The organism is Bradyrhizobium sp. USDA 376, from assembly GCF_054063675.1.
In genome coordinates this window covers 6162033-6219048 of record NZ_JBSSGN010000001.1, presented here as the reverse complement: position 1 = coordinate 6219048, position 57016 = coordinate 6162033, and the positions used below count along the sequence as shown (strand labels likewise).

The window sequence follows — 57016 nt, the reverse complement described above, 5'->3', positions numbered from 1 at the left end:
GCGGTCGATGAAGTCGTTGACATAGGCACCACCCCACGCCGCCGACAGCGTGGTGTTGAGATCGCTCAGATTCACGCCGAGCGCGGTGGCCTTGGCCTGGTCGACATCCAGATTGAATTGCGGCGTATCGTCCTGGCCGTTGGGGCGCGCCTGCGCGACGCGCGGATCCGCCGCGAGCTGGCCGAGCAGCTGGTTGCGCGCCTGGATCAGCGCCTCGTGACCGTTGCCGCCGGTATCCTGGAGATACAGATCGAAGCCGCCGGCATTGCCGAAGCCGGGGATCGAAGGCGGCAGCACCGCGAACACCATGGCGTCGCGGATCTTCATGAACGCGCCCATGGCGCGGCCGACCACGGCCTGCGCCGAGGTCGCGGGATGCTTGCGCTCGTCGAACGGTTTCAGGCTGACGAAGGCCAATCCCACATTCTGTCCCTGGCCGGCAAAGCTGTAGCCGCTGACCGCGAATACGCCCTCCACCGCATCCTTCTCGTTGTCGAGATATTGGTGCTCGACCTGCTTGATGACATCGAGCGTGCGCGCCGAGGTGGCGCCGACCGGAAGCTGGATCAGGGTCATGATCGTGCCCTGGTCCTCTTCGGGGAGGAACGAGCTCGGCAGCCGCTGGAACAGCACGACCATGGCGGCGACGATCGCGACGAAGGCGATGATCACGCCGGTGACGCGCTTGATGGCGCCGCCCGCGGTGCGCTGATAGCCATCGGCCATGCGGTCGAAGCCACGGTTGAACAGGCCGAAGAAGCCGGCTTGCGCGCCGTGATGCTTCGGCGGCTTCAGGATGGTGGCGCACAACGCCGGCGTCAGCACCAGCGCCACCAGCACCGAGAGCAGCATCGCCGTGACGATGGTGAGCGCGAACTGCCGGTAGATGATGCCGACCGAGCCGTTGAAGAACGCCATCGGGATGAACACGGCGGAGAGCACCACGCCGATGCCGACCAGCGCGCCGGTGATTTCGCGCATCGATTTCTCGGTCGCCTCGCGCGGGCCGAGATGCTCCTCGACCATCACGCGCTCGACGTTCTCGACCACGACGATGGCGTCGTCGACCAGCAGGCCGATCGCCAGCACCATCGCGAACATCGTCAGCGTGTTGATGGAATAGCCCGCGAGCGAGAGCACGCCGAAGGTCCCGAGCAGCACCACCGGCACCGCGATGGTCGGAATGATGGTGGCGCGCCAGCTCTGCAGGAACACGAACATCACGACGAAGACGAGCGCGATCGCCTCGAACAGCGTGTGGATCACCTTCTCGATCGACAGCTTGACGAAGGGCGTGGTGTCGTAGGGATAGATGACGCGGAGGCCCTCCGGCATGGTGGCGCTGAGCTGGGCGATGCGCGCCTTCACCGCTTCCGAGGTCGCAACCGCGTTGGCGCCGGTCGCAAGGCTGATGCCCATGCCGGCGGCCGGCTTGCCGTTGTAGCGCGCGGAGGAATCGTAGGACTTGGAGCCGAGCTCGACCCGCGCGACGTCGCCGATGCGCACCGTCTGGCCGGATGTCGCGGTGCGCAGGATGATGTCCTTGAACTGCTCGACCGTCCGCAGGCGGCTCTGCGAGGTGATGGTGGCATTGAGCTGCTGGCCGCCGACGGACGGCAGGCCGCCGAGCTGGCCGGCCGTGACCTGCGTGTTCTGGGTCTGGATCGCCGCGATCACGTCGCCGGGCATCAGATTGTACTTCGTCAGCTTGTCCGGATCGAGCCAGATGCGCATGGCGTATTCGGCACCGAACAACGTCACCTGGCCGACGCCGGCAACGCGGCTGACGGGATCATTGATCGACGACGCCACGTAATCGGCGATGTCGCTGGCGGCGAGCCTTCCGTCCTCGGAGACAAAGCCGAGCACCATCAAAAAGCTCGCCGACGACTTCACGACCTTGATGCCCTGCTGCTGCACGACCTGCGGCAGCAAGGGGGTTGCGAGCTGCAGCTTGTTCTGCACCTGCACCTGGGCGAAGTCGGCATCGGCCTCGTTGGTGAAGGTCAGCGATATCTGCACGACGCCGGTCGAGGTGCTCGACGACGACATGTACTGGAGATAGTCGAGGCCCGTCATGTTCTGCTCGATGACCTTCGTCACCGAGTTCTCGGCGGTCTCCGCGTTGGCGCCGGGATAGGTCGCGGTGATCGTGACCACGGTCGGCGCGATCTGCGGATACTGCGCGATCGGCAGCCGCATGATCGCGAGCACGCCGCCCAGCATGATCAGGATGGCGATGACCCAGGCGAAGATCGGCCGCTTGATGAAGAAATGCGACATGACGATTACTGCTCGGTTGTGGCGGGTGCGGGCCGCGCATCGGCCTGCCGCGTCGAATTCACCGTGAGGCCGGTTGCCGGATCGACCGCGACCTCGACGGTCTTGACGGGGGCGCCGGGACGGGCCTTCTGCGTTCCGTCGACGACGAGGCGATCGCCCGGCTTGGCGCCTGATCGCACCAGCCAATTGCCGTCGACGTCCTCGCCGAGATCCAGCGTGCGTTGCTCGATCTTGCCGTCCTTGTCGACGAACATTGCCACCGCCTGCCCCAGCGGATTGCGCGAGACCGCCCGCTGCGGCACCAGGATCGCGTTCGGATCGACGCCGGCGACGACGCGCGCGCGGACATACATGCCCGGCAGCAGCGCCCGCTCCGGGTTGGCGAAGATCGCGCGCGAGGAGACCGAGCCGTGCTCTCGTTGACGCTCGCATCGGTGAAGCCGTATTTGCCCTTGTGGCCGTAGGTCTTGCCGCTCTCCATCAGCAATTCGACCTGCACGCCCTCGACCGGGCGCTTGAGCTTGCCGCTGGCAATCTGATTGCGCAGGCGCTCCATCTCCGAGGTCGACTGGTCGAGGTCGACGTAAACAGGGTCGAGCTGCTGGATCGTCGTCATCGCGGTCGCCTGGCTCGCGGTGACCAGCGCGCCGGGCGTGATCGATGACTTGCCGATCCGGCCCGAGATCGACGCGGTGACCTTGGTGCGGTCGAGTGAGATCGTGGCGGTGTCGCGGTTGGCTTCGGCCGCCTTCACATCGGCCTCACCCTGCTTGTAGGCGGCAACGGCATCGTCGACGTCCTGCTGGCTCGCCGCGTTGGTCTGCAGAAGCTGGGTCTTGCGTGCGGCCTTCAGCTTGACGCTGACCAGCGTCGCTTCCGACCTCTGCACCGCGGCCTCGGCGCTGGCCAGCGCGGCCTTGTACTGCACCGGATCGATCTCATAGAGCAGATCGCCTTCCTTCACCTCAGCGCCCTCCACGAAATCGCGCTTGAGCAGAATGCCGGTGACCTGCGGCCGGACCTCGGAGACCTGGTAGGCGACGACCCGCCCCGGCAGGACCGTCGAAATCTTCGCCTCCTGCGGCTTCAAGGTCAGGACGCCGACCTCCGGCACCATCTGCCGCGGTCCCGCTTGCTGGCTCTGCTCGCCGCAGGCTGCGAGCGACAGCAGAGCGAGTAACGGAACAGCGCGAACGATCGGGGGACGCATGATGACGATCCATGAGCTGAGGCTTGGGATGAGGTTGCCGGCCTCCCGAAGAGGCCATTTACATTGACACATCTGGAAACTATGTAGTTTCCACGTGGAAACTTGGGAGTTTCCTTACCTGAAGTCAAGTGCTAGGCTGCCCGGATGCGTCCGCTCAAGCAGTCGTGAACCAACCTCAACTGAACGACAGGTTTTGCATGGCGAGGAAATCCGTCAGCCGCCGACAAGCCAGCGGCAGTCCATCCCCCGAACGGGAGGTCGCCCTTCCCGCGCCCGACGCACGCCTGATGCATTTGCTGGCCGCAGCGAAGGACACGTTCACCAGCAAGGGATTTGCCGCGACGACGATGGACGACATCGCCGGCGCCGCCGGCATGTCGAAGAAGACGCTCTACAAATTGTTCGCGAGCAAGACCGAGCTGTTTCGCGCCATGCTGCTGCGCAGCCTCCCCGAAGCCGATTACGCAGACGCTCCTTCGGAAGGATCGCCAGTGATCCGGCTTCGCAACATGCTCCGGGAAGCGGCGGACGTAGCGCTATCGCCGGGCGAGATCGCGCTGCAGCGCCTGATCATCGGCGAACGTCAGGCCTCGCCGGAGCTGGGGCGCATGTTCGCCGAGGTCATCATGGAGAGCGGCACGGAGCATATCGTCGAGTTGCTGAGGACGATTCGCCTGGAGGCCCGTTTCGAGGGCGTGCCGCTGCGCCTCATCGCCGAGATGCTGTTCGGCATGGTGTTCGGCCACGATCATTTCAGGCTGCTGACCGACACCGAATTCAAGCTCAACCGCCGCGTGCTGGACCGGCGGATCGATCTTGCGATTGCGACCTTCTGTGCGCCGGATGGCGCCGATCGGCCGCAAGCTCAGCCAAGGTAACCGGAAGCGCCGTCCCATAAGAGCTTCAGCGCCGTGACCACCAGCAAGCCGTAGCAGGCCCGATAGATCTGCTGCTGGTCCAGCCTTCCATGCAGCCGCCAACCGAGCCAGACGCCGGTGGGAATGGCGAGCAGGCACGCGGCCATGACGATCCAGACGTTTCCAGTCGGCCGCACCAGCAGCAGCCACGGCACCGCCTTGGTCGCGTTGCCGACCGTAAAGAACAGGCTGGTCGTGCCCGCATAGACTTCCTTGCTGAGACCGAGCGGCAGCAAATACATCGCCAGCGGCGGTCCACCGGAATGCGCGACCATGGTCGTGACACCGGAGGCAAGACCGGCGGCGACCGCCTTCGGCGACGAGCGCGGACGAATGACGACCTTCGAGTCGCTCACAAGCCACAGACCGACGAAGACGAGGGTGACAAGCGCCATCACGATCGCGACCACGCGATGGTCCAGCAGGCGAAACAGGAGATAGCCAAGCGCAATGCCGACCACGAGCCCGGGCAACAGCAGAACGAGGTCCGGCTTCGACCAGGTCGAGGGCTTCCAGTAGCGCAGCGCGAACAAGTCCATCGCGATGAACAATGGCGCCAGCAGCCCGCCGGCGGTCACCGGATCCATCACGAACGACAGCAGCGGAATGCCGATGATGGAGAAGCCGCCGCCGAACGCGCCCTTCATGAAGCAGATCAGGAACACCCCGGCAAAGGCGATCAGAATTGTAGTGACCGTCAGTGCCATCTGCGCGTCTCCAAGTCGCTCGCGTCCAAGTCTGTCGCGTGCAAGTCGTCAGACGCGTCCGGATCGCGCCATCACTCCGCCTACGATTTTGGGGGCCGACCGTCCTTGTTTCGGAAAAACAGGCCGGGCAGCACTGAGGGCAGTCCAAAGGTCAATCCAAGGAATGCCAGAAACAGATCGAGATAACTCAGTGGCAATGTCGTCACTCCGCTGGCACCGAGCCGCCCGATGCAATTTGCTCATTGCTCGGAATATGATCCGATACCTACATCGGTACAATAAGAACATTGCTCTCGGTTCAATTTCAGCCGGCAGCGCGAAGCGCCCTCGCCTCCGGCCGGTGGTGAGTGCTCGTCGCTCGTCGTTCTGACAGGATTGGTCGCGCGGTTCAGTTCCGGCTGCCCAGGAAGCGCGCGATCGGCTGCAGCGCATCGATATCCGGAACAGCCGCACTGGCTTGGACGCCCGCGCACCATGGATATGGCAACGCCGCCAGCCAGCGCATGACCGGCTCGGAGGTCTCGGCGGGAAGCAGGTACATGACCTCGATCTCGATCACCAGCTTCGTCACGCGACCATCGCCGGATCCGAAATGCCAGTCATAATGTCCGCAACCAACGCGAACGGCACCGCCCTGCCTCGCCGACATTCCGACCAGCCAATCGCAACGGACGTGCGGCAGATGGTCCGCGCCGGGACGTGACAGGCAAAATGTGCGCACGTTTTCGTACTGCTCGCCGAAGCCAGTAACCAGCACCTGGGTCACCTGCTCGAGTCCCTTCGCCGCGCTTGGAAACGAAATGGCGTCGGTCTTGACGATCATTTCGAGCTCGCAATCGTCAGCGAAAGCGCGCGTCATCAACTGCGGACGGTTACCATCCTTCGCCAGAATATAGGTGCTGATCGCATCGGCGGCAGTGATAGCGACGGGTCGGCTCATTCGGTCACTTTCAGGACGCAGAGGCCGCGTCTAGCAGCCGAGCTTGTCGGCGATGCCGCCAAAATCCTTCGCGACGATGTCCCAATTGCCGGTCGCTTCGAAATCGACCTTCTGCAGCGGCCCATACTCCGTCGGGCGCGCCACGAACGCCGTCTTGAGCCCGTTCTTCTGGGCGGCGGCGAGATCGCCGTTGTGGGCGGCGACCATCATTACCTGCTCCGGCTTCAGGCCGAGCAGCTTTGCTGCGCCGAGATAGGTCTCGGGATCGGGCTTGTAGTGCTCGAACAGCTCGGCCGACATGACGAGATCCCACGGCAGGCCGGCAAACTTGGCCATGTTGGTGAGCAGTGCGACGTTGCCGTTCGAGAGCGGCGAGATCACGAATTTCGTCTTCAACCGGGTCAGGCCGGCGACGCTGTCGGGCCAGGGATTGAGGCGATGCCAGCCCTTGGTGAGGTAATCGAGATCGGCGTCGGTGAGGCCCTTGATCTCGAATTTCTCGACGAGCTTCTCCAGCGAGCGCCGATGCAGATCATCGAGCACGACATAGCCGCGCTCGGGATGCTTGCGCACGTCGTCCATGGACGCGATATACATGCCGCGCCAGCCGTCGACCAAAGCGGTCCAGTCGGCACTGATGCCGCGGCCCTTTGCCCACCACATGAAGTCGGTGATCAGGCTGGTGCGCCAATCCACCACCGTGCCGAAGACGTCGAAGACGAGGGCTTTGACGGCGGAAAGGTCGGACATGTGCGCTTCCTCTGATTGTTCTTGTTGTCATTCCGGGACGCGCGGAGCGCGAACCCGGAATCCAGAAGTTGTGGCACGAGATTCCGGGTTCTCCGGGCCGCGCTTTGCGCGGTCCCGTCGCCCCGGAATGACCGAGCTGCTCAGTCCAGGTGGAACTTCGCGAGCTCGCGGTGCTCGGCCTTGATGTAACGCACGGTGCCGGTGACGGAGCGCATCACCACCGTCTCGGTCTCGATCACGCCGTCCTTGCGGAACTTGACGCCCGAGAGCAGCGAGCCCGTGGTGACGCCGGTGGCGGCGAACAGGCAGTCGCCGCGCGCCATGTCCTCGATGCCGTAGATCATCTTGGGATCGTTGACGCCCATCTTGGCGGCGCGCTCGCGCTTCTCGTCGGAATCGAGGATCAGGCGGCACTGCATCTGGCCGCCGATGCAGCGCAGCGCCACGGCGGCGAGCACGCCTTCCGGCGCACCGCCGGTGCCGAGATACATGTCGACGCCGGTGTTATCGGGATCGGCGCAGTGGATCACGCCGGCGACGTCGCCGTCGGTGATGAGGCGCACGGCCGCGCCGGTCGAGCGCACGCTCTCGATGATGCCGGCATGGCGCGGACGGTCGAGCACGAGAACGGTGATGCCATCAGGCTTGACGCCCTTGGCCTTGGCGAGCCGGCGGACATTGTCGGCGGGCGAGGCATCGATTTCGACAACACCCTTGTCGTAACCGGGACCAATCGCGAGCTTCTCCATGTAGACGTCAGGCGCGTGCAGCAGCGTGCCGCCATCGGCCATCGCCATGGTGGCGATCGAGCCCGGCATGTTCTTGGCGCACAGCGTGGTGCCCTCGAGCGGATCGACGGCGATGTCGACCTGGGGGCCGGCCTTGAGGCCGACCTGCTCGCCGATATAGAGCATCGGCGCCTCGTCGCGCTCGCCCTCGCCGATCACGATGGTGCCCTGGATCGGCAGCTTGTTCAGCTCGCGCCGCATGGCGTCGACGGCGGCCTGGTCAGCCGCCTTCTCGTTACCGTGCCCGCGCAGCCGCGCCGAGGACACCGCCGCCCGCTCCGTCACCCGCACGATCTCCAGCGTGAGAATGCGCTCGAGCAATGCATGCGGAGGGACTTCAATATGGGTCGACATCGGCTAACTCCTTCGAAACAGTTTGGGACAGGACTCCCTGCCCGCATCAACTCGTAACGCCCACGGTTCGTTCGAACCGCCTCAGTTCTTCTCGATCCGGATCACCTGCGGCCGTCCGCTGATCACCTTGTCCTTCTGCACGGCGGCGAGCGCACGGCGCACGGCGTCTTCGTGTGTGGCGTAAGTGATCAGGATGACGGGCACGGGGACCGCCTTGCCGTCGGCGGGCGCAGCGCCGCCATTGGGATGACGCTGCACGATCGACTCGATCGAAATCTTCTGTTCTGCAAGCCGGGTCGCGATCGCAGCCGCGGTGCCCGGGAAATCGCGCGCCAAGAGGCGGATGTAATAGCCGCCTTCATGCCGCTCCATCGGCGCCTTGTTGGTGTCGCGCAGTTGCGAGATCGGCCGGCCGAACGGATTGGCGCGGATGCCGCGCGCGACATCGGCGATGTCGGCGACGACGGCCGATGCCGTCGCAGCACCACCGGCGCCGGGGCCGACCAGCGTGATCGGCGGAATGCCCTCGCCATCGATCGTGACCGCATTGGTGACACCCATCACCTGCGCGATCGAGGAGGATTTTGGAACCATGGTCGGATGCACGCGCTGCTCGATGCCCTTGGCGGTGCGAACGGCAACGCCGAGCAGCTTGACGCGGTAACCGAGCTCGGCGGCCGCGCGAAGATCTTCCGGCGCGATGGAGGAGATGCCTTCGACATACACCGCGCTTTGAGCAACTTTCGTGCCGAAGGCGAGACTGGCGAGAATGGCGAGTTTTTGCGCGGTGTCGTGGCCGTCGACGTCGAACGACGGATCGGCCTCGGCATAGCCGAGCCGCTGTGCATCCTTCAGGCACTCGGCAAAGGAGAGGCCCTCCTGCTCCATCCGGGTCAGGATGTAATTGCAGGTGCCGTTGAGGATGCCGTAGACGCGGTTGATGCCGGTTCCGGCAAGACCCTCGCGTAACGTTTTGATGACGGGGATCGCGGCGCCGACGGCTGCCTCGAAATTCAGCGCGCAGCCGTGCTTTTCGGCGGCCTTCGCCAGCTTGATGCCGTGCTTGGCGAGCAGCGCCTTGTTGGCGGTGACGACGGACTTGCCGGCATTGAGCGCGGCTTCGACCGCGGAGAGCGCGGGATCGCCGGCGCCGCCCATCAGCTCGACGAAGCAGTCGACCTCGGGATGGGTGGCGAGCGCAAGCGGATCCTTGGCCCAGTCGACGCCGCGCAGGTCGATGCCGCGCTTCTTGGCCTTCGACCGCGCGGTGACGGCGACGACGCGAATGCCGCGGCCACTGCGCCCCGTGAGCACGCGCGCTTGCGTTTCAATCAAACGGACGACTTCGGCACCCACGGTGCCGAGCCCCGCTATGCCCACTTTCAGGGGTGCGACCATGATGCTTTCAGAAAACCTGTCGAAGAGAATTAGCGCCGGTTGGCGAGCGGAACGACGTTGTGCAACGTTTCGATGCCGCTTTCAAGGAAGCGACGCACGCCGCGCGCGGCCTGCCTGATCCGTTGCTCGTTTTCCACCATGGCGATGCGGACATATCCTTCACCATGCTCGCCGAAGCCGACGCCGGGCGACACCGCGACGCCGGATTTCTCCACCATCAGGGTCGCGAACTGCATGCTGCCGACACTGCGGAAGGCTTCCGGCAGCGGCACCCAGGCAAACATCGAGGCCTCCGGCGGCGGAATCTCCCAGCCGGCGCGGCCGAACGATTCCACCAGCGCATCGCGGCGCTTGCGATAGGTGTCGCGCATCTCCTTGATGCAATCGTCCGGCCCGTTCAATGCCGCGGTCGCGGCGACCTGCACCGGCGTGAAGGCGCCGTAGTCGAGATAGGATTTGACGCGGGCGAGCGCTGCGATCACGCGCTCATTGCCGACCGCAAAGCCCATGCGCCAGCCGGCCATCGAGTAGGTCTTCGACATCGAGGTGAATTCGACGGTGACGTCCATCGCGCCCGGCACCTGAAGCACCGAGGGCGGCGGGTTGTTCTCGTCGAAATAGACCTCGGCATAGGCGAGATCGGACAGGATCAGGATCTCGTGCTTCTTCGCGAAGGCGACGAGGTCCTTGTAGAAGTCGAGGCTCGCGACATAGGCGGTCGGGTTCGAGGGATAGCAGACCACCAGCGCCAGCGGCTTCGGGATCGAATGCACGATCGCCCGCTCCACCGCCTCGAAGAATTGCGGCGTCGGCTCCGAGGGCACCGAACGGATCACGCCGCCCGCCATCAAAAAGCCGAAGGCGTGAATCGGGTAGCTCGGGTTCGGACAGAGGATGACGTCGCCGGGCGCGGTGATCGCCTGCGCCACGTTGGCAAAGCCCTCCTTGGAGCCGAGCGTCGCCACCACCTGGGTGTCGGGATTGAGCTTCACGCCGAAGCGGCGGGCATAATAGGCGGCCTGGGCCCTGCGCAGGCCGGGGATGCCGCGGGAGGCCGAATAGCGGTCGGTGCGCGGCTTGCCGAGCGTCTCCTTGAGCTTCTCCAGCACATGCGGCGGCGCCGGCAGGTCCGGATTGCCCATGCCGAGGTCGATGATGTCGGCGCCGGCGTTCCGCGCGGCCGCCTTGGCCCGGTTGACCTGCTCGAACACGTAAGGCGGAAGGCGGCGGATGCGGTAAAATTCTTCCATGGCTCTCTGGGCTCCGGGCAACCGGTCAGGACAGAATCGACTGGCCACGAGCGCCGATCGCAAAGGCGCCCGGCCCGGCCGCTAAATGGCTCAAAATCAAATACTTAGAGCAATTTTCGACGGCGGAGGCTGAAGTCGTTCGCCCTGACTCTCGGCTGAACTCAGGTCTTTTAGCACGGCAAGGCGGGGGCGCCAGCGATTACGTTGCACTGCCTCATTTGGCGTCTTTGGCGGCAACGGCCTGGCGATCGCGCGCAGCGGCAAGCTCGGCCTCGATCTTGGCGCGCTGGTCCGGCGGGATGGTTGCCTGATCGCGATCCGGCGGCAGGTCGTGCACCGGCAAATAGCTGCCGGGCTCCTTGGGATGTGCCTGCGCATCCGCAGGCATGAGATCCGCGAGCTGACTCGAGCAGCCGCCCAGCACGAGCGCCACCATCAGCAGCGCGCCGCGGATCGGCAGCGTCTTTTGCAGGTCCCTTAACGCCAACACTTGGGAATCCCCTACTCGTCCCAAAGCACGGCCCCGGGTAAGCCTACCCGACCCCGCGCCCAAGCTCAAACCATTGCTGCCCGAAATGGTGCGAGCGAGAATACAACCCCGGTCGCCACCAAGCCGGCCGGTGCGGCCTGATTATGACCGAACCAAGGAAACTTGTCGCAGTGCAGCACATCTTCGCGCGTGATTAACGCCAAACCTGCGAGCTTCGCGGTGACGAATACGGAATGAATCGTTACTGTTCTGCCCATGAGTACCGCCACGACCGACAAGCCCGGCTCCGGGACAAGCAAGTCCGAGACGAAGTTCGATGCGGAAGCCTTCGCGATGAATGTCGCGCGGGCGATGGAAAGCGGCGGCAAGGCGCTGGCCGCCTACCTCAAGCCGCGCGAGAGCGGCGAGGTGCAGGACCGCCCGCCGGCCGAGCTCACCGAGATGGTCAAGACCTTCACCGCGGTCGCCGAATACTGGCTGTCGGACTCGTCCCGCTCGTCGGATCTCCAGACCAAGCTCGCCAAGGACTATCTCGACCTCTGGGGCTCGGCGGCGCGCCGCATGGCCGGCCAGGACGCCGAGCCTGCGATAGCGCCCTCGCCGCGCGACAAGCGCTTTGCCGATCCGGAATGGAAGTCGAACCAGTTCTTCGATTTCGTGATGCAGCTCTATCTGCTCACGACCAAATGGGCCCAGGAGCTGGTGCGGGACGCCGACGGCCTCGACGTGCACACCCGCCGCAAGGCGGAGTTCTACGTCCAGCAGGTCGCCAACGCGCTGTCGCCGTCGAACTTCGTGCTGACCAATCCGGAAGTGCTGCGCGAGACGATGGCGAGCAGCGGCGGCAACCTGGCGCGCGGCCTGACGATGCTGGCCGAGGACATCGCGGCCGGCAAGGGCATGCTGAAGATCCGCCAGTCCAACCCGGACAATCTCGTCGTCGGCGTCAACATGGCGACGACGCCGGGCAAGGTGATCTTCCAGAACGAGATGATGCAGCTGATCCAGTATTCGCCGACCACGGAGACGGTGCTGCGCACCCCGCTCCTGATCGTGCCGCCCTGGATCAACAAGTTCTACATCCTCGATCTCAAGCCGGACAAATCCTACATCAAGTGGTGCGTCGACCAGGGCATCACCGTGTTCGTGATCTCATGGGTCAATCCCGACAAGCGGCTCGGCAACAAGAGCTGGGACGACTACATGAAGGAGGGCCCGCTCACGGCGATGGACGTGATCGAGAAGGTCACCGGCGAGATGAAGGTCCACACCGCCGGCTATTGCGTCGGCGGCACCATGCTCGCGACCACGCTGGCCTGGCTTGCCGAGAAGCGCCGCCAGCGCGTGAGTTCGGCGACGTTCTTCGCGGCGCAGGTCGACTTCACCCATGCGGGTGATCTGCTGGTCTTCGTCGACGAGGAGCAGATCGCCGCGCTGGAGCACGACATGAAGGCGGCCGGCGTGCTCGAAGGCTCGAAGATGGCGATGGCCTTCAACATGCTGCGCTCCAACGACCTGATCTGGTCCTATGTCGTCAGCAACTATCTCAAGGGCCAGCAGCCGAGCGCGTTCGACCTGTTGCACTGGAATTCCGATGCGACGCGGATGACGCAGGCGAACCATTCCTATTATCTGCGTAATTGCTATCTGGAGAACCGGCTCTCCACCGGCACGATGGTGCTCGACAACACGCTGCTCGATCTCTCCAAGGTCATGGTGCCCGTCTACAACCTCGCCACCCGCGAGGACCACATCGCCCCGGCCGAGTCGGTGCTGTACGGCTCGCAGTTCTTCGGCGGGCCGGTGAAGTACGTGCTGTCGGGCTCCGGCCACATCGCGGGCGTCGTCAATCCGCCCGCCTCGAACAAGTACCAGTACTGGACCAACGACAACATCAAGGACGTCGGCGTTGCCGAATGGATGAAGGGCGCGGTCGAGCACAAGGGCTCGTGGTGGCCGGACTGGCGCGTATGGCTGGGCAGCCTCGATCCCGAGGAAGTCCCGGCGCGCAGCGTCGGCAGCGAGGCGCTGCCCCCGATCGAGGACGCGCCCGGCAGCTATGTCAGGGTTCGCGCGTAGCGCATGATCCGGACCCGGAGGGCCGCGCTAGCGCAAAGTGCGAAGCGGTTTTCCGAAGAGATCATGCGCCAACAAGGACCCAAAGCTTTCGTGCGCATGGCGCAATCTTGCGCTCTTGTATAGACTCGCTCTCGATACAGCGACGACAGAGGGGACCGGACTATGACGCGCGAATTGTTCTGGCTGACACTGACGGTGATCCTGACCGGGATCCTCTGGATGCCCTACATCATCAACCGCTGCCAGGTTCGCGGCCTCAGCGGCGCCATGGCAAATCCCTCGCGCAACGACAAGCCGCAGGCGGAGTGGGCGAACCGGCTGATGTTCGCGCATGACAACGCGGTCGAGAACCTCGTGATCTTCGCGCCGCTGGTGCTGATCCTGAACGCGATCGACTATTCCTCGAAATGGACCGTGCTCGCCTGCGCCGTCTATTTCTGGTCGCGCGTGGCGCATCTGATCGTCTATGCGCTCGGCATCCCCGTGTTCCGCACCCTCGCCTTCACCGTCGGATTCCTCGCACAGGCCGTGCTGGCGCTGGCGATCTTCAGGGTGGTCTAGGCGCGCGCCTTCGGCGGCCGGCAATGCAAAGCAAGTCCAGCCGGGATTTCGTCCAGTTTCACGACCTCGGCGCGGACACGATCCTGTCCATCGTCGAGCGCGCGCAGCTGCTCGCGACCGCATGGGCCGAGCGCGCCATGCCGCTGAGCCTCGTCGGAAAGCGCGTGGCTGTCATCGCCGACGACAGTGGGTGGCGGAATACGACGGCGTTCGACCTCGGCGTGAGAACCATGGGAGGCATCTCGGTGCAGCCTCCCATCAGGTTCAATGTCCATGAGACGACGGCTGATCTCGCCAAATACCTCGACAACTGGTTCGACATCCTGATCGTGCGCACCCGGGAATTGTCGACCCTGCGCGAGCTGGCATCGAACGCGGCCGCGCCGGTCGTCAATGCGAGAACGCGATCAAATCATCCTTGCGAGACGCTGGGCGATCTCGCCTATGTCAGAGGCAGGCGCGGATCGCTCGAAGGCCTGAAGGTGGCAGGCGTGGCACCCGATGCCAACATCCTGCGCTCCTGGGTCGAAGCGTCCATCGCTCTGCCGATCAAGGTCACCCAGGTCTATCCAGACGACTGGCATATCCGGGACATCGCAAGTCCGAGGTTCACCGTCAGCACTGATCTCGACGCGTTGTACGATGCCGACGTGATCATCACGGATTGCTGGCCGGACGGGGCGCGCGACGATCAACTCGCACCCTATCGGATATCTGCCGCGCTCCTCGACAAATGCCGCCCGGATGCGATCTTCCTCCCCTGCCCGCCGGTGACCAGGGGCCAGGAGGTCACGGCCGACGCGATGGAGCACGCCGCTTGCCAGAGCACGGTGGCGAAGGCCTACCTTCTGCACGCGCAGAACGCCCTGCTGGAATGGATCGCCGCATAGCCGGCGCCGGGACGTTCAAGGCGTCCGAGAGATCAGACGGCAGCCTTGCGCATGACGAGATTGAGCATGGTGGCGGGCGTCTCGTCGAAACTCCGGATCACATTGGTGTCCGACGACACGGTGATCCACGGCCCCGCGCCGGCATAGGTCGCCTCGAGCCACTCTCGCGGCGGATAGTTGTAGTAGCGGCCGAGGCTGTCGCGGCCATCGCCTTCGCCCATCTTGTAGCTGGCGTAGAACACGCCTGACGGCTTGAGCGCGCGATGGATCCGCGCCAGGATTCCGGCGAGCTCGTCGCGCGGCACGTGCAGCAGACAGGCGCTCGCCCAGACGCCGTCATAGGCCTGTTGCGCGTCGAGTTCGTCGAACCGCATCGTCTCGACGGGATGGCCCAGCCGCTGCGACGCAATCTTCGCCATTTCGGGCGAGCCGTCGGTGGCGCGCAGCGAAAAACCTTCCGCCAGCATCACCGCCGCATGATTGCCGGCGCCGCAGCCGAGTTCGAGGACTGCACCACCGGACGGCAACAAAGCGAGGAAATTCGTCAGCCGCGTCGACGGTGCTTTCGCCCAGTCCGCATAGGACTGGGCGTTCTGCCGATAGAACTGCAGGGTGGTCTCGTCCACGGCGTCACCCGCTCTCGGGAGGACAGCCTACTCCTCCGGCAGCCCCAGCATCAGGCGCATGTTCTGCACGGCCGCGCCCGAGGCCCCCTTGCCGAGATTGTCCAGCCGCGCGACCAGCACCGCCTGGTGATATTTGTCGCTGGCGAAGACGTAGAGCTCGAGCATGTTGGTCTCGTTGAGCGCCTCCGGCTCGAGCCGGCCGCCCTTGGTCGCCTCGTTCTGAAGCGGCATCACCTTGACGTATTTCGAACCGGCATAGCGCTTGGCCAGCGCGGCCTGGAGGTCGGCACCGCCAGGCTTGCCCGGCAGCGTGTCGAGCTGGAGCGGTACCGAGACCAGCATGCCCTGCCGATAGTTGCCGACCGAGGGAATGAAGATCGGCCGCCGCGTCAGGTTCGAATAGAGCTGCATCTCCGGCAGATGCTTGTGCTCGAAGCCGAGGCCGTAGAGCTCGAAGGACGGCGCGCTGCCGTCTTCGAAGCTCGCGATCATCGACTTGCCGCCGCCGGAATAGCCGCTCACCGCGTTGACGGTGACGGGATAGTCGGACGGCAACAGGCCGGCATCGACGATCGGCCGCAGCAGCGCGATCGCGCCGGTCGGATAACAGCCGGGATTGGAGACCTTCTTCGCCGCCTTGATCTTGCCGGCCTGGTCCGCCGTCAGCTCCGGAAAGCCGTAGGCCCAGTCAGGCGCGACCCGGTAGGCGGTCGAGGCGTCCAGCACCTTCGGCCCCGAAGCGCCCATGCTGTCGACCAGCGCCACCGTTTCCCTGGCAGCATCGTCGGGCAGGCAGAGGATCACGAGATCCACTTCCTCCATCAGCGCCTTCTTGGCGACGGGATCCTTGCGCTTGTCGTCGGCGATGGTCTTCACCGCGACGTCGCTCTGGAGCTTCAGCCGCTCGTTGATACCGAGCCCGGTGGTGCCGGAGCCGCCGTCGACGAAGACGGTGGCGGGCTTCTTGGCCGCGCCGGTGGTCGGGGTTTTCGTGGTCTCACCGAGGCTCATGGCGCAGTCCTTTCGAGCGTGTTCGTATCGTCTGCAAAGAGTTGCGGCCGGGTCTGCCGCATCAGTTGGGAAATCTGCTTCGCGTCGGCATCGCCGTCGCCAAGCGCGTTCGCGATCGCTGCGAAATCGGCGTCGGATTTGTGCTGGTTGAGCTTGAAGCTGCCCTCGACCTCTTCAACCGTCATGACCAGACCAACGATCCCCTTCTTCATCGCTTCCAGCCGGCCCGCCGTCATCTTGCCCGAGGTCCAGGGCTTCTTCGGCAGCAGCCAGTTCTCGAACTTGTCGCTGAGCGTGTCGACCTGCACCGAGAGCTCCTCGTCCGACAATGGCCGCACCGGCCCGCTCAGATGCACCGACTGGTAGAGCCAGGTCGGGACCTGATCCGGCGAGACGTACCAGTCCGGCGATACATAGGCATCGGGACCTGTGACCGCGAGCAACCAGGAGGCCGCGCCGTCGGCCAGCTTTACCAGCGGATTGTGACGGGCGACATGAAAGGCGACCTGCGGCGTGCCGTCAGCGGCATAGGTCAGGTAGAATGGCAGCGGGGACGCGACCGGCTTGTGCCCGTCGAAGGCGCACATGGTGCCGAAGCCGCGCTCTTCCGCATATTTGAGGCTTGCGGCGCGGTCCTGCTTGAAAAAGGGTGGCGTGTACATCGTGGTCTCCTGCTGGGCCTCCTTGTGGGAGCCGCCGGATCAGATCGCGCTGACAGGAGAGAGAATGCCGCGGATCGGGTCCAGCGGCAAAGACGATGATCTCAAACGCGATCGACCGCCCAAACCGCTAAGCTGCGGCGGCGGCGACGGGCGAACAGGATGGTCGCGGCGTTGATCATGGCGCGCCGCTATAAGGCCAGCGGGTTCCAGGGTCAAGTCCAAATCGGCTCGCGGGATGCCGGGGCCGACGCCACGATGCCGCACTGGTGACGGCACGATGCCGCACTGATGTCATCGGGTTGCAGCGGAATTTCCCTTAAGCATGGGTGTTCCCGAGAATGACCGGCGGGCCACAACTTCGCCGGGTCCGTGCCTTTCGCAACCCAGCCTCAGGACATCGCCATGACCGAGATCACTCGTCGCGCAACGTTGGCCGGCGCCGCCGCCTCGGCGCTCCTGCCCTTCGTGAAGACGTCACCCGCAAGCGCCGCCGCGCCCCCGGCCGAGAAGCAGAATGCGAGCTTTTATCGCTACAATGTCGGCACCCACCAGATCACGGTGGTCTGCGACGGCGTTGCCACCGTCAATTTGACCGACAATTACGCGGCCGGCGCCAGCAAGGACGACATCAACAAGGTCTTCGCCGAACATCACCTGCCGACCGACAAGGTCACCCACACGTTCACCCCCGTGGTCGTCAACACCGGACCGAAGCTCGTCGTCATCGACACCGGTCTCGGGCCTGACCAGTTCGCGCAGACCAAGGGTAAGGTCGGCCAGTTCCACAACAACCTTGCAGCCGCCAGCATCGACCGCGCGGCGGTCGACACCGTCATCATCTCCCACTTCCATGGCGACCACATCAACGGCCTGCTGGCAGCCGAGAACAAGCCCGCCTTCCCCAATGCCGAGATCATGGTGCCGGCGGTGGAATGGAAGTTCTGGATGGACGACGGTGAGATGAGCAAGGGGATGGGCAACCCGATCCTCGAGAACAATTTCAAGAACATCCGCCGCGTGTTCGACGCGCTCGGCCGCAAGGTCACGCAATACGAGGCCGGCAAGGAGGTCGCACCCGGCATCACCTCGGTCGCGAGCCCCGGCCACACGCCGGGCCACAATTCCTTCATCGTCGCCTCCGGCGCGGAGAAGGTGCTGGTGCAGGTCGATATCACCGCAGGCGCGGCGTTCCTGTTCGTCAAGCATCCCGAATGGAACATCGCCTCCGATGTCGACAAGCCGCTTGCCCAGGAGACCCGGCGCAAGCTCTACGACATGGCGATTGCCGAGAAGATGCCGATTCAGGCCTTCCACGCCGCCTTCCCCGGCCTTGTCCGCGTCGAAAAGGACGGCTCCGGCTATCGCTGGATCCCCTCGATCTGGAACGCCTCGCTTTAGGCCTTGCATGACGCCCTGGCCGGGCGGCCCAGCTGCCCGGTCAGATCAGGCGCCAGATCCATTCCATGATCTTCGCGATCACATCGCCGAACAGCAGCAGCGCGGCCGACCAGATCAGGGCCGAAACGAAATTGGCGATCTGGAAGCTCCAATAGGGCATCTCGAAGATACCGGCTGCGAGCGGCACCGAGGCCCGCAAGGGGCCGAAGAAGCGGCCGATGAAGATGCTGGGTATGCCCCAGCTGCGCACGAAGGCCTCCCCCCGGGGCAGGAGTTCCGGATAGCGCGAGAGCGGCCACATCTCGGCGACGTGCTCCTTGTAGCGATAGCCGAACCAGTAGGAGACCCAGTCGCCCAGTGCCGCTCCGAGGCCGCCGGCGATCCAGACCGGATAGAAGTTGATGCCGCTCACCCCGATCAGCGCACCGATCGCCACCAGCGCTCCCCAGGCCGGAACCAACAGCGAGATGAAGGCGAGTGACTCCCCGAAAGCCAGCAGGAACACGATCGGAGCCGCCCAGGCCTGGTGAGCGCGCACGAAGTCGGCCAGGGCGTGCGCAAACTGCTCCATTCCAAAAATAGCCTTCCCGCCGCCTCAAGGTGCTGCTCGATGAAAACGACTGGTAAGCCAAGGACTTGTGTGACATCAAGTCACAAAAGGCGATCCAAACCGGTCCGAGACGTCAAATTGCCGGGAACTAATGGCAATGCGGCGTAAAATCGCCGGGATTGGCCCCCAACCACGCCGCTTGGCCGGCCCGGCGGTAACCTTTCGAAGCCAGAAGTGGCATAGTCCGCTTAACCGATTCGCCGCCCACACGGCCCCCTAAACACATCAAGATATATGTCCAAGCAGTTGAAGCCAAAAGCAAAAGACGACTTTTTCGGCGGTGATGAGCCCAAGCCCCGCGCCGCCGCCAAGGCGGCGCCGCGCGGAAGCGGCGGGGAAGCCGACTACACCGCAGCCGACATCGAGGTACTCGAAGGCCTCGAACCGGTGCGGCGCCGGCCCGGCATGTATATCGGCGGGACCGACGAGAAGGCGCTGCATCACCTGTTTGCCGAGGTCATCGACAACTCGATGGACGAGGCACTGGCGGGACACGCGACCTTCATCGGAGTTGAGCTGAGCGCAGACGGGTTCCTGACCGTCACCGACAACGGCCGCGGCATTCCGATCGATCCGCATCCGAAGTTCCCGAAGAAGTCGGCGCTCGAAGTCATCATGTGCACGCTGCATTCGGGCGGCAAGTTCGACAGCAAGGTCTACGAGACCTCGGGCGGTCTGCACGGCGTCGGCATCTCCGTCGTCAACGCCCTCTCCTCGCGTCTCGAGGTCGAGGTCGCGCGTAGCCAGAAGCTCTATCGCATGACGTTCGAGCGCGGGCACCCGAAGGGCAAGCTCGAGGATCTCGGCAAGATCAACAACCGCCGCGGCACGCGCGTGCGCTTCAAGCCCGACACCGACATCTTCGGCGCCAAGGCCGCGTTCAAGCCGCAGCGCTTGTTCAAGATGACGCGCTCGAAAGCGTACCTCTTCGGCGGCGTCGAGATCCGCTGGAACTGCGCCCCCGAGTTGCTCAAGGGCGTCGAGGACGTGCCGGCGGAGGCGACGTTCCACTTCCCCGGTGGCCTCAAGGACTATCTCGCCGCGGCGATCCACGCCGACACGCTGGTGCACCCGGACATCTTCTCCGGCAAGTCGGGCCGCAACGGCGCGCATGGCGCCTGCGAATGGGCCGTGGCCTGGACCGCGGATGCCGACGGCTTCCTGTCCTCCTACACCAACACCGTCCCGACGCCGGATGGCGGCACGCACGAGTCCGGCCTGCGCAGCGCCCTGCTGCGCGGCCTGAAGGATCACGCCGAGCGCGTTGGCCAGGGCAAGCGCGCCGCCTCCGTCACCTCCGAAGACGTGATGGTGGGCGCTGCCGTGATGCTCTCGGTGTTCGTGCGCGAGCCCGAATTCCAGGGCCAGACCAAGGATCGCCTCGCCACCGCCGAAGCGCAGCGCATCGTCGAACAGGCGATGAAGGATCCGTTCGACCATTGGCTGTCGGGCAATCCGAACATGGCCAACAGGCTGCTCGACTTCGTCGTCGACCGCGCCGAGGAGCGCCTGCGCCGCCGTCAGGAGAAAGAGACGGCGCGCAAGACCGCCGGCAAGAAGCTGCGCCTGCCCGGCAAGCTCGCCGACTGCACCGACGCCGGCACCGAAGGCTCCGAGCTCTTCATCGTCGAGGGCGACTCGGCAGGCGGCAGCGCCAAGCAGGCGCGCGACCGCAAGACCCAGGCGGTGCTGCCGCTGCGCGGCAAGATCCTCAACGTCGCCTCCGCCGGCAAGGACAAGCTGACCGCCAATGCGCAGCTCTCGGACCTCGTGCAGGCGATCGGCTGCGGCCAGCTCCTGCATTATCGCGAAGAGGATTTGCGCTATCAGCGCATCATCATCATGACCGACGCCGACGTCGACGGCGCCCACATTGCCTCGCTGCTGATCACCTTCTTCTACCGGCAGATGCCGCGGCTGATCGACGAGGGCCACCTCTTCCTCGCGGTGCCGCCGCTCTACAAGCTGACCCACGGCTCAAAGTCGGTCTACGCCCGCGACGACGCGCACAAGGAGGCGCTGCTCAAGAGCGCGTTCAACGCCAACGCCAAGGTCGAGGTGAACCGCTTCAAAGGTCTCGGCGAGATGATGCCGGCGCAGCTCAAGGAGACCACCATGGATCCGAGCAAGCGGACGCTGCTCAAGGTGGTCCTGCTCGCCGACGACCGCGACACGACGGCGGATTCGGTGGAACGGCTGATGGGCACCAAGGCCGAAGCGCGCTTCGCCTTCATCTCGGACAAGGCTGAATTTGCCAGCGAGGAGCTGCTCGACGTCTGACCCGCTGGCGCGTCCGGTCCACATTTCCATCAAGAGCCCCGGCGTGAAGCCGGGGCTCTTTCGTTTGTGGGAACCAAACCGCCGGTTCCCCCACGATCCTGCCACGCTCCGCCTCGACTTCGTTGATTCCCCTCCCATCGCATGGGCGACTCGGCCAACGACTCACTGGACCAAGGGTGAGGCAGGAACGCCTCCATTTCGGACAAAGCCCGATTTGCTAACGAGACGTTACCCCCAAATCTGGGCTCCTAAAATCGATTCAACACACTGAAAACATGCAGGTATTTCTGACCCATGCGGCGCAGGTGCAAATCCGCACCGGCTCGCGTTTCCCGGCGACTGTGCCTGTCCGGCAACAGCATTTCGGCGGGAAACGTCTATAGTCCGGGCATCAGATCACACGACTTCAGTGCGCTCGCGCCTGCTACAGACCAACGTTGGGGATTTTATCATGAAGAAGATTTTGCTGGCTCTGACCGCAGTCGCGGCGATGACCGGTTCGGCCTCGGCGGCCGACCTTGCTGCCCGTCCTTACGTGAAGGCCCCGGTGCCGGCGCCGGTCGCCAACTGGACCGGCTTCTACATCTTCGGCGGTGGCGGCGGTGGCCTCTCCAACGCCGACCAGCACGTCCAGACCACGACCGGTGCGATCCCGCTGACGATCGACCAGCGTCAGGGCGGCTCGGGCTGGTTCGGTACCGTCGGTCTTGGCTATGACTGGCAGTTCAGCGGCACCTGGGTCGCCGGTGTGTTCGCCGACGGTCAGTTCGGCAGCATCCGCGCCACCATCCAGGATCCGATCGCCGGCATCACTGGCAACCAGAAGCTGGAAGAGTCGTGGGCCGCTGGTATTCGCCTCGGCTGGCTGGTCGCTCCGAACGTTCTCACCTACGTCAACGGCGGCTACTCTGGCGCTCACTTTGGCCAGACCAACTTCCTGACGCTGGCCGGCGTGCCCGCCGGCATCCACCTCAACAGCTACAACCGCAACGGCTGGTTCGTTGGTGGCGGCGTGGAGAACAGCCTGAACTTCTTCGGAATCTCTTCGCCCGGCTGGTTCATGAAGACCGAATATCGTTCGGCCTTCTACAACGCCAAGACCTCGAACGAACTGTTCGACGTCACCAACACCCTCGTTGGCCGCGACATCCGCGCCAACAGCTGGAACCAGACGATCTCGACCTCGCTGGTCTACCGCTTCAACTGGACCGGTCCGGTCGTCGCGAAGTACTGATCTGATCTCACATTCAGACGTCAAAGCCCCGGCATCGTCCGGGGCTTTTTCGTTTGTGGGGATCACCTTGCGCGCGCATGCGCGTCCTCGCGGCGGTCTGCACCCGCAGCCATTGTATCCGGACCGAAGCTCCGGCTAGTCTGAGCCGAAGTTTTCGTGGCCGCGGCGATCGTTGACGCCGTTGACCGCGACAGAAGCAGACCGACGGGAGGAATGCATGCGCAGATTTCTGCTTCTAGCAGGCCTGTTTGCGACCGCCGTCGGGCTGCTCTGGATCGGACAGGGCACGGGCACCGTTCCCTGGCCGCGATCGAGCTTCATGGTCAACCAGCTGCAATGGGCCGGCTATGGCGCAGCCATGGCCGGCTTCGGGCTGGTGCTGATCTGGCAGAGCAACCAATAGAAGAAACCAGGGAATACAGCATGACATCCAACCGGTTCGATCTTCGCGGCAAGGTCGCGGTCGTCACAGGAGGCAATGGCGGCATCGGGCTTGGCCTGGCGCACGGACTTGCCGACGCCGGCGCCAATATCGCCGTGGTCGGACGCAACGAAACCAAGTCGGCCGCGGCCGTTGCCGATCTCAAGCAGCGCGGCGTGAAGGCGATTGCCGTCGCCACCGACGTGACCGACAAGGCGGCGGTCGCTGCCATGATCGACCGCGTCGTCAAGGAATTCGGCCGCATCGACATCCTCATCAACAATGCCGGGATGAGCATCCGCAAGCCGCCGCACGAGCTCGAGCTCGACGAATGGAACAAGGTGATCGACACCAACCTCACCAGCGCCTTCGTGTGCTCGAAGCTGGCCTATCCGGCGCTGAAGGCGTCCGGCAACGGCAAGGTGATCAATATCGGCTCGATGATGTCGATCTTCGGCGCGAGCTTTGCGACCGCCTATGCGGCGAGCAAGGGCGGCATCGTGCAGTACACGCGCGCCTGCGCCAATGCCTGGGCACCGGACAACATCCAGGTCAACGCCATCCTGCCGGGCTGGATCGACACCGACCTCACCCGCGGCGCGCGGCAGCAGGTGGCGGGCCTGCACGAGCGGGTTTTGGCACGCACGCCCGCGGGCCGCTGGGGCGACATCGATGACTTCGCCGGCATCGCGGTGTTCCTCGCTTCGCCGGCGTCCAACTTCGTCACGGGCACCGCGATACCCGTCGATGGCGGGTTCTCGGTGATGGCCTGAGGCCTCCCGCACGAAAGCTGCACGCAAAAAAGAAGCCCCGGCGTTGCCGGGGCTTTGAATTTGGCAGAGATCGTCTTCTTTTGCTGATTGGTCGTTCGTTGCTCAGTAGCGCCCGATGACCGGCGCGTCGAACTTGTAGCTCGCGCGGACGACGGCCCACTGGATGTCACGCGGCTTGGCATCGAAGGTGTAGTTACCCGCGAGGCCGCCGAGCTGATAGGTCTGGCTGCCGAAGGCCGCGTAGTTGTATTCGAGGCCGACGATCCAGTTGCGGGTCACGCCGTATTCCCAGCCGGCGCCGACGGTCCAGCCATTGGCCCAGTGAGTCTGACCGCCCGTCGCCGTCACGACGGGGTCGGTGACCGAGAGCCGGTTGTTGACGCCCGCGTAGCCGCCCTTGATGTAGAAGAGGTTGTTCTGCACGGCAAAGCCGGCGCGACCGACGACCGTCACCAGCACATTGGCACGCCAGGAGAACACGTCGTTCGCCGGGGCGAACGCGGTGTTCACGACCGTGCCCTTGTTGTCGAGGCCGGAGATGGTGCCTTCCATGCCGAACACGTAGTTGTTGGCCTGCCAGTTGTAGCCGATCTGGGCGCCGCCCATGATGCCGGAGCCGCGCTGACGATAGCCCTCACCCGGGAGCAGGTCGCCGAACGGCGCACCGATTCCGTTGTTGATGAATTGCTCGTTGGTCCATGCGCCACCGATGTGGCCGCCGACATAGAAGCCGGTCCAGTTGAACAGCGGCTCGACATAGGCGGGCGCCTTCGTGTAACGCGCACCGAGGTCGGCGGCGGACGCAGCGCCGGTCGAAACCAGAGCGGTCGTGCAGGCGAAGGCGGCAATCAATTTGTTACGCATGGTACACCCCGTGTCCTTTGATGCGCGCACGCTCACACGCAACTCTTACTCAAATTTGAATCAAGAAAGTTAAGACGCCGGATTGGCAGGTTGCGGTCCCAGAATCCGCGATCGTTGTTGCACGCACGCAACGCGCCACGCGGGATTTAACGCGACATTATCCCTACCGAATTGCAGCGCTTACGATGCCGGCGCGGCCTTCGACTGCACGTGCTCGGGCCGCACACCAAGCGCAATCAGCCGCGCCGGAATGCCCTGGAGCCACGGCAGCGCGGTGATGAGGCGAACGATCAGCGGCACCTTCAGCGGCCGGTCGCCGCCCTGCAGGGCGCCGCTGATGATGTTGTTCTGCACGACCACCTGCATGCGTTGCGTCATCCTCACCGGAAACTCGCGCCGGCGGCGTACGGCGTCGAGCTCGTCCTCGGACGGGCAGCCGCTCTGAAGCTTGTCCGCGAGCAGATTGGCGGTCGCGACCGCGTCCTGCACGGCGAGATTGACGCCGACGCCGCCGACCGGCGACATCGCATGCGCGGCATCGCCGATGAGTAGCAGGCCCGGCCGTGTCCAGCGCTTGAGGCGATTGATCGCGACGGTAAGCAGCTTGACGTCGTCAAAGCTCTTCACGTCGGCAATGCCGGATCGAAGCACCGGCGCCATGCGCACGACGTCGTCGAGCAGCGCCTGCAGTCCCCTCGCCTTCACGGCATCGTGCTGCCCCTTGGCGATGACATAGGCGCATTGCCAGTAGTCGCCGCGATCGAAGGTGATCATCATCTTGCCGGGCTCGATACGCGCAAACAGGTTCTCGGTCTCGTCAGCCTTGCGGCCGGCGCGGAACCACAGCACGTCCATCGGCGCACCGATCTCCTCGACCTCGAGGCCGGCGCGCTCGCGTACCGTCGAATGCCGGCCGTCGCAGGCGATGGTGAGATCGGCCTCGATGTCGATGGCGCCCTCCGGCGTCTTCGCCCGCACACCGGCGATGGTGTCGCCGCGGCGGATCAGATCGACGGCTTCGGTGTTCATCATCACCTTGAGCGAGGCGAAGCGCTGGCCCTCTTCGCGCAGGAAATTCAGGAAGTCCCATTGCGGCATGAAGGCGATGAACGGGTACTTGGTGTGCAGCCGGCCGAGATCGGCGATCCGCACCGGTGTACCGCCGAACAGTCCATCCATCTTCTGCAAGCGTTGATGCGGCAGCTTCAGGAAGCCGTCGATCAGGCCGAGCTCATCCATCACCTTCAGCGTCGAGGGATGCACGGTGTCGCCGCGAAAGTCGCGGAAGAAATCCGCGTGCTTCTCGAGCACCACGACGTCGATGCCGGCACGCCCGAGGAGATAGCCGAGCATCATGCCGGCGGGCCCGCCGCCGACGACACAACACCGGGCTTTTACGGAGGAACTCGGGTTCAAGGCCGCCCTCATTTACGACTTAAGTTTTCTGTGCGGCGCAGCAAGCAAGTTTAATTTGCCGCGATTGCGAATGCCCGTTAGCGTTGCAGCAACATTCGATTTGCCTTCAGGAAATTGCAGTGCAGACGATCCTTATACTGCTCGGCGTCTGGATCCTGATCAACGTACTATTCGTCGTGATCATGATCCCGCCGCGCAAGCCGCGGAAGCCCGATCCGGGCCCGACCGGCACGCTTGCGACGGTGCCCATCAACCAGAACGGCTATCCGTTCGAGGAGCAGGAAAAATTCCTGCTGCGCCACGTCGTCGTCTCGATCGCGATGGGCGCGTTCTTCTCGCTGGCGCCCCCCTTGATGGAAGCCATCGAGTCCATCAAGCGCTTGTTCAGAAAGCGGCGCGCGTAGCGGACGCGCGCTCGGCGCTTCCCGCCTGCGTCATCAGTTGTTGCTGCGGTTTGCGGCGCGAAAACTCTTGATCTCCGAGACGCTGCCGTCGCGATAGGTCAGCTCCACCGAGACGAACTGCGTGGCCGGGGCAAGCTTCATGTAGAGCGGCATGCCGGCGCTGATCGCGCTGGGGTCACGCATGTCGCAATTCGGCATCTTCAGCACCTGGTTGGGCACGGCGGTGTCGATGCCGATGCGCACCTCGCGGATCGCGCAGCGATACGAGACGAGATGCGTGTAGTAGACCAAGAGCCCGTTGAACTCGCGGAATGACAACCAGCTTGTCGAGGTCATGTCGAGGATCTTGCGCTGGTCGCGGATCAGCGCGGCCTCGGGATCGAACCTGATCGGGAACGGCCCCTGCATGTCGCCGACCTGATCGACATAACGGACCTCGATGGTGCCGGCCTGCGCATCCGGCGGCAGCTCGATCGACGGGTTCGGCATCCGCTTGCGCGTGCGCGGATCGAGCGTGTCGATGAATCCGGTCTCGCGGAAATCGCCCTGGCCTGCCATGCGCCAGGAAATGCCGAGCGTCGGATCGGCGAAGGAGAACACCACGCTCCAGCCGCCATTGTGGCGCGAGAAGCTCGCGATCGGCGCGTTGGTGGTTTCCTCCTTCGGCATGCGCGGCACCGACACCGGCGGCAAGGCCGCCACCTTCTGCGGCGGATCGGCCGGGCGCGCGGCTGCGGCCGCGTCCTTGGCGATGCCGCTCAGGAAGACGTCGTCGACCATCTGGTCGAAATAAACAGGCACCTGCCTGTGCTTGACGGTATCGGCCATCTCGCTGACCATACGGCGAGTGCGCTGCGCCACCTGCACGAGGTTCTCGCCGGGCTGGAGCAATTCTTTGGCGAAGGTGCGCGTGAACACCGAATTGGGATTGGCGTCGTCATTGGACAGGCGATCGAGCGCGGTCTGCCGGGGCCCGGCCGAGAACACCGAGAACACGCCCTCCGGCAGTTGCGTCATCGGCGCGAGCCCGCCGCCACCGGCGACTGCACGCGTGCCCCTGCGCTCGAACGGATTGTTGCGGCAGGCATCGAACACCAGGATCGAGGTCCGCGCCTTCTTGTTCTGAAGACGCTCGACGATGCGGTCGGCCAGGATCGAGGCATCGCGCACCAGCTCTTCCTGCCCTTCGGTCGCCGCCGGCACGTCGGTCGGCAGCAGATAGTTCTGGCCCGCGATCTCGAAACCGTGGCCGGCGTAGAAGAAGAACGCGGTGTCACCGGGCTCGATCGCCTTGTCGAAGGCCAGGAGCGTCTCGGAAAATGCCAGCCGGGTCTGGTTCTCGGCCAACATCACGGTGAAGCCGAGTTGCCGCAGCGTGTCGCCCATGGTGCGGGCGTCGTTGACGGCCTTGAGCAGCTTCGGAACGTTCTTGTAATCGTTGTTGCCGACGACCAGCGCGACGCGCTTCTCGGCGTGAGCGGGCGCCACGCTCACCAGAAACGCCGCCAAGCCGAGAGCCAACCCTGCCCTAAACGACATCCATGTCATGTGAGGTTCCTGCCCGTGCATCCCAGTCAAGATGCCCAATACGTAGTCGAATAATTCCGCAAATCGGTTCAACCGCTGCGCCTGTCATCCATACCCGAAGTTTCCCCGGTCCAGCCAGATCACCTCAGGGCTGTGAGCTTCGCAATCTCTTCTGGCGTGGCCGAATCGCCCCGAAGGGAACCCTCAAGCACGGCCGCGTACCCCACTCGGGCTGTCGCCGAACCGATGCCGGAACAAGCGATTGAAATGCGAGACGTTGGAGAATCCGACCTGAGCCGCAATCTCGGAGACGGGACGGTCCGGGAATTTGGTCAGGAGCGCGAATGCCCGCTTCAACCTCAATTCGTTCACGCGCGCAGTGAATGATGCCCCCGACTTCTCCAAGAGCTCCTGGAGATAGCGCGGGGAGATGTGTTGACGGTCGGCGACAGTCGCGAGCGACAAGCCGGGATCGGTAAAGGATTTTCCGATGAAATCGATTGCGCCGGTCAATCGTGCCGCTGCAATCGCACCCCTCGCCTGTTGCTGTGTATCGCGGTTTGCGCCGATCACCAGCGCGGCGAAATCGTGGATGTGGTTGACGATTGCCTGCCGCAGCGGAGCCTCGTCGAGAGCGGACGCCCCCTGAATGAGACTGAGGTAACCGAGAAGCAGCTGCAGCGACGGATCGTCGTGCGAAATCGGCCGCATCACCGAGCTGTCGATATCGTGCGTCCGCACGGCCAGGGCGGCGCGCGGAAACAACAGATGGAGATGTCTCGTGCCGGACAGCAAGGCAGCCTCGCCCGGGCGGACAAACGTCGCATGCCCCTGTCCCAGCACCAACTCTGCGTCGCGCTGGGATACGGATGCAACCTCTCCCAGATTGACGAACAAGCCCATCCAGTCCCCGCCATCGGCAGCCAGCGCGCGCGTTCGATTGAGGCGTGCTGCAGAGCCACTGCAGGATGCGAGGCGCACGCCCGGGAGGTTTTGAAGCACGGCCTCGGCCCTGAACGGAACGTCATCCGACAAAGGCTCGATATCGACACGTACCAGCGTCCTCCCAAACTCCTCGCGCCAACGCGCAAGCCTCTCGCCCTCGGGCAGTTCATCGGTGCTGAAGCGTCTGGGCGTAAAATCGTCGGCGGAGGCCATGGGACGATGCATTCCAAATGAGTTTTCGAAACTAATGGCTCCCGCAAAGATTGCAAGAATCGGACCGGCTCCCAATTTCGCAAAAACCAAAATATTGCTCGCAGCAACTAAAGAATGAGTGCGAGTCAAGTCAAACGACCTGCGGCAGGCTGACGCGCTTTGTCGGGCCAATACGCAAAGTGCAAAGCCTCACTCGTCTTACGTCAACCCATCCGACACCGCTGTTGCATGCCGACGACAGAAGATGCGCGACCGTTGTGCGAGATTGCGCGCGACGAATTGGCTTCGGAGAGAGGGCGGCCTTCAGCCGTCAGCCAGGGAATGCAGGCATGGTGAAGTTGCTGGTTGGCTTAAGTCGCCGCATGTCGATCGCGACTTTTGCGGGATCTTTGGCTCCCGCCTGTGCCGTCTTACTGTCGTCGCATCGCAGCCTGTGGCTTGCCCGCGCAGTACTGACGGCGCTCACCGCATCCGCCACCGTGCCCGCACGCGCGCAAACTGTTTGGGACGGCTCAACGTCGGTCAGTTGGTTCGATGGCACCAACTGGTCGACGAACGCAGTTCCCACGGCAGCGAGCAACGTCGTCGTTAATACCCGTAGCCCGAACTCTACGAACATCAGCGGTGGAACGGCGACGTCTGCGACCGCCTCCATTGGGTCTGTCGCGGCAACGTCGGCCCTGGTGTCGGTCACCGGCTTGGGCTCGGAATGGAACAACGCTGGCACCTTGTTCGTCGGCAACGGCGGCAATGGCGCGCTGAACATCGTGAGCACTTTGAACAACGGAGGAGGCGCCATCCTCGGCAACCAAACTGGCAGTTTTGGTACCGTGACAGTGAGTGGCGGGACCTGGGCCAACAACGCACAGCCGATTGTCATCGGCGTCGCGGGCACCGGCACACTGAATATCCTGTTCGGCGGCACGGTGAGTAGCCTGGCTGGCACGATCTCGGCCGGAATAGGCGGGGCCGATCAGGTGCTGATGAGGGCCGGGAGTTGGACCCTGACCAACGGGCTCACCGTGGGCGGCCTCGGTGAGGGTACGCTGACCGTCGAGGACGGAAGCACCGTCACTAGCGGCGGCGGCATCATTGGAGATCAAGGCTTCTCGATCGGCACCGCGACGGTGGATGGCGCGGGCTCGACCTGGGACAGTGGCGGTCTCACCATTGGCAACCTCTCCAGCAGCAACGGCAAGCTGAACATTCAGAACGGTGGCACGGTCAGCAGCACAGCCGCGATTATCGGCAACACCGACGGATCGACCGGTGCAGCCACAGTGACCGGCGCAGCTTCGCGTTGGACTTTGACCAGCGACCTGTTCGTCGGCTTGGATGGCACCGGCAAGCTGAGCGTTGAAGACGGCGGCACGGTCACCACCACACACCTGGCTGTTGGCGTCTTTTCCGGATCGACAGGCACGGTCACGGTAACCGGTGCGAATTCGGCCTTGACCGTCACGGCCGGGGGAGCCATCTCGCTCGGCGGCGACGGCGCGGCCACGTTGACCATTCGGGATGGCGGCACGGCCAATAGCGGTTCCGCCGCCATCGGCACAACGGCAGCGGCCGGCGCGACGGCGACGGTGACCGGCGCGGGCTCGACATGGACGAACACCGGCAACATAACCATCGCCGGTGCCGCCGGCGAGATCGGCTCGCTCAACATCCTGAACGGCGGCGTGGTCAGCGGCGCTTTTGCCTTCGTTGGCGCCGACACCGACACTGTCGGAAGCGTGACGGTAAGCGGTCCGGGATCGAGATGGTCGATCGCCAACCTCCTTGACATCGGCTACGTCGGCAACGGCACGCTCAAAATCCTGAATGGTGGCACGGTCACGAGCGGCAGCGCAGTCGTCGCGGACTTTATTGGCGCCCCCGGCCAGGTGACAGTGGACGGCGCGGGTTCGACCTGGGCCAACACGGGCAGCCTGACCGTCGGCAGCTTCGACAATGGCACGCTCAACATCCTGAACGGCGGCACGGTGAGCGCGTCGGACGTTACACTTGCGTTCGCCCCCGGCTCGATCGGCACATTGAACATCGGCGCGGACGCAGGAGCGGCGGCCACAGCACCGGGCACGTTGAACACGCCGACGGTGACGTTCGGCGACGGCTCCGGCCAGATCGTGTTCAATCACACGGGAGCGAACTATACGTTCGCTCCGCTCATTTCCGGCCTCGGGACGGTGCGTATCGATAGCGGCACCACTAACCTCTCCGCTGCCAATACCTACACCGGCAACACGACGGTCAATGGCGGCACGCTGCGGGTGAATGGCTCGATCGCCTCCTCGCCGCTGACGACCGTGAACGCCGGCGGCACGCTCGGTGGCAACGGCATCGTCGGCAACACGACCATCAATGGCGGCACGCTGTCGCCCGGCAACTCGATCGGTCTGCTCACCGTGCAGGGCAGCCTCGCCTTCACCGCGGCGGCAAGCTATCTGGTCGAGGTATCTCCTTCGAGTGCCGACCGGGTCAATGTCATCGGCGCCGCGACGCTCGGCGGCGCGACGGTCAATGCAGTCATTTTGAATGCCAACGTCGCCAAGCAATATCTGATCCTCAACGCCACCGGCGGTGTCCTCGGCACGTTCAATCCGGTCGTCAGCACCAACCTGCCGAATTTCAGTGGCAGCCTGAGCTACGTCGGCAATGACGTTTACCTCAATTTCGCGCTGAACTTCACTTCGGCGACGGGCCTCAACGTCAACCAGCAGAATGTCGGCAACGCGCTCGCCAATTCCTTCAACACGGCCGGAAGCATCCCGCTCCAGTTCACGTCGCTGACGCCGGCCGGCCTGACGCAGGCCTCCGGCGAGACCGCAACCGGAACACAGCAGACCACCTTCGCGGCCATGAACCTCTTCCTGGGCTTGCTGACCGATCCCTTCATCGACGGCCGCAGCGATGCCGCGGCTGCCGGGTCCGGCGCGTCATCCTTTGCGAACGAAGGCGACGCGACCAATGCCTACGCCTCTACGGGCCGCAGGCGTTCGGGCGCCGAGCGCGACGCGTACGCCGCGGTCCATTACAAGGCGCTGCCCGCGCCGGTCCATGAGCCACACTGGAGTGTGTGGTCGGCAGGCTTTGGCGGCGCCCAGACCACCGACGGCAACACGGCGCTCGGATCGAACGACACGACGAGCCGCATTGCGGCCGGAGCGGTCGGTTTCGACTACCGCTTCTCGCCGGCGACGATCGCAGGCTTTGCGCTCGCCGGCGGCGGCACCAGTTTCTCCGTGTTCAACGGCGGCACTGGACGCTCCGATCTGTTCCAGGCCGGCGCTTTCGTGCGCCACACCGCAGGCGCAGCATACATCGCCGCCGCCGCCGCTTACGGCTGGCAGGACATCACCACCGACCGCTTTGTCACCGTCGCCGGCCTCGATCATCTGCGCGCGCAGTTCAACGCCAATGCCTATTCGGGACGCGCCGAAGGCGGGTATCGTTTTGTCACACCCTGGATGGGCCTCACGCCCTACGCGGCCGGCCAGTTCACGACCTTCGACCTGCCCGCCTATGCCGAAAGCGCCGTCTCCGGCGCGAACACCTTTGCGCTGGCCTATTCGGCCAAGAGCGTCACTGCCTCACGTAGCGAACTCGGGTTACGTTCCGACAAGTCGTACGTGACACAGGATACGATTCTGACTCTGCGCGGGCGCCTCGCCTGGGCGCACGATTTCAACGCGGATCGCAATATCGCCGCCACCTTCCAGACGCTGCCGGCGGCATCCTTCGTGGTCAACGGCGCCGCGCAGCCGCATGACGTAGCACTTGCAACGGCCTCCGCAGAGTGGAAGTGGCGCAGCGGATGGTCCGCCGCGACCACATTCGAGGGCGAATTCTCGCAGGTCACGCGTTCCTATGCCGGCAAGGGCGTGCTGCGCTACACGTGGTAAGGTTCGGCCGGCACCGCTCCCGCACGTCGGCCATATCCGGGGTTTAACGGCCTCCCAGGGGGAACCCCACGCGTCGGCCTTTCCGCTTGTCACGGAAGCTGCCTATGGCAGATTTGGGTGGAATCTGCTTCTTCTTAGTTTTCCCGGTCAATCGCACCGGGCGCGAGGAGATGCCGTGTACCGCTGGTGTACCGACGAGGTCGAACCGCATGACCGCTTCGACTATTGGCGCGAAGTCCGGTCCAAGGGCCTGTTCGGCGTCACCGCCGAGCTCGCGCGCGAGCGACGCGCGGACTTCTACGGCGAATTCTCGCTGCGCCAGCTCGGCGGCGCCGGCCTCGTCGAGCTGAAGGCCTCGCACTATACGGTGGAGCGCAGCACCACCGACATCGCCTACGCGCCCAGCGACAGCATCTGCGTCTACCAGCAGCTCGGCAGCGGCGGCTGGTTCGGCGGCATGCGCGGCAGCGATTTTACGATCGCCAATGGCAGCTTCGCCACCAGCCATACCGACCTGCCCTATCGCACCGTCCCGCTCGGGGACGGCGGCTTCCACCTGCGGATCCTGAAGATCCCCGTGAGCAGCATCCCGGCGCAGGACAAGCGCATGCGCGAGCTGTCGGCCCGAGCGTTCAACGATCCCAGCCTGGCGCCCCTGCTCGGTGCCTGCTTTGCCGATCTCGATGAGGCGGCCGCAGCTGACGGCGGGGCCAACGGCGGGCAGGCCTCCTTGGCTCAGGCCTCCCTGGTTCAAGCCTCCTTGGTTCAAGCCTTGGCGCATCTGGCACTGATCGAGCGCGGCATCGTGCGGCCGGGTAGCCGGCTCGGACAGGCTGCCCTGCGGACAGCCCGCCTGTCGCAGGCGCGGCGCCTGATCGCGCGCCATCTGCAAAACCCGGACCTCACCCCTGCAATGGTCGCCGATCTGCTCGGTGTGTCCCTGCGGCACCTGCATATGCTGTTCGAGGCCGCCGAGAAGAGTTTTTCGCAGACCCTGACCGACGAGCGCCTCAAGCAGAGCCGCCGCCTGATGCGCGAGGCCCCCGAGCGGCTGATCGCCGACATCGCGACCTCTTGCGGCTTCGAGAGCCTGGCGACCTATTACCGGGTCTTCAACGCCGCCTATGGCATGGCCCCCGGCGACTTCCGTGCCCAGGGTCCGGAGGGGCGTTAGCTGCCGTTTTGGCGGCTCCGGCCAGTCCCGTGGGCTGGGCGGAAAAGCCCTGCCGCGCCCGCTATTTGGGCAAAAACCTCAGGTTTTTTAGGGTCTTCCCGCGCCTGCTCCATTGACTTTGGCCAATTCCCGCCTATGTTCCGGGGCGACGCGGCTCAGATCGAAGAGCGATTCCTGAGCCTTGCGCTTTGTTCGCGTGAGTCAGCACCCCCAGCTTCTTTGAGAGCGCGCCGTTTCGGGGTGGAGCGCGACCAGCCTTATTACCCTCGATTCCGAACGGCGGTTTCGACCAGAGGCTCAATGTCCTTTTCAAATCTCGGACTGTCCGAAAAAGTCCTCGCCGCAGTGGCGGCCACCGGTTACACCACCCCCACCCCCATCCAGGAACAGGCGATCCCCCACGTCCTCGCACGCAAGGACGTGCTCGGCATCGCCCAGACCGGCACCGGCAAGACCGCGGCCTTCGTGCTGCCGATGCTCACCATCCTCGAGAAGGGTCGCGCCCGGGCGCGCATGCCGCGCACGCTGATCCTCGAGCCGACCCGCGAGCTCGCGGCGCAGGTGAAGGAAAACTTCGACCGCTACGGCGCCGGCCAGAAGCTCAACGTCGCCCTCCTGATCGGCGGCGTCTCCTTCGGCGACCAGGATGCCAAGCTGATGCGCGGCGTCGACGTGCTGATCGCCACCCCGGGCCGCCTGCTCGACCATACCGAACGCGGCGGCCTGCTCCTCACCGGCGTCGAGCTGCTCGTCATCGACGAAGCCGACCGCATGCTGGACATGGGCTTCATTCCCGACATCGAGCGCATCTGCAAGCTCGTCCCCTTCACCCGGCAGACCCTGTTCTTCACCGCGACCATGCCGCCGGAAATCCGGCGCATCACCGAAGCCTTCCTGCACAATCCGCAGAAGGTCGAGGTCTCCCGGCCCGCCACCACCGCCGTCACCGTCACACAGGCCCAGGTGCCCGCCGGACGCGAGGCGCACGAGAAGCGCGAATTGCTTCGCCGCCTGCTGCGCGAGGCCAAGGATCTCCAGAACGCGATCATCTTCTGCAATCGCAAGCGCGAGGTCGCGATCGTTCACAAGTCGCTCCAGAAGCACGGCTTCAGCGTCGGCGCCCTGCATGGCGACATGGACCAGCCGGCCCGCATGGCCGCGCTCGACCAGTTCCGCAAGGGCGAGCTGCCGCTCCTCGTCGCCTCCGACGTCGCCGCCCGCGGCCTCGACATTCCCGAGGTCAGCCACGTCTTCAATTTCGACGTCCCCCACCACGCCGACGACTACGTCCACCGCATCGGCCGTACCGGCCGCGCCGGCCGCACCGGCACCGCGATCTCGATCGTGACGCCGCTCGACCAGAAGTCGATGGTGGCGATCGAAAAGCTGATCGGCCAGAGCATTCCGCGGGCCGAAGGCGATTTCGAAGTGCATGCGGATTCCGGTGAGCAGAGCGAGCGCTCGCGCGAGCCGCGCGGACGGGACCGCGAACGCTCCCGCAGTGGACGCGGCAAGCCGCAGCGCGGCGGTCGCGACCGTGAGCGCAGCCACGAGCCGCGCGAGGCGCGTGGCGAGGCAAGACACGCATCGGAAGCAAGGCCTTCGGCAGAAGCACGGCCCTCCCCCGAGGCAAGGCCTGCACGCGAGGCAAGGCCTCCGCGGGAAGCCCGGCAATCATCCGAACCGCGTCACGGCGCGCGCCAGCAGGCCAACAATTCGCATGTGCCGTCGATCGGCCGTCCCGAGCCGCGCCGCCAGCGCGAAGCCGACAGCGAGCCGGGCGATCATTCGCACCTGCCAGCCTTCCTGCTCCGGCCAGTGCGTTCGTCCCCCGCCGGCGCCTGAAGCGACAAGGCGCCTCAGGCCGGTTGAGCCGAGGCGCCCCACACTTGTTATGATGCATTGGCCACCGTATATTTACTGGCCGTTCACAATCGTCCGTTAGCCTACAAACATAATTTAAGCATTGCTGCGGTCGACGGCGCATCGACCGTCGTGGGGTATGTTCCGTGGTCAAGGTTCTCGACGAACACGAACGCACGATGGCGTTCGCCGAGGTAGCGCTCGGTCAGATCCGCTCGCTTCGCCAGACTGCAATTCCCCGCAATTACGAGATCTGGTACGTCTACGCCACCGGCTACAACGCTCCGCTCAACAAGATCGTCAACGAGACGCTGGCGCGCCACGGCAAGCTGACCGAAGCCGATCTCGAGCAGATCTACGAGACGTATCTTTCCCACATCAAGACCACCGACCGCATCGACAAGGTCGGCGCGCGTGTCATCGGCGAGATCGACGACGTAATGCGTGTTCTGAGCGATGCGCTCGGGATGACCGGCTCCTACGATGCCAGCCTGTCGGGCGCGTCCGAAAAGCTGTCGTCGGCCAAGAGCCGCGAGCAGATCAAGGCGATCGTCGAGACGCTGATGCGTTCGACCAGTGAGATGCGCGAGACCAACAAGGCGCTCGAAGACCGCCTGACGCTGTCGAAGAACGAGATCAGCAATCTCCAGCAGAGCCTCGAGGCGATCCGCGCCGAGAGCCTGACCGACCCGCTCACGGGCCTTGGCAACCGCAAATATTTCGACCGCATGATCGGCATGGCCGTGCAGAGCGCGCTCGCCTCGGGCGAGCCGCTGTCGCTGCTGCTGTTCGACATCGATCACTTCAAGTCGTTCAACGATTCCTACGGCCATCTCACCGGCGACCAGGTGCTTCGGCTCGTCGGCCTGTCGCTGAAGCAGACCATCAAGGGCCAGGACATCACCGCCCGCTACGGCGGCGAGGAATTCGCGGTGGTGCTGCCCAACACCGCGCTGCGCCAGGCCCTGACCGTCGCCGATCACATCCGCCGCGCGGTGATGGCGAAGGAGTTGAAGAAGAAATCGACCGGCGAGATTCTCGGTCGCGTCACCATCTCCGTCGGCGTCTCCATGCTCAAGCAGGGCGACGACACCGACGCGCTGATCGAGCGAGCGGACGCCTGCCTCTACGCCGCCAAGCGCAACGGCCGCAACCGCGTGATCTGCGAAGCCGATCCGGAATTCGCGGTCGAGAGCCACAGCCGGGTGGCGTGAGTTTTCAGCGGCTGCTGTAGGGTGAGCAAAGGCGCACCGCGCCGTGCCCACCAGCAATGCTTCCGATGGGGTGATGTCTGTTGGTGGGCACGCTTCGCTTTGCCCACCCTACGGCGCTGCCGCTTGACATTCTTCCCTGGCGAACAACATCTGAGGCTGCAATATCGGCCCCCCGCACCCGCGAGGACTTGTCGCCGTGCCCATCCCCCATGACTTCCATACGCCGCAACCGTCCTACACCAGGGACGACCTGCTGAGATCGAGCGAAGGCGGCTATTTCGGCCCGGGCAACGCGCAATTGCCGGCACCGCCGATGCTGATGATGGACCGCATCACCGAGATCAGCCTTGACGGTGGCGAATTCGGCAAGGGCCATATCGTCGGCGAACTGGACATCGCGCCCGGCCACTGGTTCTTCGATTGCCATTTCCGCGGCGACCCGGCGATGCCGCCCTGGGTCTCGACGCCATGTGGCAGATGATCGGCTATTGGCTCGGCTGGTCGGGCTCTCCGGGCAAGGGCCGCGCCATCGGCGTCGGCGACGTGGAGTGCACGGGCACCATCACACCCGACATCAAGAGCGTGCGCTACGAGGTCGCGATGCGCATGGTCCGGCGCGGCAAACTGGTGCTCGGAATTGCCGACGGTCGCGTGCTTGCGGACGGCGTATCTGTTTTTGTCGCGAAGGATATGCGCGTTGGCCTGACCAAGGCCGCGGACTGAAGTCTTGTAGGGTGGGCAAAGGCGCGTAGCGCCGTGCCCACCATCTCTCCAACACCGTTGTCCTGAGTGGTGGGCACGCTTCCGCCTTCGCTCAGCGAGCTACGGCGGACGAGTCGCTTTGCCCACCCTACCGCACCGTTCTCTTGGTTGCTTTCTTGGCCGAACGCTTCTTGGCAGCGGGCTTCTTCGCCGCCGCCTTTTTCGCAGGCTTCGCCGCCGCCTTCTTCCCCTTCGGCCGCTTCTTCACCTTGGCGCGCTGCGCGGCGGCAAGCGCCGCCCTCGCCCATTGGGCAAGCTCTGCGGAATCGTCGAACAGGCGTGCGGGCAGCTCCCAGTAGGAGTTGACCACCACGGTCTTGGCACGGGTCGAGTACTGGAACGGTTTTGAGCCTTCGGCTTCAAAGTCCGGGATGGTCACCTCGTCGGCGCGCAAGAACAGGCCGGCACGCAGCGACAGCGCGAAATTGGTGCCGTCGGCGGAGATGCCGTAGCCGGAGAACATTTTTCGGATGGTGACGGGACCGAAATCGGCGAACAGGTCGATCAGGAATTCGCGGTCCATGGCCCAACTCTCTCCCCACCGTCGTCCTGGCGAACGCCAGGACCCATTACCCGAGGGAGGAGTTTAGCGAAGACTGCCTACCGTGCCAGCGTTGGTACTGGCACCGCCCGTCATCGAGAGATCACGCGGTATGGGTCCTGGCTTTCGCCAGGACGACGGCGGAGCGATGGGCGCGAGCCGGGCCTACCCGTCGACCTTCGCCGGCCGCAGCTCGACCGACTCGCCGCAGCCGCAGGCGGAGACCTGGTTGGGGTTGTTGAAGACGAACTGGGCCTGCATCTTGTCGGCCTTGTAGTCCATCTCGGTGCCGAGCAGGAACAGCACGGCCTTGGGATCGACCAGGATCTTGACGCCCTTGTCCTCGACGACCTCGTCGGTCGGGCGGATCTCGTGGGCGTATTCGACCGTATAGGACTGGCCGGCGCAGCCGCCGTTCTTCACCCCGACTCGCAGGCCCACGATCTCCGAGTCCGCACGTTGGGTCAGCTCGGTGATGCGCTGGGCCGCGGCATCCGTCAGCCGCATCACCTGCGGGCGCGGCCGCCGGGGCTTCGGAGTGGATGCTGGTGTTACCTGTGTCATATCAGTGATGTGGTCCGTTGCGGCGCGAATTCAATGCCAGGGATTCAAAGCAAGCGTTTACGCGTCACCACATGTTGAGCACGAGGCGGGCCTCGTCGCTCATGCGCTCGGGCGACCACGGCGGTTCCCAGACGACCTTGACGTCGACCACGCCGACGCCGGGGACGCTGGCGACCGCGTTCTCGACCATGGTCGGCAGCTCGCCGGCGGCCGGACAGTTCGGCGTCGTCAGCGTCATCTGCACGTCGACGGAGCGGTCGTCCTTGATCTCGACCTTGTAGATCAGGCCGAGTTCGTAGATGTCGGCAGGGATCTCAGGGTCGAACACGGTCTTCAGCCCGGCAATGATCTCGCGGGTCAGCCGCTCGGTCTCCTCCGGCGGCAACGCCGAATGGGTCTCCATCGGATTGGCTTTGATTTCGGCCGTGTCACTCATGCGAACAAATCCCGCGCCTTCAGCAGCGCCTGTGCCAGATGATCGACTTCTTCCCGCGTATTATACATGCCGAACGAGGCCCGGCATGTCGCCGTGACGTTGAACCGCTCTAAAAGCGGCATGACGCAATGCGTGCCGGCGCGCACCGCGATGCCCTGGCGGTCGATCACGGTGGCGACGTCATGGGCATGGGCGCCCTTGAGCTCGAACGAGATCACCGGGCCCTTGCCGCGCGCGGTGCCGATCAGCCGCAGCGAGTTGATCTCGCGCAGCCGATCCTGGGCGTAGGTGACGAGGTCGTGCTCGTGCGCGGCGATGCGCTCCTTGCCGATCGAATTGACGTAGTCGATGGCAGCGCCAAGGCCGACGGCCTCGACGATCGCGGGCGTACCCGCCTCGAACTTGTGCGGGGGATCGCCATAGGTGACCACCTCGCGCGACACTTCACGGATCATCTCGCCGCCACCGTTGAAGGGGCGCATTGCGACGAGGTGATCATACTTGGCCCAGAGCACGCCGATGCCGGTCGGACCATAAACCTTGTGGCCAGTGAAGACGTAGAAGTCGCAGCCGATGTCCTGGACATCGACCGGAATATGCACCGCGCCCTGGCTGCCGTCGACCAGCACGGGAATGCCGCGGGCATGGGCGATCCTGACGACGTCCTTGACCGGCACGATGGTGCCGAGCGCGTTCGACATCTGCGTGATCGCGACCAGCTTGGTCTTCGATGTCAGCAGCTTCTCGAACTCGTCGATGAGGAAATTGCCCTCGTCGTCGACCGGCGCCCACTTGATCACGGCGCCCTGGCGTTCCCTCAGGAAATGCCAAGGCACGATGTTGGAGTGGTGCTCCATGATCGAGATGACGATCTCGTCGCCGTCCTTGATGTTCGGACCGCCCCAGGACGAGGCGACCAGATTGATCGCCTCGGTCGCGTTGCGGGTGAAAATCACTTCCTCGGTGCGCGAAGCATTGATGAACTGCGCGACCTTGGCGCGGCCGCCCTCATAGGCTTCCGTCGCGGCATTGGCGAGGTAGTGCAGGCCGCGATGCACGTTGGCGTATTCGCTCGTATAGGCCTGCGTCATGCGGTCGAGCACAGACTGCGGCTTCTGCGCGGAGGCTGCGTTGTCGAGATAGACGAGCGGCTTGCCGTAGACCTGCATGGCGAGCGCCGGAAAGTCCTGGCGCACGCGCGCCACGTCATAGGCGCCGTTCTTGACTGCCGGATGCGTGCTCATGACCGACGCTCCAGCCAGCGCTCGGCGATGCCGATCACGTGCTCGCGCAAACCGTCATCGGCGATCTGCTCGATCGCTTCGCCCACGAAGGCCTGGATCAGCAGCGCCTGGGCCTGCTTCTCCGGCAGGCCGCGCGCCTTCAGATAGAACAGCAGACTGTCATCGAGCGCGCCGGCGGTGGCGCCGTGGCCGCAGGAGACGTCGTCGGCAAAGATCTCGAGCTCGGGCTTGTTGTCGGCCTCGGCTTCGTCCGAGAGCAGCAGCGCACGGGTCATCATCTTGCCGTCGGTCTTCTGCGCGTTGGGACGGACGATGATGCGGCCCTGGAACACCGAATGGGCGCGATCGTCGATCACGGCGCGGAAGACCTCGCGGCTGACGCAGTTCGGCACGGCATGGTCGACCACCAGCGTGGTGTCGCCATGCTCGGTCTTCTGCAGCAGGTTCACCCCATTGGCCGAGAGCTCGCTGCCCTCGCCCGAGAACGTAATGAAGCCCTGCAGGCGGCTGACCGCCGCGCCGGTCGTCATGTTGAAGAAGTTGAGCTTCACGTTCGCACCGACCGTGACGAAATGCGAGGTGACGTTCAGCGCGTCCGGCGCATCGTCCATCAGGCGGATATGCGCGACGTCGGCGTCATCGCCGACCCAGAGGATCACCGCATCGTTGACCTGATAGCCGCCGGCCTTTCCGGCTGCGACGAAGCTCTCTACGACAGTGGCACGCACGCCCCTGCCAATCCGCAGATGCGAGCGGGTGAACGCGGACGCACCAGCCGCGGTCGCAACATGAATCACCTGGATCGGCGCGGACAAATGCGTGCCGTCAGCCACCGAGACCACGACGCCGTCCGTCGCCATGGCCGCGTTGAGCGAGATCACGGCATCGGTCGAGGCGGTCTGGAGGAGATCCCCGGTGGCGGGATTGGCCTCGTTCGTGAGAACCTCGCGCAGCGTCTTGATGCTGACCTCGGCGGCAAGCGCCTTCACATCGGAAAGATCGGCCGCGAACACGCCGTCGACCAGCACCAGCTTGCGGGCGCCCGCGATCGCATGCGCCTTCACGGCCTCCGCAGCACGCTTCAGCGCGGCGGCATCGGGGCTGGCAGCCAGCGGCAGCACCTCGCCGACCAGCGCGCGCAGATCGGTGTATTTCCATTCCTCGATCCGGCGATGCGGCAGGCCGAGACGCTCATAGGTCTCGAACGCCTCGCGGCGCACTGCTGCCACTCCCGGCGAACCCGGCAGGCGGCCTTCGGCGCTGGCGAAGAGATCGCTCACCGCGCGGCCGTTCCCGGTCTTTGCCACAGCAACGTTCATCGCAAATTTCCTTACGCGGCATCCTCGAACTGGGTATAGCCGGACGCTTCCAGCTCCAGCGCCAGATCCTTGCCGCCGCTCTTCACGACACGGCCCTTCGACATCACGTGCACGAAATCAGGCACGATGTAGTTCAGCAGCCGCTGATAGTGGGTGATGACGACCATCGCGCGCCCCGGCGAGCGCAGCGCGTTGACGCCGTCGGCTGCGATGCGCAGCGCGTCGATGTCGAGGCCGGAATCCATCTCGTCGAGGATGCACAGGCTCGGCTCGAACAGCGCCATCTGCAGCACCTCGTTGCGCTTCTTCTCGCCGCCGGAGAAGCCGACATTGACGCCGCGCTTGAGCATGTCCTGCGGGATGTTCAGCGACTTCGAGACCTCGCGGACCTTCTTCAGGAAGTCCGGTGTCGAATATTCGCTCTCGCCACGCGCCTTGCGCTGCGCGTTGAGCGCGGTGCGCAGGAACGTCATGGTGGCGACACCGGGAATCTCGACCGGATACTGGAACGCCAGGAACACGCCCTTGGCGGCGCGCTCGTCCGGGTCCATCTCGAGGAGGTCCTCGCCCTTGAACAGGATCTGGCCGTCGGTGACCTCGTAGCCGGGCTTGCCGGCGATGACGTGCGAGAGCGTCGACTTGCCGGAGCCGTTCGGCCCCATGATCGCGTGCACCTCGCCCTCGTTCACGGTCAACGTCAGCCCGTGGAGGATCTCACGCTCCTCGACACGAACCTTCAGGTCTTTCACTTCAAGCAAAGCCATCTTGGTATCCAGTCTATTCAATTGATGTTGGAGCGCCGAAGCGCGCCGCTGGGGTCGGCAATCAGCCGACCGACCCTTCCAGCGAGATCGAGATCAGCTTCTGCGCTTCCACCGCGAATTCCATCGGCAGCTGCTGCAGCACGTCCTTGACGAAGCCGTTGACGACGAGGCCGACCGCTTCTTCCTGCGAAAGACCGCGCTGGATGCAGTAGAACAGCACGTCCTCGGAGATCTTCGATGTGGTCGCCTCGTGCTCGAACGTTGCCGAGGAGTTCTTGGCCTCGATGTACGGCACCGTGTGCGCGCCGCATTTGTCGCCGATCAGCAAGGAATCGCAGGCGGTGAAGTTGCGCGCGCCGGTCGCTTTCCGATGCGCGGTGACGAGACCACGATAGGTGTTCTGCGACTTGCCGGCGGCGATGCCCTTGGAGATGATGCGGCTCGACGTGTTCTTGCCGAGATGGATCATCTTGGTGCCGCTATCGACCTGCTGGAAGCCGTTCGAGATCGCGATCGAGTAGAACTCGCCGCTAGAATTATCACCGCGGAGAATGCAGCTCGGATATTTCCAGGTGATCGCCGAACCAGTCTCGACCTGGGTCCAGGAGATCTTGGAATTGGCACCGCGGCAGTCGCCACGCTTCGTGACGAAATTGTAGATGCCGCCCTTGCCTTCCGAATTGCCGGGATACCAGTTCTGCACCGTCGAATATTTGATCTCGGCGTCATCGAGCGCAACGAGCTCGACCACGGCGGCGTGCAGCTGATTCTCGTCGCGCTGCGGCGCGGTGCAGCCTTCGAGATAGGAGACGTAGGAGCCCTTGTCGGCGATGATCAGCGTACGCTCGAACTGGCCGGTGTTGCGCTCGTTGATGCGGAAATAGGTCGACAGCTCCATCGGACAGCGCACGCCCGGCGGCACGTAGACGAACGAGCCGTCGGAGAACACCGCCGAATTCAGCGTTGCGTAGAAATTGTCCGAGGTCGGAACCACCGAACCCAGATATTTCTGCACCAGTTCAGGGTGCTCGCGGATCGCCTCCGAGATCGGCATGAAGATCACGCCGGCCTTCTTCAGCTCCGCCTTGAACGTGGTCGCAACCGAGACCGAATCGAAGACAGCATCGACCGCGATCTTGCGGCGCGCCGGATCTTCCTCGCCCACCTTCGGCTCGACGCCTTCGAGCATGGCGACTTCGCGCAAGGGGATGCCGAGCTTCTCGTAGGTCTTCAGGATCTCCGGATCGATCTCGTCCAGAGACGAGACCGACTTCTTCGGCTTCGGCGCCGCGTAGTAATAGAGGTCCTGGAAGTCGATCTTGGGGTACTCGACGCGCGCCCAGGTCGGCTCGGTCATGGTCAGCCAGCGCCGATAGGCTTCCAGCCGCCACTGGAGCATCCAGGCGGGCTCGTTCTTTTTCTGTGAGATGAATTTTACGATCTCTTCCGACAGACCCTTCGGGGCCTTTTCGGAGTCGATGAGGGTTTCAAACCCATAACGATACTGGTCGACGTCGATGCGCTTCACGCGCTCGACCGTCTCTTGTACGGCTGGCATTCCATCCTCCGCTCGCGGTTTCAAGGACCGCGGTGGATCAAACTTGGACGAGTATTACGATGTTTCTGGGCGGAAAGCACGTGCTTAGAACCGTTCAAGCCGTGTTTCGTCACCTTAGCCTTTAAGTAGGGTATTACCGAGCTTTCGCCAAGCCTCTAACGCCCTGTTTATGTCCTCAGGTTCCGTGGACCAGCCCAGACTGAGACGCACCGCTCCCTGCGCCGCCGCGGGGTCGTACCCCATGGCCGACAGCACATGGGATGGCTGGACCTTTCCCGAGGAACAGGCCGAGCCGGAGGACACTGCGACCCCCTCGAGGTCAAAGCCGATCACGGCGGTCTCGGCCTTGAGGCCGCGCGCCGTGAACAGAGTGGTATTGGGTAACCGCGCCGCATCATCCGAGAAGATCGTCGCCCCGGCGATCGCCCTGATGCCATTTTCTAAGCGATCTCTGAGAGTTGCCATGCGTTCCACATCCTCCGGCAGAGCCTGAAGCGCAGCCTTCACGGCCGCGCCGAAGCCGGCAATGCCCGCGACATTCTCGGTTCCGGCCCGCCGGTTGAGCTCCTGTCCGCCCCCTCTCAGCAACGGCTCCAGTCCCGCAATCCCCTCCGCCACGACCAGCGCGCCGACCCCCTTGGGACCGCCGATCTTGTGTGCAGAAAAGGTCGCAAGGTCCGCGCCTACCGCGCTGATATTGAAAGCTATTTTTCCGATGGCCTGGATCGCATCGACGTGCAGGAGGCCGCCCGTCTCGTGAACGATCCGGGCGGCCTCCGCGACCGGCTGGAGCGCGCCGGTCTCGTTATTGGCCGCCATGATCGAGACCAGCGCAGGCGGACCGTCCTGGAGCTGCGCCTTCAGATCATCGAGATCGACCACGCCGGCGCGCGTCACCCTGACATGGCCCACCTTGTCCGCAGGGAACCGGCCGCCCGACAGCACCGAGGCGTGCTCGATCGCCGAGACCAGCAGCCGCTCGACCGGCCCCCCGGACGGGCCCCGCAGTCCGGGCGACAGCGCCAGCGCATTGGCCTCGGTGCCAGCGGAGGTGAAGACCACATTCCGCGGCAGCCCGCCGACCGCAGCGGCAAGCGCGGCGCGGGCGTCCTCGACCAGCCGCCGCGCCTCCCGCCCCTCGGCATGGACCGAGGAGGGATTGCCGAGCAGGTCCCAGGCGGAGATCATCGCCGCCCGCGCCTCGGGGCGCAGCGGCGTGGTCGCATTCCAATCGAGATAAACGCGGCTCGGCATGGCGCCCTCTTAGCACCTTTTGCCATCGCGCCAATCGGCCGCCGGCGCGCATCAGGCCGGCTGCTGCTGCGCAATCCCGCCAGGGGATCGGACCTCCATCCGCAGCCCGAACAGCGGCCGCAGCCATGCAATCCGCCGCGCGACCTCGTAGGTGACGAGACAAGTGAGCGCGGTGCCCGATATAACCAGGGCGGCTTCGCTTCCGGCTGACAGCCCGCTGTCCCGTAGCGCGTGGGCGATCACAATGATCGCGGTCTGATGCACGATGTAATAGGGAAAGATCGCATCGGTGAGATAGCGGCGCACGGAACCATCGGCCGTCATCAAATGGCGCCGCGCAAAGCCGAGCACAGCGGCCATCGCGACCCATTGGTAGCAGCCATAGACCGAGCCAGAGAACCATCTCAGCATCGACGACCGCGGAAACATGCCGGCCCAAACGAGGATGATGGCGGCGAAGCAAGCGGCCGCAACGGCCAACGCCACCCACCGTTGCCGTTCGATGTCGCGCCAGATCCCGTCCTGGCGCGCGAGCAGGAAGCCGATCAGGAACGCGGTGGCATAGTCGGCATGGTTGTACCAGTCGCCGAACAGCGCATGCGTTGACGGAAAGACCGGAAACAAGAACAACCGCCAGGCTGCGAACAGCAGGCACGGCAGCACCAGCAGCCACGGTCCGGCGAACACGCGCGCCAGCCTCTCACCAACCCAGTCTGCGGCAGCCGGCCACAACGCCAGCACGCCGGCCACGGCCATTGTGTAGACCCAGAGATAGACCACGAACCAAAGATGGTTCCAGGTCGGCTGCACGATGCAGGGAGTCGGGCAGAACTGCGCGCTGAACGCGAGGTAGTGCTGGACGTAGAAATCGGCAAAGCCTTGGAGATAAGAACTTTGGGGATAGCCGAGGCTCTCGACGATCTGGAGATAGGACTGCGGCGGCACGATCACGAGCATGCCGAAGGCCAGCGGGATCAGGAGCCGCGCCGACCGAGCGCGGGCGAAGGCCGCGAGCTGGTACTTGCCCAGCATGAAGCGGCTGGCGACGCCTGAGACCAGGAACAGGAGCGACAGCCGCCAGGGATTGAGAAGCAGCATCACCGGCTCGAGCCAGACCAACCGATGCACGCTCTTGATGTGAAATCCCCAGGACACGTAGAGCATGCCGACATGGTAGAAGATCAAGAGCCCGAAGGCTAAAATCCGCACCCAATCCAGATCGATGCGTCGTTCCCGGGCTGAAAGTTGCTGCGGTGTTGACATGGTTCTCTGCTCCCTGACGGCACGACAAACCCGGTTTTCGGGCCATGGCTGAGAGCCAAAATGCTCCCGAAACGGAGCGCGTCGAGACGGTTTGGGATCAGGACCGGGCGCGACGGGATGAGGCGTCGGCTGCCGGGACGAGCGGTTGGCGCCGCGGGATCAGTCGTGGCGACTGGACGATGCTCGGAGCGATCGCGGCGGTCGCGCTTGCCATCGGCATCGTCAACGCGCTCTCCGGCGCGCAGGACGCCGCCTGGCGTGGCGACAGCTCCGATGTCGGCCGGCGGCTATTCTGGGAGCTGTCGAGCATCATCGTCATCCTGCTCCTGGTGCCGATCCTTGTTTTGGCCGTCCGGCGCATGCGGCAGGCACCAAGCCTGGCGGCGCGTGCGGGAATCGGGGCGGTCGCCCTGCTCGGCTTCTCCGCCCTCCACATCACCGGCATGGTGTGGCTCCGGAAACTGGCGCTCTGGCTCGCGGGAAGTGCCTACGACTTCCATTTCTCGCTCGCGACGGTCTTGTACGAGTTCCGCAAGGATGCCGTGACCGCCTTCCTGCTTGGCGCAACGCTATGGCTGATCGAAAGCCGGCGCGAGTTTAGGAAGGCCGCACTCGCGGCCGCATCCATGCAGGGCGCTCCGCCGGAGCAACCCTCCCCCGATCTGATCTGGCTTCGGGACGGCACAAGCCGCATTCGCGTCGCCCCTCGCGACATCCTGTGGGTCGCCTCCGCCGGCAACTACATCGAATACAGCCTCGCCAACGGCACGCAGCACCTGATCCGGGGCACGCTTGCAGCGACAGAAAGCGAACTGGCCCGCTTCGCCATCGTGCGCGTTCACCGAACCAGGCTTGCCAATCTGGGCCGGGTGAGCGGTGTGGAGTTCAAGCCGTCTGGGGACTTCGAGCTCACATTCGACAACGGCCAGACGCTTGGCGGCAGCCGCCGCTACCGCCCCTCGGTCGCCTCGCTCGGAGGCCGCACCGCCTCTGTGTGAATCGTCCCGGCGTCGCGCATCAATCGATAAAAAGACGTGATTTCAATTGGTTATAGCACAGTAGACAAGCCTGACGGAGGCGAGCGAGCCGGCACGTGACACCGAAATGACGCTCTAAGCTCTTGAGCACATTGAGAGATGTCGAAGATGCTTGCTTTTTGCCCCGCAGCCTATGTTAGAACGCGCCCGTCAAGTCACCGCGCGCCGTTTGCGCATCACCGCGAGGCGCACGCCTTCTCATCCTTCATTCGCGCTTTCGTCGGCATCGCTGTCGATGAGGCCACAATCGGTTGATTGCCGAGGATCCTCGCTCCAGCACATCAATCAAGAGACCATCAATGCCTGAAGTCATTTTCGCCGGCCCCGCCGGCCGTCTCGAAGGCCGCTATCACCCGGCCAAGCAGAAGAACGCGCCGATCGCGATGATCCTGCACCCGCATCCGCAGTTTCACGGCACGATGAACCATCAGATCGTGTACCAGTGCTACTATGCCTTTGCGCATCGCGGCTTCTCGGTGCTGCGCTTCAATTTCCGCGGCGTCGGCCGCAGCCAGGGGTCGTTCGACCACGGCACCGGCGAATTGTCGGATGCGGCGGCAGCCCTCGACTGGGCGCAGACCATCAATCCCGAAGCGCGCGCCTGCTGGGTCGCCGGCTTCTCCTTCGGCGCCTGGATCGGCATGCAGCTCCTGATGCGCCGTCCCGAGGTCGAGGGCTTCATCTCGATCGCGCCGCCGGCCAACCTCTACGACTTCTCGTTCCTTGCGCCCTGCCCGTCCTCGGGCCTGATCGTGCATGGCGAGAAGGACGCGGTGGTGCCGCCCAAGGACGTCAACACGCTGGTCGAGAAGCTGAAGACGCAGAAGGGCATCGTGATCGACCAGCAGGTCATCCCCGGCGCCAACCATTTCTTCGACGCCAAGCTCGAGCCGCTGATGGAAACCATCACGGCGTATCTGGACATGCGTCTCGCCAACGTGCGCTGAGGCGCAATGTTTTGAGCATGACCTTATCGGAAAACCGCTTCGCACTTTTCCGGATCATGCTCTAAGCCAGCTTCAGCGCGACGATCCCCATCAAGACGAGCGCGATGCCTGCAAGCTTCATCGCGCTCAAGCTCTCGCCGAACAGCACGACGCCCATGACGAAGGTGCCGGCAGCTCCAATGCCGGTCCACACCGAATAGGCGACGCCGACCTCGAGCACCTTCAGCGCCCGCCCCAGCAGGAAGACGAAGGCAGCGAGCAGCACCAGCGAGGCGATGCTCCAGCCCACGCGCGTGTAGCCTTCCGCGTATTTCATCGAGATCGCCCAACCGACATCGAGCGCGCCGGCGATCACCAGCATCATCCAGGCCACAGAGGACGACATCGGCGCGCTCAGGCCGCGAGCTTGAGCAGATGCGCGTCGTGGCGGACGAGGAAGGCGCGCAGCAATTGCGGATAGTCCGCGCCGACTGCAGTGCGGACGCTCGGACGTTTCGCGAGCTCGGTGCGCCAGGCGCGGACCTTCGGCACATCCGTGAAGATGCCGTGCTCGGTCAATTCGTCGAACAGATCGAAATAGCGGAAGATCGGCGCGAACACCGCATCGACGAGACTGAACGCATTGCCCGTGAAGAACGGCCCTGCGCCGAGCGCCGCCTCGACACGCGCGAATTTCGCTGCGAGCGCCTGGCGCTTGGTCTCAAAGGTCGCCGGATCCGTCGTCGTCTCCAATCCCCAGAGATCGCCGAGGATCGCCGAGCCGAACTCCATCCAGGCACGGTGCTCGGCACGCTTCAACGCATCGGCCGGATGCAACTTCGCGCCGGCTTGCGTCTCCTCGATGTACTCGCAGATCACGTTGCTCTCGAACAGCGCGACCTCGCCCTTCTCCGTCGTCACCACCAGCACAGGCACCTTGCCGAGCGGCGACAGTTTGAGAAACCAGTCCGGCTTGTTGGCGAGATCGATGTCGATCCGCTCGAACGGCACGCCCTTCTCCTTCAGCGCGATCACGGCGCGCTGCACATAGGGACAAAGCTTGTGGCTGATCAGTTTCAGTGAAGCGGTCATGGCGGCGATCCCGGCGGTTCGATGCAACTGCATCCAATATAGATGCAGTTGCATGCACTCGTCAAGGTCGATGCATCTGCATTAACCGCCCTTGCCTCAGGGCCGCGCGATCACCCCGCCGGTCATCGGCATCGGCACGCCCGTGGTCGCCGGATAGGACAGCGGCAGGCCCTTCAGGCCGCGGGCGGCCAGGAAGCCGAAGGCCTGCGCCTCGATGGCGTCGGAGGCCCAGCCGAGCGTCTCTGCGGCCTCGACGGTGGCCGAGCCCACCCGCGCCCGCAGCATGCGCAGCATGGTGAGGTTGCGGGCGCCGCCGCCACAGACGATCCAGCTGCGCGGCCGGCGTGGCAGCAGCGGGATGATTCGGGCGATCGCAGCAGCGGTGAAGGCAGTCAGTGTGGCTGCGCCGTCGGCCGGCGGCACGTCGCCAAGCTTGAGCGCGGCAAAGTCGTTGCGATCGAGCGATTTCGGCGGCGGGCTTGCGAAGAACGGCAATTCCAGCGCACGGCCGATCCAGGCTTCATCCGCCTTGCCGAGTGCCGCGAACTTGCCTTCCGCGTCGAAGGCCTGATTCATGGTGCGGTACATGAAGTCGTCGAGCAGCGCGTTGCCCGGCCCGGTGTCGCAGGCGATCAGCGTGTCGTTACCGTCGACATAGGTGATGTTGGAGACGCCGCCGATATTGACCACGACGATAGGCCCCTCGCGCTCCAGCGAATTGGCCAGCGCCCGGTGGTAGACCGGTACGAACGGCGCGCCCTGCCCGCCAGCCTCGACGTCGGCGGCGCGGAAGTCGTGCATCACGGGGATATGGATCGCCCTGGCCAGCGCCGGCGCATCGCCGATCTGCACCGTCAGCCGCTTCTCGGGCCGGTGCAGCACGGTCTGGCCGTGGAAACCGACGATGTCGATGTCCTCCGGCCTCATCCGGTTCTGGGCGACGAAGGCGGCGACCGCCTCCGCATGCGCCAGCGTCACCACGCGTTCGGCCTCGGCCAGGATCCCCGGCCGGGCGTCGCGCTGCGTCAAGTTTACCGCCTCGCTCAGCGCCAGGCGCAGCAGGTTGCGCTCCGCCGGGCTATAGGGCCGGTAGCCGGACGGCCCGAACGCCTTCACCTGCTTTCCGTCGGTTTCGATCAGCGCGACATCCACCCCGTCCAGCGAGGTGCCGCTCATCAAACCGAGTGCCGTCAACATCATGGATCAGCGTCCTCAACAGATCCCCTCCGGCATGCCGATCTTGTGCCAGAGGGACACATCTTATAATGCCACAGCGCCAAGTGGCGGGCAGCAACCGAGTTCCCACGGAAGACACTTAAATTGCTCCCGAAACAGTAAACCAAGAATTGTCAGGCACGCCGACAGATGACTGCATTTAAATCGGATTTCCTCAACACCCTGCAGGAACGTGGATTCATCCACCAGTGCTCCGATTTCGAGGGGCTCGACGCCCTCGCCGCCAAGGGCGAGGCGACCGCCTATGTCGGCTACGATTGCACCGCCCGCTCGCTGCATATCGGCAACTATTTGACCATGATGATGCTGCACTGGCTGCAGCAGTCCGGCAACAAGCCGATCACGCTGATGGGCGGCGGCACCACCATGGTCGGCGATCCCTCCGGCAAGGACGAGACGCGCGCGATGCGCACCATCGCCGAGATCGAGGCCAACAAGGAATCGATCCGCGGCGTGTTCGCGAAGGTGCTCCACTATGGCAGTGGTGCGAGCGACGCCATCATGCTCGACAATGCGGAGTGGCTGACCAAGCTGAACTGGATCGAGATGCTGCGCGACGTCGGCCGGCACTTCTCGGTCAACCGCATGCTGACCATGGACTCCGTGCGCCTGCGCCTCGAGCGCGAGCAGGAGATGAGCTTCATCGAGTTCAACTACATGGTCTGCCAGGCCTACGACTTCGTCGAGCTCGCCAAGCGCACCGGCTGCAAACTGCAGATGGGCGGCTCCGATCAGTGGGGCAACATCATCATGGGCGTCGATCTCGGCCGCCGCATGGGCACCCATCAGCTGTTCGCGCTGACGACGCCGCTGCTGACGACGGCATCGGGCGCCAAGATGGGCAAGACCGCGCAAGGCGCGGTCTGGCTCAACGCTGACCAGTTCTCGCCTTATGATTTCTGGCAGTACTGGCGCAACACCGAGGACGCCGACGTCGGCAAGTTCCTGAAACTGTTCACGACGCTGCCGATGGCTGAGATCAAGAAGCTCGAGGCGCTCGGCGGCTCGGAGATCAACGAGGCCAAGAAGGTGCTCGCGACCGAGGCGACCGCGCTGCTGCACGGCCGCGACGCAGCAAACGAAGCGGCTGAAACCGCGCGCCGTACTTTTGAGGAAGGCGCGCTCGCAGAGAGTCTCCCGACCGTGGAAATTCCGCGCGGCGAACTCGACGCCGGCCTCGGCGTGCTCAACGCCTTCGTCAAGGCGGGCTTGGTTGCCTCCAATGGCGAAGCGCGGCGCCAGATCAAGGGCGGCGGCCTGCGCGTCAACGACGCGCCTGTCACCGACGAGAAGATGGCGCTGTCGGTGGCCAACCTGACGCCGGAAGGCGTGGTCAAGCTGTCCTTCGGCAAGAAGAAGCACGTCCTCATCAAGCCTGCATAGGCGTATGAGCTTTTGATGCTTGTCAGGGCGCGCCGAAGCGCGCTCCCTGACCGGCAATGGACCAGAACACGCCCAAGGAAGTGTCCAAGAACGAAAGTGCGGCGTCACCGCAGGGTGCCGTGCGCATCGCGCTCACCGTGCTCGCGCTCTGCTTCACGCTGGCCGTGCTCGGACGCGGGCTCGGCGACAGCTTCACGGTGTTCCTGAAGCCGATCTCCGAAAGTTTTGGCTGGGACCGCGCACAGATCGTTTCGGTCTATTCACTCACCTGGCTCGCGAGCGGCCTCACCGCCCCCTTCGTCGGACGCCTGTTCGACCATTCCGGACCGCGCATCGTCTATGCGCTCGGCCTGCTGCTGCTCGGCGCTGCGTTCCTGATCGCGGCCCACGCGCAACATCTCTGGCAGTTCCAGCTCTCGATCGGCCTCTGCGTCGGCATCGGCATCGCCTTCATCGGCATCGTGCCGAACTCGATCCTGCTCGGCCGCTGGTTCGGGCCGCGCCTGCCGACCGCGATGTCGGTGGTGTATTCGGCGATGGGCGGCGGCGTGCTGGCACTGTTGCCGGCCTCGCAGCTCCTGATCGACCACATCGGCTGGCGCGGCACCTATCAGCTGTTCGGCTTTACGGCGCTGGCCTTGCTGCTCCCGCTCATGCTGCTGCCGTGGCGCCTGTTCGCTGCGGGCTCGCCGCATGTCGTGAAGAAGACCGATCCTGATTTCGTCGACAACGGCTGGACGCTGCTTCGCGCGATGCGCCACCACGCTTTCTGGGCGCTGTTCTCGACCTTCTTCTTCACCGCCGTCGGCATGTATGCGATCGCTGCGCAGATCGTGGCCTATCTGATCGATGCCGGCTTTCCGCCGCTCCAGGCCGCGACCGCCTGGGGCTTCTCCGGCGTCGTTCTGGTGTTCGGGATGCTCGGCGTCTCCGCGCTCGACGGGCTGATCGGACGCCGGCCGTCTGTGCTGCTGAGCTACGCGATCTCGATCCTCGGCATCGTCCTGCTCTGGCTCCTGCAGTATTCACCGAACATTCTTCTGCTCACCGGTTTCGTCGTCTGCTTCGGCAGCATGATGGGTTCGCGCGGTCCGCTGATCAGCGCGACCGCGATGCGGATTTTCCAGGGCAAGCGCGTGGGCACCATCTACGGCACTATCTCGATCGGCAGTGGGCTCGGCTCGGCGTTCGGCTCCTGGAGCGGCGGCCTGATCCATGACGCGACCCACGGCTACAACGCGCTACTCGCCTTCGCACTTGCGAGCGTTGTGCTCGGGATGATCCCGTTCCTGATCGTGCCCGCTTTGCGGCGCTAGGTATCTCAGAGGTAACCTGATCGCACTCGCGCCACCGGAAAATTACGGATGGGACCGGTGCGAATACGCGCAAAAAATACGGACTGCACGCGGCTGAAACCCCAGCCTGCGGTGTTTTGTCCGACATGACAAAAATGTCAGCGCGAAATTTATCCTGGGTGGCTTGCGAGGAGGAACCGAATGCGGTCCAAGTCGCTACATTGGATGGAGGGCAAACCAATGGACTTTCCTTTTCTCTCTCGCTTGCAACCGGTTCTTCTGAGCCTGTTTCGCTTCATCACCGGCCTCTTGCTGTTCCAGTACGGCATCGCCAAGCTGTTCAAGTTCCCGCCTGTGCCGATGTTCGCGAAAGTCGAACTGATGTCACTCTACGGCGCGGCCGGGACGCTCGAACTGGTGGTTGGCGGCCTGTTGATGATCGGCCTGTTCACGCGCCTCGCCGCTTTCATCCTCTCGGGTGAAATGGCCTTCGCCTACTTCATGGGCCACATGTTCAGGGGCGATGCGCCGGTGTTCCTGCCGCTGCTCAATGGCGGCACCGCAGCGATCCTGTTCTGCTTCGCCTGCCTCTACCTGTCGGCCGCCGGCGGCGGTCCGATCAGCGTCGATGCCGCGATGGGCAAGGAGAGCGGCGCAGCCGGCGGCGCGTTCGCGCGGCGCTAAGGCGCCGCCCACAGATCACCACGCAAGCAGGACGGCACCGGCAGACCCGCCGGTGCCGTTTCAGCGTGTCCCCAGCACGTTCCAGATCAGAACGAGGGCCGCGACGAGCAGCACGGACATGATGATGCGATGAACGAATCGATTCATTGCGGGTCCGGCCCTGCTCCGTAGCCACCAAAATCCAAGATCGATTTTCCCTGGAGTCCGCAGCGGCGGACGCCAGAACACGCCGATTTGCTTGCAGGATTGCGCATCCGGCTGCGAAAGGTGTTGCGCGCGGCAGCGCGTCGCACGCGTCCATTCATGATTGGTAAGAACTTCATGCTACCGACGCGAGCAATAACAACCATTCGTAGAGGCCGCGATGAAGCTGCTCAGCCATCTGAAGATCCGCACCAAGCTCGCCAGCATGGTCTGCCTCGCGGCGCTCACGGTGACGGCCATCATCGGCGTATCGGCCGTGCTCAGCAAGAGCCGCATGATGGAGGATCGCGTCCAGCAGATGCGGACCGCGGTGGAGCTGCTCTACAACTACGCCCAATCGCTCCAGGACGAGGTCGCCGCCGGCAAGCTGACGCAGGCCGAGGCCAAGGCCCAGTTCCACCAGCGCGGCCGCCGCATGAGCTTCAACGGCGGCCAGGGCTACCCCGTCGTCTACAATCCCGACACCTCGCTGTTCGTGAACGGCGCCAATCAGCAGCTTGAAGGCAAGATCACCGGCGCGACCGACTCCAACGGCGTTCTCATCGCCGACGCCATTCTCAACGCGGCCAATCAGAATGCGCAGGGCGGCGTGGCCTCCTATCTCTATCCCCGCCCCGGCCAGACCGAGCCCGTGCGCAAGACCGTGTTCACGCGCAAATTCGCTCCCTGGAACGTGACGATCAGCTACGGCCTCTATGTCGACGACATCGACGCCGACGTGCGCGCGCTGACGCTGGAGCTGGCCGCGATCGGCGTCGGCCTGATGCTGCTGATGGCGACGCTGTCCTGGCTGATCGCCCGTGACGTGCTCGGCGCGCTCGACCGCCAGAAGAACCGCATGCAGGAGATCTCCGAAGGCGCCATCGACAGGCCGGTCGAGGAGACCGATCGCGGCGACGAGATCGGCCGTATGGCCGAGACGCTCGAAGTCCTGCGTCAGACCGCGCTGACGGCGCGCAATCTGGAGGCCGAGCAGGTCGCTACCAAGTCGCGCAGCGAGCAGGAAAAGCGCGAGGCTCTGATCGCGCTTGCCGACCGCTTCGATGCCTCGGTCGGCCAGCTCGTCGGCCTGATGGCCTCCGGCTCCGGTGCGCTCGAGACCACCGCCAAGTCGATGTCCTCGACCGCCGAAGGCACCAACCGCCGCGCCGCCGTGGTCGGCTCGGCCGCCAATGAGGCCAGCCAGCGCGTCCAGACCGTGGCCGCTGCCGCCGAAGAGCTCTCCTCCTCCATCACCGAGATCAGCCGCCAGGTCGCGCAATCGGCTGAAGTCACGGGACGCGCCGTGGACAGCGCCCGCCGCACCGACACCATCGTGCGCGCACTCTCGGACGGCGCCCAGCAGATCGAGCACGTCGCCGAGCTGATCTCCAACATCGCGGCCCAGACCAACCTGCTCGCGCTCAATGCCACCATCGAGGCCGCCCGCGCCGGCGAAGCCGGCCGCGGCTTTGCCGTCGTCGCCTCCGAAGTGAAGTCGCTGGCGAGCCAGACCGCAGAGGCCACCCGCGAGATCGGCGACAAGATCGCGCAGATCCAGGGCGCCACCAAGGAAGCGGTGGACGCCATCGGCGGCATCACCGCCACCATCGAGGAGGTCAGCCGGATCGCGACCTCGATTGGAGCTGCCATCGAGGAGCAAGGCGCCGCCACCGCCGAGATCGCCCGCAGCGTCTCGCAGACCGCGGAGGCGACCAAGGAGGTCACCACCAATATCGGCGGCGTCTCCACGGCCGCCAACGAGACCGGCAACGCCGCCGGCATGGTGCTCGCCGCAGCCAGCAGCCTCTCCAAGCAGGCCGAGCAGCTCTCCGGCGAAGTCGGCACATTCCTGAAAGGCGTGCGCGCGGCGTGAGCCGCGCGACATCCATGGCGCGAACACGACGATGCATCGACGAATCGATGCATCGGTTAAGCCGGCGCTCGATCGCGTAAACGCGATCACGATCCATATCTTTCTTGGACACGTCGCCGCAGGCGTCGGCCTCACGCCTGCATATGCGTGTCCACGGCTGCGCGGATTGCGGCGCGCCTGAACGCACCATCCCCTGCGTTCAGGAATGGTAAGAACTTCCTGATACGGCTGCGCGAGAACAAGCATTCTACAACCGTTCCCGAGGCCGTCATGACGCTGCTCAGTCACCTGAAAATCCGCACCAAGCTCGCCAGCATGGTCTGTCTCGCAGCGCTCACGGTCACCGCGCTCATCGTTGCATCGGCCTATCTCAGCAAGACCCGCATGCTCGACGATCGCGCGCGCCAGATGCAGACGGCGGTCGATCTGCTGCACGGCTTCG

The 57016-nt window shown here is 64.5% G+C and carries 51 protein-coding genes and 2 pseudogenes (2 of these 53 only partly in view); 22 read left to right on the top strand and 31 right to left on the bottom strand.

Annotated features, from left to right (window positions below; genetic code table 11):
* From ACVJ19_RS28815 to ACVJ19_RS28805, 3 genes and pseudogenes are all read right to left on the bottom strand, one after another.
* Positions 1 to 2283: the 5' portion of an efflux RND transporter permease subunit gene (locus ACVJ19_RS28815; protein WP_453952576.1), read on the bottom strand. Its footprint begins 861 nt before the window's first position; the window shows 2283 of its 3144 coding nt (coding positions 1–2283); it begins with the start codon at positions 2281 to 2283; the stop codon falls past the left edge of the window.
* Positions 2284 to 2288: 5 nt separating this feature from the next.
* Positions 2289 to 2636 carry an HlyD family secretion protein gene (locus ACVJ19_RS28810; protein ID WP_453952575.1) on the bottom strand — a complete coding sequence of 116 codons (348 nt, stop codon included), beginning with the start codon at positions 2634 to 2636 and terminating at the stop codon, positions 2289 to 2291.
* Positions 2637 to 2749: 113 nt separating this feature from the next.
* A pseudogene (locus ACVJ19_RS28805) lies at positions 2750 to 3400 on the bottom strand (efflux RND transporter periplasmic adaptor subunit); the annotation flags it as partial.
* Positions 3401 to 3690: 290 nt separating this feature from the next.
* Here ACVJ19_RS28805 and ACVJ19_RS28800 point away from each other — a divergent pair.
* Positions 3691 to 4371: a TetR/AcrR family transcriptional regulator gene (locus ACVJ19_RS28800; RefSeq protein WP_453952574.1), complete on the top strand. Its 681-nt coding sequence runs from the start codon at positions 3691 to 3693 to the stop codon at positions 4369 to 4371.
* Here the strand turns inward: ACVJ19_RS28800 and ACVJ19_RS28795 are convergent.
* The 8 genes from ACVJ19_RS28795 to ACVJ19_RS28760 form a co-directional block, all read right to left on the bottom strand.
* On the bottom strand, positions 4359 to 5117 hold the full coding sequence (locus ACVJ19_RS28795; RefSeq protein WP_453952573.1) for a sulfite exporter TauE/SafE family protein: 759 nt from the start codon (positions 5115 to 5117) through the stop codon (positions 4359 to 4361). The two genes, ACVJ19_RS28800 and ACVJ19_RS28795, sit on opposite strands and share 13 nt — an antisense overlap.
* Positions 5118 to 5505: 388 nt before the next feature.
* A complete protein-coding gene (locus tag ACVJ19_RS28790; protein ID WP_453952572.1) occupies positions 5506 to 6057 on the bottom strand; it encodes a hypothetical protein in 552 nt (183 codons plus the stop codon).
* A gap of 30 nt (positions 6058 to 6087) precedes the next feature.
* Positions 6088 to 6807 carry a haloacid dehalogenase type II gene (locus tag ACVJ19_RS28785; protein WP_453952571.1) on the bottom strand — a complete coding sequence of 240 codons (720 nt, stop codon included), beginning with the start codon at positions 6805 to 6807 and terminating at the stop codon, positions 6088 to 6090.
* 140 nt (positions 6808 to 6947) lie between these two features.
* Positions 6948 to 7949, bottom strand: a complete 1002-nt coding sequence (gene glpX / locus ACVJ19_RS28780) for a class II fructose-bisphosphatase (protein WP_453952570.1) — start codon at positions 7947 to 7949, stop codon at positions 6948 to 6950.
* Between the two features lie 81 nt (positions 7950 to 8030).
* Positions 8031 to 9347, bottom strand: coding sequence for a homoserine dehydrogenase (locus ACVJ19_RS28775; RefSeq protein WP_453952569.1), 1317 nt, complete (start codon positions 9345 to 9347; stop codon positions 8031 to 8033).
* A gap of 29 nt (positions 9348 to 9376) precedes the next feature.
* A complete protein-coding gene (locus tag ACVJ19_RS28770; protein ID WP_026311799.1) occupies positions 9377 to 10597 on the bottom strand; it encodes an LL-diaminopimelate aminotransferase in 1221 nt (406 codons plus the stop codon).
* Positions 10598 to 10811: 214 nt separating this feature from the next.
* Positions 10812 to 11087, bottom strand: coding sequence for a hypothetical protein (locus ACVJ19_RS28765; protein ID WP_453952568.1), 276 nt, complete (start codon positions 11085 to 11087; stop codon positions 10812 to 10814).
* A 65-nt stretch (positions 11088 to 11152) separates the two neighbouring features.
* Positions 11153 to 11365, bottom strand: coding sequence for a hypothetical protein (locus tag ACVJ19_RS28760; protein WP_453952566.1), 213 nt, complete (start codon positions 11363 to 11365; stop codon positions 11153 to 11155).
* On the opposite strand from ACVJ19_RS28760, the gene ACVJ19_RS28755 reads away from it, so the two are divergent.
* The 3 genes from ACVJ19_RS28755 to ACVJ19_RS28745 all read left to right on the top strand — a co-directional run bounded on the left by ACVJ19_RS28755 (position 11343) and on the right by ACVJ19_RS28745 (position 14617).
* Complete coding sequence (locus tag ACVJ19_RS28755; protein ID WP_453952565.1) at positions 11343 to 13166, top strand: PHA/PHB synthase family protein; 1824 nt, start codon at positions 11343 to 11345, stop codon at positions 13164 to 13166. The genes ACVJ19_RS28760 and ACVJ19_RS28755 overlap by 23 nt on opposite strands.
* A 162-nt stretch (positions 13167 to 13328) precedes the next feature.
* Positions 13329 to 13727 (top strand): MAPEG family protein, encoded by a 399-nt coding sequence (locus ACVJ19_RS28750; RefSeq protein ID WP_453952564.1) that lies wholly within the window; start codon positions 13329 to 13331, stop codon positions 13725 to 13727.
* A 23-nt stretch (positions 13728 to 13750) separates the two neighbouring features.
* Entirely contained in the window at positions 13751 to 14617 is an 867-nt protein-coding gene (locus ACVJ19_RS28745; protein WP_453952563.1) for an ornithine carbamoyltransferase, read from the top strand.
* Between the two features lie 32 nt (positions 14618 to 14649).
* Here the strand turns inward: ACVJ19_RS28745 and ACVJ19_RS28740 are convergent, their stop codons facing one another.
* The 3 genes from ACVJ19_RS28740 to ACVJ19_RS28730 are packed head-to-tail and all read right to left on the bottom strand — an operon-like array spanning position 14650 to position 16916.
* Entirely contained in the window at positions 14650 to 15243 is a 594-nt protein-coding gene (locus ACVJ19_RS28740) for a class I SAM-dependent methyltransferase (protein WP_453952562.1), read from the bottom strand.
* 27 nt (positions 15244 to 15270) lie between these two features.
* Positions 15271 to 16254, bottom strand: coding sequence for an N-acetyl-gamma-glutamyl-phosphate reductase (gene argC / locus ACVJ19_RS28735; RefSeq protein WP_453952561.1), 984 nt, complete (start codon positions 16252 to 16254; stop codon positions 15271 to 15273).
* Positions 16251 to 16916: an FMN-binding negative transcriptional regulator gene (locus ACVJ19_RS28730; RefSeq protein WP_453952559.1), complete on the bottom strand. Its 666-nt coding sequence runs from the start codon at positions 16914 to 16916 to the stop codon at positions 16251 to 16253. The genes argC and ACVJ19_RS28730 overlap by 4 nt, the downstream gene beginning before the upstream one ends.
* Before the next feature lie 402 nt (positions 16917 to 17318).
* On the opposite strand from ACVJ19_RS28730, the gene ACVJ19_RS28725 reads away from it, so the two are divergent.
* Positions 17319 to 18314 (top strand): MBL fold metallo-hydrolase, encoded by a 996-nt coding sequence (locus ACVJ19_RS28725; protein WP_453952558.1) that lies wholly within the window; start codon positions 17319 to 17321, stop codon positions 18312 to 18314.
* A 40-nt stretch (positions 18315 to 18354) separates the two neighbouring features.
* On the opposite strand, the gene ACVJ19_RS28720 is transcribed toward ACVJ19_RS28725, so the two are convergent.
* On the bottom strand, positions 18355 to 18885 hold the full coding sequence (locus ACVJ19_RS28720) for a DedA family protein (protein ID WP_018641725.1): 531 nt from the start codon (positions 18883 to 18885) through the stop codon (positions 18355 to 18357).
* Positions 18886 to 19158: 273 nt separating this feature from the next.
* On the opposite strand from ACVJ19_RS28720, the gene parE reads away from it, so the two are divergent.
* The 4 genes from parE (at position 19159) to ACVJ19_RS28700 (ending at position 23632) form a co-directional block, all read left to right on the top strand.
* Positions 19159 to 21204 carry a DNA topoisomerase IV subunit B gene (parE, locus tag ACVJ19_RS28715; RefSeq protein ID WP_453952557.1) on the top strand — a complete coding sequence of 682 codons (2046 nt, stop codon included), beginning with the start codon at positions 19159 to 19161 and terminating at the stop codon, positions 21202 to 21204.
* A gap of 451 nt (positions 21205 to 21655) precedes the next feature.
* Positions 21656 to 22438, top strand: a complete 783-nt coding sequence (locus ACVJ19_RS28710) for an outer membrane protein (RefSeq protein WP_453952556.1) — start codon at positions 21656 to 21658, stop codon at positions 22436 to 22438.
* 217 nt (positions 22439 to 22655) lie between these two features.
* Positions 22656 to 22841 (top strand): hypothetical protein, encoded by a 186-nt coding sequence (locus tag ACVJ19_RS28705; RefSeq protein WP_453952555.1) that lies wholly within the window; start codon positions 22656 to 22658, stop codon positions 22839 to 22841.
* A gap of 20 nt (positions 22842 to 22861) precedes the next feature.
* Positions 22862 to 23632, top strand: a complete 771-nt coding sequence (locus tag ACVJ19_RS28700) for an SDR family NAD(P)-dependent oxidoreductase (RefSeq protein ID WP_453952553.1) — start codon at positions 22862 to 22864, stop codon at positions 23630 to 23632.
* Positions 23633 to 23734: 102 nt separating this feature from the next.
* Here the strand turns inward: ACVJ19_RS28700 and ACVJ19_RS28695 are convergent, their stop codons facing one another.
* Together ACVJ19_RS28695 and ACVJ19_RS28690 are read right to left on the bottom strand one after the other, a co-directional pair.
* Positions 23735 to 24496: an outer membrane protein gene (locus ACVJ19_RS28695; protein ID WP_453952551.1), complete on the bottom strand. Its 762-nt coding sequence runs from the start codon at positions 24494 to 24496 to the stop codon at positions 23735 to 23737.
* A gap of 180 nt (positions 24497 to 24676) precedes the next feature.
* A complete protein-coding gene (locus tag ACVJ19_RS28690; protein ID WP_453952550.1) occupies positions 24677 to 25924 on the bottom strand; it encodes an FAD-dependent oxidoreductase in 1248 nt (415 codons plus the stop codon).
* Between the two features lie 107 nt (positions 25925 to 26031).
* Between ACVJ19_RS28690 and ACVJ19_RS28685 the strand changes: the two genes are divergently transcribed.
* On the top strand, positions 26032 to 26316 hold the full coding sequence (locus tag ACVJ19_RS28685) for a hypothetical protein (RefSeq protein ID WP_453952549.1): 285 nt from the start codon (positions 26032 to 26034) through the stop codon (positions 26314 to 26316).
* Positions 26317 to 26349: 33 nt separating this feature from the next.
* Here the strand turns inward: ACVJ19_RS28685 and ACVJ19_RS28680 are convergent, their stop codons facing one another.
* Entirely contained in the window at positions 26350 to 27864 is a 1515-nt protein-coding gene (locus tag ACVJ19_RS28680) for a caspase family protein (protein ID WP_453952548.1), read from the bottom strand.
* 183 nt (positions 27865 to 28047) lie between these two features.
* Positions 28048 to 29001: an AraC family transcriptional regulator gene (locus ACVJ19_RS28675; protein WP_453952547.1), complete on the bottom strand. Its 954-nt coding sequence runs from the start codon at positions 28999 to 29001 to the stop codon at positions 28048 to 28050.
* Positions 29002 to 29330: 329 nt separating this feature from the next.
* Here ACVJ19_RS28675 and ACVJ19_RS28670 point away from each other — a divergent pair, with 329 nt between their 5' ends.
* From ACVJ19_RS28670 to fabA, 5 genes and pseudogenes are all read left to right on the top strand, one after another.
* On the top strand, positions 29331 to 32906 hold the full coding sequence (locus ACVJ19_RS28670; protein ID WP_453952546.1) for an autotransporter domain-containing protein: 3576 nt from the start codon (positions 29331 to 29333) through the stop codon (positions 32904 to 32906).
* 175 nt (positions 32907 to 33081) lie between these two features.
* On the top strand, positions 33082 to 34080 hold the full coding sequence (locus tag ACVJ19_RS28665; protein ID WP_453952545.1) for a helix-turn-helix transcriptional regulator: 999 nt from the start codon (positions 33082 to 33084) through the stop codon (positions 34078 to 34080).
* Between the two features lie 300 nt (positions 34081 to 34380).
* Complete coding sequence (locus ACVJ19_RS28660; protein WP_453952544.1) at positions 34381 to 35925, top strand: DEAD/DEAH box helicase; 1545 nt, start codon at positions 34381 to 34383, stop codon at positions 35923 to 35925.
* A 164-nt stretch (positions 35926 to 36089) separates the two neighbouring features.
* Complete coding sequence (locus ACVJ19_RS28655) at positions 36090 to 37157, top strand: GGDEF domain-containing protein (protein WP_453952543.1); 1068 nt, start codon at positions 36090 to 36092, stop codon at positions 37155 to 37157.
* Between the two features lie 196 nt (positions 37158 to 37353).
* Positions 37354 to 37880 (top strand): annotated as a pseudogene (fabA, locus tag ACVJ19_RS28650) (bifunctional 3-hydroxydecanoyl-ACP dehydratase/trans-2-decenoyl-ACP isomerase).
* A gap of 127 nt (positions 37881 to 38007) precedes the next feature.
* Here fabA and ACVJ19_RS28645 read toward each other — a convergent pair.
* From ACVJ19_RS28645 to ACVJ19_RS28605, 9 genes are all read right to left on the bottom strand, one after another.
* Positions 38008 to 38442 (bottom strand): TfoX/Sxy family protein, encoded by a 435-nt coding sequence (locus ACVJ19_RS28645; protein WP_453952542.1) that lies wholly within the window; start codon positions 38440 to 38442, stop codon positions 38008 to 38010.
* A gap of 183 nt (positions 38443 to 38625) precedes the next feature.
* Positions 38626 to 39024 carry a HesB/IscA family protein gene (locus ACVJ19_RS28640; protein WP_453952541.1) on the bottom strand — a complete coding sequence of 133 codons (399 nt, stop codon included), beginning with the start codon at positions 39022 to 39024 and terminating at the stop codon, positions 38626 to 38628.
* Between the two features lie 64 nt (positions 39025 to 39088).
* Entirely contained in the window at positions 39089 to 39460 is a 372-nt protein-coding gene (locus ACVJ19_RS28635; RefSeq protein WP_018641712.1) for an SUF system Fe-S cluster assembly protein, read from the bottom strand.
* Entirely contained in the window at positions 39457 to 40704 is a 1248-nt protein-coding gene (locus ACVJ19_RS28630) for a cysteine desulfurase (RefSeq protein WP_453952539.1), read from the bottom strand. Before ACVJ19_RS28630 ends, ACVJ19_RS28635 begins: the two co-directional genes overlap by 4 nt.
* Positions 40701 to 42023 (bottom strand): Fe-S cluster assembly protein SufD, encoded by a 1323-nt coding sequence (gene sufD, locus ACVJ19_RS28625; protein ID WP_453952538.1) that lies wholly within the window; start codon positions 42021 to 42023, stop codon positions 40701 to 40703. The genes ACVJ19_RS28630 and sufD overlap by 4 nt, the downstream gene beginning before the upstream one ends.
* 11 nt (positions 42024 to 42034) lie before the next feature.
* The gene (gene sufC / locus ACVJ19_RS28620) at positions 42035 to 42787 is read right to left on the bottom strand and encodes a Fe-S cluster assembly ATPase SufC (protein ID WP_453952536.1); all 753 of its coding nucleotides are present in this window, start codon (positions 42785 to 42787) and stop codon (positions 42035 to 42037) included.
* Positions 42788 to 42848: 61 nt separating this feature from the next.
* Positions 42849 to 44345 (bottom strand): Fe-S cluster assembly protein SufB, encoded by a 1497-nt coding sequence (gene sufB / locus ACVJ19_RS28615; RefSeq protein WP_453952535.1) that lies wholly within the window; start codon positions 44343 to 44345, stop codon positions 42849 to 42851.
* A gap of 114 nt (positions 44346 to 44459) precedes the next feature.
* Positions 44460 to 45599: a cysteine desulfurase family protein gene (locus tag ACVJ19_RS28610; protein ID WP_453952533.1), complete on the bottom strand. Its 1140-nt coding sequence runs from the start codon at positions 45597 to 45599 to the stop codon at positions 44460 to 44462.
* A gap of 51 nt (positions 45600 to 45650) precedes the next feature.
* Positions 45651 to 46862, bottom strand: a complete 1212-nt coding sequence (locus ACVJ19_RS28605) for an acyltransferase family protein (protein ID WP_453952532.1) — start codon at positions 46860 to 46862, stop codon at positions 45651 to 45653.
* Positions 46863 to 47041: 179 nt separating this feature from the next.
* Between ACVJ19_RS28605 and ACVJ19_RS28600 the strand changes: the two genes are divergently transcribed.
* Positions 47042 to 47860, top strand: a complete 819-nt coding sequence (locus ACVJ19_RS28600; protein WP_453952530.1) for a LytTR family DNA-binding domain-containing protein — start codon at positions 47042 to 47044, stop codon at positions 47858 to 47860.
* Positions 47861 to 48198: 338 nt separating this feature from the next.
* The gene (locus tag ACVJ19_RS28595) at positions 48199 to 48846 is read left to right on the top strand and encodes an alpha/beta hydrolase (RefSeq protein WP_008143006.1); all 648 of its coding nucleotides are present in this window, start codon (positions 48199 to 48201) and stop codon (positions 48844 to 48846) included.
* 61 nt (positions 48847 to 48907) lie between these two features.
* Here the strand turns inward: ACVJ19_RS28595 and ACVJ19_RS28590 are convergent, their stop codons facing one another.
* The 3 genes from ACVJ19_RS28590 to ACVJ19_RS28580 form a co-directional block, all read right to left on the bottom strand.
* Positions 48908 to 49231, bottom strand: a complete 324-nt coding sequence (locus ACVJ19_RS28590) for a DMT family transporter (RefSeq protein ID WP_453952529.1) — start codon at positions 49229 to 49231, stop codon at positions 48908 to 48910.
* A gap of 8 nt (positions 49232 to 49239) precedes the next feature.
* Positions 49240 to 49917 carry a glutathione S-transferase family protein gene (locus tag ACVJ19_RS28585; protein WP_453952528.1) on the bottom strand — a complete coding sequence of 226 codons (678 nt, stop codon included), beginning with the start codon at positions 49915 to 49917 and terminating at the stop codon, positions 49240 to 49242.
* A gap of 96 nt (positions 49918 to 50013) precedes the next feature.
* Positions 50014 to 51117, bottom strand: coding sequence for an anhydro-N-acetylmuramic acid kinase (locus tag ACVJ19_RS28580; RefSeq protein ID WP_453952527.1), 1104 nt, complete (start codon positions 51115 to 51117; stop codon positions 50014 to 50016).
* Between the two features lie 165 nt (positions 51118 to 51282).
* On the opposite strand from ACVJ19_RS28580, the gene tyrS reads away from it, so the two are divergent.
* The 5 genes from tyrS to ACVJ19_RS28555 form a co-directional block, all read left to right on the top strand.
* Positions 51283 to 52536: a tyrosine--tRNA ligase gene (gene tyrS, locus ACVJ19_RS28575; RefSeq protein WP_453952526.1), complete on the top strand. Its 1254-nt coding sequence runs from the start codon at positions 51283 to 51285 to the stop codon at positions 52534 to 52536.
* 56 nt (positions 52537 to 52592) lie between these two features.
* On the top strand, positions 52593 to 53852 hold the full coding sequence (locus ACVJ19_RS28570; protein ID WP_453952525.1) for an MFS transporter: 1260 nt from the start codon (positions 52593 to 52595) through the stop codon (positions 53850 to 53852).
* 219 nt (positions 53853 to 54071) lie between these two features.
* Entirely contained in the window at positions 54072 to 54515 is a 444-nt protein-coding gene (locus ACVJ19_RS28565; protein WP_453952524.1) for a DoxX family protein, read from the top strand.
* Between the two features lie 364 nt (positions 54516 to 54879).
* Positions 54880 to 56574 carry a methyl-accepting chemotaxis protein gene (locus ACVJ19_RS28560; protein ID WP_453952523.1) on the top strand — a complete coding sequence of 565 codons (1695 nt, stop codon included), beginning with the start codon at positions 54880 to 54882 and terminating at the stop codon, positions 56572 to 56574.
* 270 nt (positions 56575 to 56844) lie between these two features.
* On the top strand, positions 56845 to 57016 hold the start of the coding sequence (locus ACVJ19_RS28555) for a methyl-accepting chemotaxis protein (protein ID WP_453952522.1). The gene runs 1523 nt beyond the window's last position; 172 of the gene's 1695 nt are visible here — the first part of the coding sequence; its start codon is at positions 56845 to 56847; its stop codon lies off the right edge, out of view.

What these genes read in the sequence shown, in the direction of transcription:
- ACVJ19_RS28810 (WP_453952575.1), bottom strand. Translation starts at nt 2,636, where the DNA reads ATGTATGTCCGCGCGCGCGTCGTCGCCGGCGTCGATCCGAACGCGATC.
- ACVJ19_RS28800 (WP_453952574.1), top strand. Translation starts at nt 3,691, where the DNA reads ATGGCGAGGAAATCCGTCAGCCGCCGACAAGCCAGCGGCAGTCCATCC.
- ACVJ19_RS28795 (WP_453952573.1), bottom strand. Translation starts at nt 5,117, where the DNA reads ATGGCACTGACGGTCACTACAATTCTGATCGCCTTTGCCGGGGTGTTC.
- ACVJ19_RS28790 (WP_453952572.1), bottom strand. Translation starts at nt 6,057, where the DNA reads ATGAGCCGACCCGTCGCTATCACTGCCGCCGATGCGATCAGCACCTAT.
- ACVJ19_RS28785 (WP_453952571.1), bottom strand. Translation starts at nt 6,807, where the DNA reads ATGTCCGACCTTTCCGCCGTCAAAGCCCTCGTCTTCGACGTCTTCGGC.
- glpX (WP_453952570.1), bottom strand. Translation starts at nt 7,949, where the DNA reads ATGTCGACCCATATTGAAGTCCCTCCGCATGCATTGCTCGAGCGCATT.
- ACVJ19_RS28775 (WP_453952569.1), bottom strand. Translation starts at nt 9,347, where the DNA reads ATGGTCGCACCCCTGAAAGTGGGCATAGCGGGGCTCGGCACCGTGGGT.
- ACVJ19_RS28770 (WP_026311799.1), bottom strand. Translation starts at nt 10,597, where the DNA reads ATGGAAGAATTTTACCGCATCCGCCGCCTTCCGCCTTACGTGTTCGAG.
- ACVJ19_RS28755 (WP_453952565.1), top strand. Translation starts at nt 11,343, where the DNA reads ATGAGTACCGCCACGACCGACAAGCCCGGCTCCGGGACAAGCAAGTCC.
- ACVJ19_RS28750 (WP_453952564.1), top strand. Translation starts at nt 13,329, where the DNA reads ATGACGCGCGAATTGTTCTGGCTGACACTGACGGTGATCCTGACCGGG.
- ACVJ19_RS28745 (WP_453952563.1), top strand. Translation starts at nt 13,751, where the DNA reads ATGCAAAGCAAGTCCAGCCGGGATTTCGTCCAGTTTCACGACCTCGGC.
- argC (WP_453952561.1), bottom strand. Translation starts at nt 16,254, where the DNA reads ATGAGCCTCGGTGAGACCACGAAAACCCCGACCACCGGCGCGGCCAAG.
- ACVJ19_RS28730 (WP_453952559.1), bottom strand. Translation starts at nt 16,916, where the DNA reads ATGTACACGCCACCCTTTTTCAAGCAGGACCGCGCCGCAAGCCTCAAA.
- ACVJ19_RS28725 (WP_453952558.1), top strand. Translation starts at nt 17,319, where the DNA reads ATGACCGAGATCACTCGTCGCGCAACGTTGGCCGGCGCCGCCGCCTCG.
- ACVJ19_RS28720 (WP_018641725.1), bottom strand. Translation starts at nt 18,885, where the DNA reads ATGGAGCAGTTTGCGCACGCCCTGGCCGACTTCGTGCGCGCTCACCAG.
- parE (WP_453952557.1), top strand. Translation starts at nt 19,159, where the DNA reads ATGTCCAAGCAGTTGAAGCCAAAAGCAAAAGACGACTTTTTCGGCGGT.
- ACVJ19_RS28710 (WP_453952556.1), top strand. Translation starts at nt 21,656, where the DNA reads ATGAAGAAGATTTTGCTGGCTCTGACCGCAGTCGCGGCGATGACCGGT.
- ACVJ19_RS28705 (WP_453952555.1), top strand. Translation starts at nt 22,656, where the DNA reads ATGCGCAGATTTCTGCTTCTAGCAGGCCTGTTTGCGACCGCCGTCGGG.
- ACVJ19_RS28700 (WP_453952553.1), top strand. Translation starts at nt 22,862, where the DNA reads ATGACATCCAACCGGTTCGATCTTCGCGGCAAGGTCGCGGTCGTCACA.
- ACVJ19_RS28695 (WP_453952551.1), bottom strand. Translation starts at nt 24,496, where the DNA reads ATGCGTAACAAATTGATTGCCGCCTTCGCCTGCACGACCGCTCTGGTT.
- ACVJ19_RS28690 (WP_453952550.1), bottom strand. Translation starts at nt 25,924, where the DNA reads ATGAGGGCGGCCTTGAACCCGAGTTCCTCCGTAAAAGCCCGGTGTTGT.
- ACVJ19_RS28680 (WP_453952548.1), bottom strand. Translation starts at nt 27,864, where the DNA reads ATGACATGGATGTCGTTTAGGGCAGGGTTGGCTCTCGGCTTGGCGGCG.
- ACVJ19_RS28675 (WP_453952547.1), bottom strand. Translation starts at nt 29,001, where the DNA reads ATGGCCTCCGCCGACGATTTTACGCCCAGACGCTTCAGCACCGATGAA.
- ACVJ19_RS28670 (WP_453952546.1), top strand. Translation starts at nt 29,331, where the DNA reads ATGGTGAAGTTGCTGGTTGGCTTAAGTCGCCGCATGTCGATCGCGACT.
- ACVJ19_RS28660 (WP_453952544.1), top strand. Translation starts at nt 34,381, where the DNA reads ATGTCCTTTTCAAATCTCGGACTGTCCGAAAAAGTCCTCGCCGCAGTG.
- ACVJ19_RS28645 (WP_453952542.1), bottom strand. Translation starts at nt 38,442, where the DNA reads ATGGACCGCGAATTCCTGATCGACCTGTTCGCCGATTTCGGTCCCGTC.
- ACVJ19_RS28640 (WP_453952541.1), bottom strand. Translation starts at nt 39,024, where the DNA reads ATGACACAGGTAACACCAGCATCCACTCCGAAGCCCCGGCGGCCGCGC.
- ACVJ19_RS28635 (WP_018641712.1), bottom strand. Translation starts at nt 39,460, where the DNA reads ATGAGTGACACGGCCGAAATCAAAGCCAATCCGATGGAGACCCATTCG.
- ACVJ19_RS28630 (WP_453952539.1), bottom strand. Translation starts at nt 40,704, where the DNA reads ATGAGCACGCATCCGGCAGTCAAGAACGGCGCCTATGACGTGGCGCGC.
- sufD (WP_453952538.1), bottom strand. Translation starts at nt 42,023, where the DNA reads ATGAACGTTGCTGTGGCAAAGACCGGGAACGGCCGCGCGGTGAGCGAT.
- sufC (WP_453952536.1), bottom strand. Translation starts at nt 42,787, where the DNA reads ATGGCTTTGCTTGAAGTGAAAGACCTGAAGGTTCGTGTCGAGGAGCGT.
- sufB (WP_453952535.1), bottom strand. Translation starts at nt 44,345, where the DNA reads ATGCCAGCCGTACAAGAGACGGTCGAGCGCGTGAAGCGCATCGACGTC.
- ACVJ19_RS28610 (WP_453952533.1), bottom strand. Translation starts at nt 45,599, where the DNA reads ATGCCGAGCCGCGTTTATCTCGATTGGAATGCGACCACGCCGCTGCGC.
- ACVJ19_RS28605 (WP_453952532.1), bottom strand. Translation starts at nt 46,862, where the DNA reads ATGTCAACACCGCAGCAACTTTCAGCCCGGGAACGACGCATCGATCTG.
- ACVJ19_RS28600 (WP_453952530.1), top strand. Translation starts at nt 47,042, where the DNA reads ATGCTCGGAGCGATCGCGGCGGTCGCGCTTGCCATCGGCATCGTCAAC.
- ACVJ19_RS28595 (WP_008143006.1), top strand. Translation starts at nt 48,199, where the DNA reads ATGCCTGAAGTCATTTTCGCCGGCCCCGCCGGCCGTCTCGAAGGCCGC.
- ACVJ19_RS28590 (WP_453952529.1), bottom strand. Translation starts at nt 49,231, where the DNA reads ATGTCGTCCTCTGTGGCCTGGATGATGCTGGTGATCGCCGGCGCGCTC.
- ACVJ19_RS28585 (WP_453952528.1), bottom strand. Translation starts at nt 49,917, where the DNA reads ATGACCGCTTCACTGAAACTGATCAGCCACAAGCTTTGTCCCTATGTG.
- ACVJ19_RS28580 (WP_453952527.1), bottom strand. Translation starts at nt 51,117, where the DNA reads ATGATGTTGACGGCACTCGGTTTGATGAGCGGCACCTCGCTGGACGGG.
- tyrS (WP_453952526.1), top strand. Translation starts at nt 51,283, where the DNA reads ATGACTGCATTTAAATCGGATTTCCTCAACACCCTGCAGGAACGTGGA.
- ACVJ19_RS28570 (WP_453952525.1), top strand. Translation starts at nt 52,593, where the DNA reads ATGGACCAGAACACGCCCAAGGAAGTGTCCAAGAACGAAAGTGCGGCG.
- ACVJ19_RS28565 (WP_453952524.1), top strand. Translation starts at nt 54,072, where the DNA reads ATGGACTTTCCTTTTCTCTCTCGCTTGCAACCGGTTCTTCTGAGCCTG.
- ACVJ19_RS28560 (WP_453952523.1), top strand. Translation starts at nt 54,880, where the DNA reads ATGAAGCTGCTCAGCCATCTGAAGATCCGCACCAAGCTCGCCAGCATG.